General features: G+C 70.9%; 48 protein-coding genes (2 of these 48 running past the window's edge). 17 read left to right on the forward strand and 31 right to left on the reverse strand.

All coding sequences use genetic code 11. The features are described from left to right. Nucleotides 1-727, reverse strand: the 5' portion of a protein-coding gene (gene dapE, locus AB0I82_RS18110; RefSeq protein ID WP_363258219.1) for a succinyl-diaminopimelate desuccinylase. Its footprint begins 365 nt before the window's first position; 727 of the gene's 1092 nt are visible here — the first part of the coding sequence; it begins with the start codon at nucleotides 725-727; the stop codon falls past the left edge of the window. Between the two features lie 134 nt (nucleotides 728-861). Between dapE and AB0I82_RS18115 the strand changes: the two genes are divergently transcribed. Next, a complete protein-coding gene (locus AB0I82_RS18115; protein ID WP_363258220.1) occupies nucleotides 862-1782 on the forward strand; it encodes a heavy metal transporter in 921 nt (306 codons plus the stop codon). A gap of 323 nt (nucleotides 1783-2105) precedes the next feature. Next, the gene (locus tag AB0I82_RS18120; RefSeq protein WP_363258221.1) at nucleotides 2106-2621 is read left to right on the forward strand and encodes an ATP-binding protein; all 516 of its coding nucleotides are present in this window, start codon (nucleotides 2106-2108) and stop codon (nucleotides 2619-2621) included. A 74-nt stretch (nucleotides 2622-2695) separates the two neighbouring features. On the opposite strand, the gene dapC is transcribed toward AB0I82_RS18120, so the two are convergent. Together dapC and fdxA are read right to left on the reverse strand one after the other, a co-directional pair. Beyond that, entirely contained in the window at nucleotides 2696-3793 is a 1098-nt protein-coding gene (dapC, locus tag AB0I82_RS18125) for a succinyldiaminopimelate transaminase (RefSeq protein ID WP_363258222.1), read from the reverse strand. Between the two features lie 91 nt (nucleotides 3794-3884). After that, a complete protein-coding gene (gene fdxA, locus AB0I82_RS18130) occupies nucleotides 3885-4205 on the reverse strand; it encodes a ferredoxin (RefSeq protein ID WP_016642910.1) in 321 nt (106 codons plus the stop codon). 141 nt (nucleotides 4206-4346) lie between these two features. On the opposite strand from fdxA, the gene AB0I82_RS18135 reads away from it, so the two are divergent. Both AB0I82_RS18135 and AB0I82_RS18140 read left to right on the forward strand, forming a co-directional pair. After that, nucleotides 4347-5354 carry a GNAT family N-acetyltransferase gene (locus tag AB0I82_RS18135; RefSeq protein ID WP_363258223.1) on the forward strand — a complete coding sequence of 336 codons (1008 nt, stop codon included), beginning with the start codon at nucleotides 4347-4349 and terminating at the stop codon, nucleotides 5352-5354. A gap of 17 nt (nucleotides 5355-5371) precedes the next feature. Continuing rightward, nucleotides 5372-6226, forward strand: coding sequence for a transglutaminase-like domain-containing protein (locus AB0I82_RS18140; protein WP_363258225.1), 855 nt, complete (start codon nucleotides 5372-5374; stop codon nucleotides 6224-6226). Nucleotides 6227-6245: 19 nt separating this feature from the next. Here the strand turns inward: AB0I82_RS18140 and AB0I82_RS18145 are convergent, their stop codons facing one another. The 5 genes from AB0I82_RS18145 to AB0I82_RS18165 form a co-directional block, all read right to left on the reverse strand. After that, nucleotides 6246-7358, reverse strand: coding sequence for a PP2C family protein-serine/threonine phosphatase (locus AB0I82_RS18145; protein ID WP_363258226.1), 1113 nt, complete (start codon nucleotides 7356-7358; stop codon nucleotides 6246-6248). Nucleotides 7359-7509: 151 nt separating this feature from the next. Then, nucleotides 7510-9690, reverse strand: coding sequence for a hypothetical protein (locus AB0I82_RS18150; protein WP_363258227.1), 2181 nt, complete (start codon nucleotides 9688-9690; stop codon nucleotides 7510-7512). Nucleotides 9691-9855: 165 nt separating this feature from the next. Next, nucleotides 9856-10323 carry a DUF6113 family protein gene (locus AB0I82_RS18155; RefSeq protein WP_363258228.1) on the reverse strand — a complete coding sequence of 156 codons (468 nt, stop codon included), beginning with the start codon at nucleotides 10321-10323 and terminating at the stop codon, nucleotides 9856-9858. After that, a complete protein-coding gene (gene mshB, locus AB0I82_RS18160; RefSeq protein ID WP_363258229.1) occupies nucleotides 10320-11252 on the reverse strand; it encodes an N-acetyl-1-D-myo-inositol-2-amino-2-deoxy-alpha-D-glucopyranoside deacetylase in 933 nt (310 codons plus the stop codon). The genes AB0I82_RS18155 and mshB overlap by 4 nt, the downstream gene beginning before the upstream one ends. Nucleotides 11253-11363: 111 nt before the next feature. Next, a complete protein-coding gene (locus tag AB0I82_RS18165; RefSeq protein ID WP_030264052.1) occupies nucleotides 11364-11558 on the reverse strand; it encodes a hypothetical protein in 195 nt (64 codons plus the stop codon). A 206-nt stretch (nucleotides 11559-11764) separates the two neighbouring features. Between AB0I82_RS18165 and AB0I82_RS18170 the strand changes: the two genes are divergently transcribed. The 6 genes from AB0I82_RS18170 to AB0I82_RS18195 all read left to right on the forward strand — a co-directional run bounded on the left by AB0I82_RS18170 (nucleotide 11765) and on the right by AB0I82_RS18195 (nucleotide 20508). Then, nucleotides 11765-13918: a prolyl oligopeptidase family serine peptidase gene (locus AB0I82_RS18170; protein WP_363258230.1), complete on the forward strand. Its 2154-nt coding sequence runs from the start codon at nucleotides 11765-11767 to the stop codon at nucleotides 13916-13918. A 368-nt stretch (nucleotides 13919-14286) separates the two neighbouring features. Next, nucleotides 14287-15318: an ABC transporter permease gene (locus tag AB0I82_RS18175; protein ID WP_363258232.1), complete on the forward strand. Its 1032-nt coding sequence runs from the start codon at nucleotides 14287-14289 to the stop codon at nucleotides 15316-15318. 89 nt (nucleotides 15319-15407) lie between these two features. Continuing rightward, on the forward strand, nucleotides 15408-17204 hold the full coding sequence (locus AB0I82_RS18180; RefSeq protein WP_363258233.1) for an ABC transporter substrate-binding protein: 1797 nt from the start codon (nucleotides 15408-15410) through the stop codon (nucleotides 17202-17204). Between the two features lie 114 nt (nucleotides 17205-17318). Further along, entirely contained in the window at nucleotides 17319-18296 is a 978-nt protein-coding gene (locus AB0I82_RS18185) for an ABC transporter permease (protein WP_363258234.1), read from the forward strand. A gap of 11 nt (nucleotides 18297-18307) precedes the next feature. After that, nucleotides 18308-19369, forward strand: a complete 1062-nt coding sequence (locus AB0I82_RS18190; protein ID WP_363258235.1) for an ABC transporter ATP-binding protein — start codon at nucleotides 18308-18310, stop codon at nucleotides 19367-19369. A 14-nt stretch (nucleotides 19370-19383) separates the two neighbouring features. Further along, nucleotides 19384-20508, forward strand: coding sequence for a dipeptide ABC transporter ATP-binding protein (locus AB0I82_RS18195; RefSeq protein WP_363258237.1), 1125 nt, complete (start codon nucleotides 19384-19386; stop codon nucleotides 20506-20508). Nucleotides 20509-20684: 176 nt separating this feature from the next. On the opposite strand, the gene AB0I82_RS18200 is transcribed toward AB0I82_RS18195, so the two are convergent. From AB0I82_RS18200 to AB0I82_RS18255, 12 genes are all read right to left on the reverse strand, one after another. After that, a complete protein-coding gene (locus AB0I82_RS18200) occupies nucleotides 20685-21713 on the reverse strand; it encodes a dipeptide ABC transporter ATP-binding protein (protein ID WP_363258239.1) in 1029 nt (342 codons plus the stop codon). Further along, nucleotides 21703-22725: an ABC transporter ATP-binding protein gene (locus AB0I82_RS18205; RefSeq protein ID WP_363258240.1), complete on the reverse strand. Its 1023-nt coding sequence runs from the start codon at nucleotides 22723-22725 to the stop codon at nucleotides 21703-21705. The genes AB0I82_RS18200 and AB0I82_RS18205 overlap by 11 nt, the downstream gene beginning before the upstream one ends. 17 nt (nucleotides 22726-22742) lie before the next feature. Further along, nucleotides 22743-23714: an ABC transporter permease gene (locus tag AB0I82_RS18210; protein ID WP_363258241.1), complete on the reverse strand. Its 972-nt coding sequence runs from the start codon at nucleotides 23712-23714 to the stop codon at nucleotides 22743-22745. Then, nucleotides 23707-24630 (reverse strand): ABC transporter permease, encoded by a 924-nt coding sequence (locus AB0I82_RS18215; RefSeq protein WP_363258242.1) that lies wholly within the window; start codon nucleotides 24628-24630, stop codon nucleotides 23707-23709. The genes AB0I82_RS18210 and AB0I82_RS18215 overlap by 8 nt, the downstream gene beginning before the upstream one ends. Before the next feature lie 4 nt (nucleotides 24631-24634). Continuing rightward, a complete protein-coding gene (locus tag AB0I82_RS18220; RefSeq protein ID WP_363258243.1) occupies nucleotides 24635-26263 on the reverse strand; it encodes an ABC transporter substrate-binding protein in 1629 nt (542 codons plus the stop codon). A gap of 124 nt (nucleotides 26264-26387) precedes the next feature. Next, nucleotides 26388-27446 (reverse strand): dipeptide ABC transporter ATP-binding protein, encoded by a 1059-nt coding sequence (locus AB0I82_RS18225; protein ID WP_363258244.1) that lies wholly within the window; start codon nucleotides 27444-27446, stop codon nucleotides 26388-26390. Further along, nucleotides 27439-28476 carry an ABC transporter ATP-binding protein gene (locus AB0I82_RS18230; protein WP_363258245.1) on the reverse strand — a complete coding sequence of 346 codons (1038 nt, stop codon included), beginning with the start codon at nucleotides 28474-28476 and terminating at the stop codon, nucleotides 27439-27441. Before AB0I82_RS18230 ends, AB0I82_RS18225 begins: the two co-directional genes overlap by 8 nt. An 11-nt stretch (nucleotides 28477-28487) precedes the next feature. Beyond that, entirely contained in the window at nucleotides 28488-29396 is a 909-nt protein-coding gene (locus tag AB0I82_RS18235; RefSeq protein WP_363258420.1) for an ABC transporter permease, read from the reverse strand. A gap of 1 nt (nucleotide 29397) precedes the next feature. Next, complete coding sequence (locus tag AB0I82_RS18240) at nucleotides 29398-30321, reverse strand: ABC transporter permease (protein WP_363258246.1); 924 nt, start codon at nucleotides 30319-30321, stop codon at nucleotides 29398-29400. Nucleotides 30322-30482: 161 nt separating this feature from the next. Then, complete coding sequence (locus AB0I82_RS18245) at nucleotides 30483-32111, reverse strand: ABC transporter substrate-binding protein (RefSeq protein WP_363258247.1); 1629 nt, start codon at nucleotides 32109-32111, stop codon at nucleotides 30483-30485. Between the two features lie 477 nt (nucleotides 32112-32588). Next, nucleotides 32589-34496: a translational GTPase TypA gene (gene typA, locus AB0I82_RS18250; protein WP_363258248.1), complete on the reverse strand. Its 1908-nt coding sequence runs from the start codon at nucleotides 34494-34496 to the stop codon at nucleotides 32589-32591. Between the two features lie 148 nt (nucleotides 34497-34644). Then, nucleotides 34645-37335, reverse strand: coding sequence for an ABC transporter substrate-binding protein (locus AB0I82_RS18255; RefSeq protein WP_363258249.1), 2691 nt, complete (start codon nucleotides 37333-37335; stop codon nucleotides 34645-34647). A 306-nt stretch (nucleotides 37336-37641) separates the two neighbouring features. Between AB0I82_RS18255 and AB0I82_RS18260 the strand changes: the two genes are divergently transcribed. The 4 genes from AB0I82_RS18260 (at nucleotide 37642) to AB0I82_RS18275 (ending at nucleotide 41585) form a co-directional block, all read left to right on the forward strand. Continuing rightward, on the forward strand, nucleotides 37642-37953 hold the full coding sequence (locus tag AB0I82_RS18260) for a hypothetical protein (protein WP_363258250.1): 312 nt from the start codon (nucleotides 37642-37644) through the stop codon (nucleotides 37951-37953). A gap of 66 nt (nucleotides 37954-38019) precedes the next feature. Next, nucleotides 38020-38847, forward strand: a complete 828-nt coding sequence (locus AB0I82_RS18265) for a hypothetical protein (protein WP_363258251.1) — start codon at nucleotides 38020-38022, stop codon at nucleotides 38845-38847. A gap of 24 nt (nucleotides 38848-38871) precedes the next feature. Then, a complete protein-coding gene (locus AB0I82_RS18270; RefSeq protein WP_363258252.1) occupies nucleotides 38872-40818 on the forward strand; it encodes a fumarate reductase/succinate dehydrogenase flavoprotein subunit in 1947 nt (648 codons plus the stop codon). Next, a complete protein-coding gene (locus AB0I82_RS18275) occupies nucleotides 40815-41585 on the forward strand; it encodes a succinate dehydrogenase/fumarate reductase iron-sulfur subunit (protein WP_363258253.1) in 771 nt (256 codons plus the stop codon). The genes AB0I82_RS18270 and AB0I82_RS18275 overlap by 4 nt, the downstream gene beginning before the upstream one ends. Nucleotides 41586-41647: 62 nt before the next feature. On the opposite strand, the gene AB0I82_RS18280 is transcribed toward AB0I82_RS18275, so the two are convergent. The 6 genes from AB0I82_RS18280 to AB0I82_RS18305 form a co-directional block, all read right to left on the reverse strand. Continuing rightward, nucleotides 41648-44362, reverse strand: coding sequence for a SpoIIE family protein phosphatase (locus tag AB0I82_RS18280; protein WP_363258254.1), 2715 nt, complete (start codon nucleotides 44360-44362; stop codon nucleotides 41648-41650). A gap of 290 nt (nucleotides 44363-44652) precedes the next feature. Continuing rightward, nucleotides 44653-45048, reverse strand: coding sequence for an ATP-binding protein (locus AB0I82_RS18285; RefSeq protein WP_363258421.1), 396 nt, complete (start codon nucleotides 45046-45048; stop codon nucleotides 44653-44655). A 200-nt stretch (nucleotides 45049-45248) separates the two neighbouring features. Then, nucleotides 45249-45659 carry a (deoxy)nucleoside triphosphate pyrophosphohydrolase gene (locus AB0I82_RS18290; protein WP_363258255.1) on the reverse strand — a complete coding sequence of 137 codons (411 nt, stop codon included), beginning with the start codon at nucleotides 45657-45659 and terminating at the stop codon, nucleotides 45249-45251. Between the two features lie 51 nt (nucleotides 45660-45710). After that, a complete protein-coding gene (locus AB0I82_RS18295) occupies nucleotides 45711-45890 on the reverse strand; it encodes an SPOR domain-containing protein (RefSeq protein ID WP_363258256.1) in 180 nt (59 codons plus the stop codon). A gap of 269 nt (nucleotides 45891-46159) precedes the next feature. After that, a complete protein-coding gene (locus AB0I82_RS18300; RefSeq protein WP_363258257.1) occupies nucleotides 46160-47851 on the reverse strand; it encodes an APC family permease in 1692 nt (563 codons plus the stop codon). 282 nt (nucleotides 47852-48133) lie between these two features. Continuing rightward, the gene (locus AB0I82_RS18305; RefSeq protein ID WP_363258258.1) at nucleotides 48134-48886 is read right to left on the reverse strand and encodes a GntR family transcriptional regulator; all 753 of its coding nucleotides are present in this window, start codon (nucleotides 48884-48886) and stop codon (nucleotides 48134-48136) included. A 349-nt stretch (nucleotides 48887-49235) separates the two neighbouring features. On the opposite strand from AB0I82_RS18305, the gene AB0I82_RS18310 reads away from it, so the two are divergent. Next, entirely contained in the window at nucleotides 49236-50003 is a 768-nt protein-coding gene (locus AB0I82_RS18310) for a PIG-L deacetylase family protein (protein ID WP_363258259.1), read from the forward strand. A 17-nt stretch (nucleotides 50004-50020) separates the two neighbouring features. Here the strand turns inward: AB0I82_RS18310 and AB0I82_RS18315 are convergent, their stop codons facing one another. The 4 genes from AB0I82_RS18315 to AB0I82_RS18330 form a co-directional block, all read right to left on the reverse strand. Then, the gene (locus AB0I82_RS18315; protein WP_363258261.1) at nucleotides 50021-51436 is read right to left on the reverse strand and encodes an amidohydrolase family protein; all 1416 of its coding nucleotides are present in this window, start codon (nucleotides 51434-51436) and stop codon (nucleotides 50021-50023) included. 101 nt (nucleotides 51437-51537) lie between these two features. Beyond that, nucleotides 51538-52359, reverse strand: coding sequence for an alpha/beta hydrolase (locus AB0I82_RS18320; protein WP_363258263.1), 822 nt, complete (start codon nucleotides 52357-52359; stop codon nucleotides 51538-51540). 8 nt (nucleotides 52360-52367) lie between these two features. Further along, on the reverse strand, nucleotides 52368-53324 hold the full coding sequence (locus tag AB0I82_RS18325) for an alpha/beta fold hydrolase (RefSeq protein WP_363258265.1): 957 nt from the start codon (nucleotides 53322-53324) through the stop codon (nucleotides 52368-52370). Then, nucleotides 53321-54907 carry an NAD(P)/FAD-dependent oxidoreductase gene (locus tag AB0I82_RS18330; protein WP_363258266.1) on the reverse strand — a complete coding sequence of 529 codons (1587 nt, stop codon included), beginning with the start codon at nucleotides 54905-54907 and terminating at the stop codon, nucleotides 53321-53323. The genes AB0I82_RS18325 and AB0I82_RS18330 overlap by 4 nt, the downstream gene beginning before the upstream one ends. A 106-nt stretch (nucleotides 54908-55013) precedes the next feature. Here AB0I82_RS18330 and AB0I82_RS18335 point away from each other — a divergent pair, with 106 nt between their 5' ends. After that, on the forward strand, nucleotides 55014-56084 hold the full coding sequence (locus tag AB0I82_RS18335; protein ID WP_363258267.1) for an AraC family transcriptional regulator ligand-binding domain-containing protein: 1071 nt from the start codon (nucleotides 55014-55016) through the stop codon (nucleotides 56082-56084). Between the two features lie 91 nt (nucleotides 56085-56175). Then, nucleotides 56176-57030 (forward strand): SDR family oxidoreductase, encoded by an 855-nt coding sequence (locus tag AB0I82_RS18340; RefSeq protein WP_363258268.1) that lies wholly within the window; start codon nucleotides 56176-56178, stop codon nucleotides 57028-57030. Between the two features lie 62 nt (nucleotides 57031-57092). Here AB0I82_RS18340 and AB0I82_RS18345 read toward each other — a convergent pair whose 3' ends face one another. Continuing rightward, a protein-coding gene (locus AB0I82_RS18345; RefSeq protein WP_363258269.1) for an MOSC domain-containing protein crosses the window boundary here: on the reverse strand, nucleotides 57093-57671 show its 3' portion. 129 nt of this gene lie beyond the right edge of the window; only the last 579 of its 708 coding nucleotides appear in the window; the start codon falls outside the window, past its right edge — the gene reads right to left on this strand; it ends in the stop codon at nucleotides 57093-57095.

A 57671-nucleotide genomic window follows, 5' to 3' on the forward strand; every position in this document is an offset into this window, starting at 1 on the left:
GGATGACGTTGCCCGCGACGCCGCCCTCGATACGGACGGCGTTCAGGCCCTCGCGGTACTCCAGGCCGTCGATGACGGCACGGCGCGGCTCGTACGAGGCCAGCCGCTCCAGGATGGGCGCGGCCGCGTGGATGGCGTTGGAGCCCATCCAGGAGCGCGCGGAGTGGGCCCGCTCGCCCTCGGTGCGCAGCAGGACGCGCAGGGTGCCCTGGCAACCGCCCTCGACCTGGTTGCTCGACGGCTCCAGCAGGACCGCGAAGTCGCCCGCCAGCCAGTCCGGGTGCTGCTCGGCGATCCGCTTCAGGCCGTTGTACTCGGCGGCGATCTCCTCGGCCTCGTAGAAGACGAAGGTGAGGTCGCGGTTGGGCGCGGGAACCGTGGCGGCGACGCGCAGCTGGACGGCGACGCCGGACTTCATGTCGGAGGTGCCGCAGCCCCACAGGACGCCGTTCTCGTCCAACCGGGAGGGGACGTTGTCCGCGATCGGCACGGTGTCGAGGTGGCCGGCGAGCACGACCCGCTCGGCGCGGCCGAGGTTCGTGCGCGCCACGATGGTGTCGCCGTCGCGGTCGACGGTCAGGTGCGGGAGCGCGCGCAGAGCGGTCTCGACGGCGTCCGCGAGGACTTTCTCGTCCCGGCTGACGGACGGGACGTCCACCAGCGCCGCGGTCAGCTGGGCGGCGTCGAGCGACAGGTCGAGTACGGGGGTCTGCGCGGGGCGTTCCATGGTCCCGACCCTACCCGTCGAGGGTTGCGGCACTGTTGCGCGCCGCCGCCCGGCCGGCGCGGACCGCAGCGCCCCCGCGTGCGTTCCCGGAGGTCCCCAGGGGGCCGCCAGGAAGCTCCAGTACCGTATGGCGCGTGCTTCGCCGTCCCCAGCGTGCTCCCGTCCGTCGCAAGCGCCTCATACGCGTCTTCGTGGCCTTTGCCGTGCTCCTCGCGCTCGCGGCGTACCTCGCCGTGCAGTACGTGACCGGCGGCCCCGGTGTACCGCGCTGCACGGTGCAGCCCGAGGGCGGCGGCGAGCCGTACGAGCTCTCCCCGGAGCAGGCGGCGAACGCCGCGACGATCTCCGCGGTGGGCGCCTCGCGCGGGCTCTCGGAGCGCGCGGTGACGATCGCGCTCGCGACGGCCATGCAGGAGTCGGGGCTGCGCAACATCGAATACGGGGACCGCGACTCGCTCGGCCTCTTCCAGCAGCGGCCCTCCCAGGACTGGGGCACGGCCGAGGAGATCATGGACCCGGTCTACGCGGCCGGGGAGTTCTACAAGCACCTGGTGCAGGTCCCCGGGTACTCCCGGCTGCCGCTCACGGTCGCGGCCCAGAAGGTGCAGCGCAGCGGGTATCCGCAGGCGTACGCCAAGCACGAGGCGAACGCGGCGCTGCTGACCGGCGCGCTGACCGGGCGCGTGCCCGCGGCGCTGAGCTGCGCGGAGAGCCGGCCCGCCGAGGACGCGCCGGGCGGCACGACGCAGGTGCGCGAGAAGCTGGTGCGGGAGTTCGGGCCCGAGGTGCTGCCGCGGACCGTCACGGCCGACCGGGCGGTGGCCGGCCGGACGCTCACGGTGCCGGTGACGGACGGCGCGGGCACGTCGACGCGGCAGCGCGGCTGGCAGCTGGCGGCCTGGGCGGTGGCGCACGCGTCCGAGTTGCGCATCGAACGCATCTCTTACGGTGCTCACCGGTGGACCGCGGCGGATTCCGGGAATGGCTGGCAGAAGGTGTCCGGCGATTCCGGCGGCACGGCATCGACAGATGTTCGGATCACCACCGCGCAGTAGTCCGGGTATTCCCTCGACAGTGGGAATGGCGTCAATCCAGAACGACAATTCCCGGCACTTTCCTCACTCCCGCCACTGACCCGTAACTTCCTTGGCGCAGCAGAGGCGTGACGTTCTTGCACCTCAGCCGGACGTACGAATTTCGCCCACTTTCATCCGAAGCAGATAATGCGACGCGTTACCAATTCTTTACCGGGGCGCACCGCAACCTTCGGGGCTCTGGCGCGGTATTCACTGCGTCCGCCCGGCAGTCGACTGCCGCCGCCCGGCGGACACCGCACGTCTGATCAGAAGAACAAGTCCCTCTCCGTCAAAGGAGCACCATGTCCCTCCCCCTTACGCGTCGGATCGCCCGGGCCGCGCTGCTGGTCGCAGCGGGCGCAGCTCCCGTGGTCGGCGCCGCCGGCTCCGCGAGCGCCGTGGACCTGCCCAAGGCCGCCGACCTGGGTGGACTGACCAAGGTGGACCCGTCGAGCGTCACCGAGACCGCCGGCAACGCCCTGGAGAACACCAGCGCCGTGGCCGGCCCGGTCGCCGGTGAGGTCGTGAAGGAGGCCGTCCCGGAGGCCGGCCGGACCGGCAATGAGACGCTGCGCAAGCTCAACCCCACCGCCAAGAAGACCACCGGTCACGTCACGGGCACCAAGGACGCCGTCGGCGACACCACCCGGTCGCTGCCCACCGAGGGACTCACCAAGGAGCTGCCGCTCGCGGAGCAGCTGCCCGCGGCCGAGCTGCTCGGCCAGCTGCCGCTGGCCAAGGGCCTGCCGACCGACAGCCTGGGCGGTCTGCCGATCGGCGGCGTGCTCGGCACACTGGGCGGCGGCGGCCTCGGCTGACACCCCGCCGAACGGCCGAGGGGCCCGGGAGCAGCTGCTCCCGGGCCCCTCGCGCGTGTCCGCGACCGGGTCCGCTACTCGGCGAGCCGGCGGACCGCCGCGTCCACCCGCTCGTCGGTGGCGGTGAAGGCGATCCGTACGAACTGCCCGCCCGCCGGGCCGTAGAAGTCGCCCGGCGCGACGAGGATGCCGCGCTTGGAGAGGTCGCCGACGGTGTCCCAGCAGGGCTCGTCGCGGGTCGCCCACAGGTACAGCGACGCCTCGCTGTGCTCGATGCGGAAGCCCGCGGCCTCGAAGGCGGCGCGCAGCGCGGTACGGCGGCGGGCGTAGCGCTCGCGCTGCTCGGCGACGTGCTCGGTGTCGCCCAGCGCCGCGATCGTGGCAGCCTGCACGGGCGCCGCGACCATCATGCCGCCGTGCTTGCGGATCTGCAGCAGCTCACCGAGGACCGCGGCGTCACCGGCCAGGAAGGCCGCCCGGTAGCCCGCCAGGTTGGAGCGCTTGGAGAGCGAGTGCACGGCGACGAGGCCGTCGTACGAACCGCCGTTGATCTCCGGGTGCAGCACGGAGACCGGGTCGGCCTCCCAGCCCAGCTCCAGGTAGCACTCGTCGCTGAAGATCAGTACGCCGTGCTCGCGGGCCCAGGCGACCGTGCGGCGCAGCTCGTCGGCGCTCAGCACGCGTCCGGTGGGGTTGGACGGGGAGTTGAGCCACAGCAGCTTCAGGCCGGTGGGGTCCAGCTCGGTCGGGTCGTCGTAGACGACCGGCTCGGCGCCCGCCAGCCGCGCGCCGACCTCGTACGTCGGGTACGCCAGGCGCGGGTACGCGACCTTGTCCCCGGCGCCCAGGCCGAGCTGGGTGGGCAGCCAAGCCACCAGCTCCTTGGAGCCGACGACGGGCAGCACGTTCTCGTGGGTGAGGCCGGTGGCGCCGAGGCGGCGGCCCGCCCAGCCGGTGAGCGCGTCGCGCAGCGCCGGCGTGCCCCACACGGTCGGATAGCCCGGGCTGTCCGACGCGTCGGCGAGCGCCTTCTGGATCAGCGGCGGCACCGGGTCGACCGGGGTCCCCACGGACAGGTCCACGATGCCGTCGGCATGCGCGGCGGCCGTCGCCTTGTAGGGCTCCAGCCGGTCCCAGGGAAAGACGGGGAGGCGTGCGGATACTGCGCCCACGTTGCTCTTCTTTCGTACGTGTCGGGGAACGGCTCGGTCCCGTACGGCGGTGCAGGCCGTACGGGACCGGAGCGGCGCTCGGGCCTGCCGCTTACTGGTTCTGCGGCGGCAGGGCGGCGATGAAGGAGTGGTCCCTCTCGATCAGACCCAGCTTCGACGCACCACCGGGCGAGCCCAGCTCGTCAAAGAACTCGACGTTCGCCTTGTAGTAGTCCTTCCACTCCTCCGGGGTGTCATCCTCGTAGAAGATGGCCTCGACCGGGCAGACCGGCTCACAGGCGCCACAGTCGACGCATTCGTCCGGGTGGATGTACAAGGACCGGGAGCCCTCGTAGATGCAGTCGACCGGGCACTCCTCGATGCACGCCTTGTCCTTGACGTCGACACAAGGCTGCGCGATGACGTAGGTCACGCTGTCGTTCCTCCTCGTTAGGGCCGGCGGACCGTCTTTGGGGCGGCCGCCTCAGGGCGCGCGGGAGCGCGGCGTCGTCGATGCCCGCACCTAGTATCTCCGGTCCCGGGCACGAGACGAACAAGAGGGGCGGGCACAGCTGTGGAATTCACCACGGGCGGACGACTGGAGGTCGCCATCACCCCTGCTGACGTGGGGAAAAGGGTATCGGTACGCAGGCTCGCCGAGCCCGGCGCGTCCACGGAGCGATTCACCGACACGGTCGGTGTTCTCACATCGTGGGACGATGGTGTGCTGAGCATCACACGACGGTCGGGTGAGGAGGTGCGGATCATGCAGAGCGCGCTGGTCGCGGGCAAGGTTGTCCCTGCCGCACCGGCCCGCCGGAGAGGCCCCGCGACGAGCGCGCGGGAGCTCACGGAGGTCGCCGCGCGCGGCTGGCCGGCTGTCGAGACGGAACGGCTCGGGGAGTGGACACTCAGAGCTGCCGCCGGATTCACCAAGCGAGCCAACTCCGCGCTGCCGGTCGGCGACCCCGGCGTCCCGCTGGACGCCGCGCTGGACCGCGTCCGCGCCTGGTACGCAGCGCGCGGCCTGCCCCCGTACGTCGTCGTGTCCACCGGCGCGGCGGACAGTGACGAGCTGCTCGCCGCCGAGCTGGAGCGGCGCGGCTGGACGGCCGAACGGCACACGGTCGTACGCGTCGGGGCCCTGGCCCCGCTCGCCGACACCGATGCCGATCTGACGCGGGTCCGGCTGTCTCGCGAGCCGGACGCCGGCTGGATCTCGATGTACAACCGGAGCGCCGACGCGCCGCCCGAGGCGATCAAGGTGCTGACCGGCGGGCCTTCGGTGTGGTTCGCGACGGTGCCGGGCGAGGACGGGCCCGCCGCCATCGGGCGGGTGGTGGTCGACGGCCGCTGGGCGGGCTTCGCCGCCGTGGAGGTCGCCCCGGACCACCGCCGTCAGGGCCTGGCCACGCTGGTGATGTCCGCGCTCGCCGAGCGGGCGCTCCAGGAGGGCGCCTCGGCGGCGTATCTGCAGGTCGAGGCGGACAATGCCGGGGCCCATGCGCTGTACGACGGCCTCGGCTTCACCGATCACCACCACTACCACTACCGGCGCGCCCCGCAGGACGGCCCCCGCTGAACGGGTACGGACCTGACATGCACCCCGACTCCGATCCCGGACGCGACGCCGCCGCACGGCGCGAACAGTTCGCCGCGGCCGCGCGCGAGAAACGCCCCGACCTGGCACTGCTGTGCCTGCTGCTGGCCGCGGAGGCCGATCCGGGGCTGGACGAGCACGCCCTGGACGCCACGCAGATCGAGCTGGACCGGCTGGCCGGGCTGCTGCCGTACCAGCCGGCCGGCGGGCCGCGTGCCTGGGCCCGTAACGTCGCCGAGCTGCTCGGCCACCGCTGCGGCTTCCACGGCCTGCCCGCCGACTACCAGCGGCTGGAGTCCTCGCTGCTCCACGAGGTGCTGCGGCGCCGCCGCGGACTGCCGATCCTGCTGTCCGTGGTGTGGACGGAGGTCGCGCGGCGGGCCGGCGCTCCGGTGTACGGCGTGGCGCTGCCCGGGCACTACGTCGTCGGGTTCGGCGACCCGTACGGCGCGCATGTGCTGGTCGACCCGTTCGACGGCGGGCGCATCCTGACCGACGAGGACGCCGGGCTGCTGGTCGCGGGCGCGACCGGCGAGCCGCTGACGCCGCAGATGCTGGCGCCCGCCGATCCCCTGGAGACCGTCCTGCGCGTCCTGAACAACATCAGGGCCTGGGCGGCGGCCCGCCCCGAGCGCAGCGACGTACGGCTGTGGGCGATCGAGCTGTCGCTGCTGCTGCCGAGCCATCCGGCGCGGCTGCGGCACGAGCACGCCAAGGTGCTGGTGGAACGGGGCGACTTCGTGCGCGGCGCGGCGGAGCTGGAGGAGTACGCGACGGTGGTGGAGGCGGTGGACCCGGCGGCCGCCGAAACGGTCCGCCGGCAGGCGGCGGCGGCCCGGGCGATGCTGAACTGAGAGCCGGGGCCCCGACGCTTCAGCGGGCGGCCACCGTCGGCCGCAGCGGCGCGCTGTCCGGGCTGCGCCGGACGACCAGTACCGTCGCATCGTCCCGCAGCGCCCCGTCCGTGAAGTCCGCCAGGTCGGCGCGGAGGACCGCGGCCAGCTCGGCCGGGCCGAGCCCGGTCCACCCCGCCAGCCGCTCGCGCAGCGGGTAGAACGTGCCGTCCGGGCCGCGGGCCTCGGTCACCCCGTCGGTGCACAGCACGGCCCAGTCCTCCTCCAGCGGCCACGCGTCGTACGCCCGGCGCCGCTCGCCGGTCAGGTCGCCCAGGCCGAGCGGCAGCCAGTTGCCCTCGTCACGCTCGGTGACGGCGTCGCCGCGGACGACGTAGTACGGGATGTGTCCGCAGGACAGCGAGCGGCCGTGGCCCTCGGGGCCGACCTCCATGAGCAGCGCCGTCACGAAGCGCTCCTTGCCGCCCTGCGCGACCGCGCGCGCGTTGTACCGCTTCAGGGACGCCTCCATGCGCTCGGCGACCCCCTCCAGCGTCGCTTCGTAGTGCGCGGCCTCGCGGAAGGACGCCAGCGCCTCGTGGCCCGCGCCGATCGCGGGCATGCCCTTGCCCTGTACGTCGCCGATGACCAGGCGGGTGCCGTACGGCGTCTCGACCGCCTCGTAGATGTCGCCGCCGACCCGGGCGCCCTCCAGCGCGGAGACGTAGAAGCCCGCGACGCCGTACCGTCCGGCGCGCAGCGGCAATTCGTGCAGCATGGCCTGCTGGACCTCGTCGGCGACCATCCGGGTGCGGTCGTAGGCGTCGTCGCGCCGCCGCCGGTTGTGGCACAGCCCCAGGGAGAAGGCGGCGACCACGAGGGTGCCGACGATCCCCACGAGGGAGCCGGACGGGGTCCAGTCCACGAAGTTGAGCGAGTAGATCCAGGCGCTCGCGGCGACGAACGTGCCCGTCACCGCGGCGGTCCAGCGGGCGGAGCAGCGCAGCGCAGCGAACATGGGCACGACGCCGGCGAAGGAGATGATGCGCACCTGCGGGCCCGTGATCGAGTCCGCCAGCGCGAGCAGGACCACCACGACGATCAGGAGCAGTGCTCTCCGGCGGCCGGAGTGCTTCAGACGCGTGAAAGGCATAACACTGACCAGCATGCGCCCGCCGCGCGCCGCCCCACAGGGGCGAAGGTCCCGCCATACGGGGGCATTCGCGGGCAGTACGGGAAAGCCCCAACAGAACGAAAAGGCCCCCACGGACGTGCCGTGCGGGCCTTCGCGTCGTCGCCGCTGGTCAGCTCGGATTCGTCGGGATGGTGACGACCCGCTGGGCCGGGGTGGCGCCGCGCAGCGCCTGGCTGACGGCGCTCGCGACCTCCTCGACGCTGACCGGCTTCTTCGAGCCGTCGCCCTTGGTGACCAGGACGCCCTTGAAGGTGTCGCCGTAGAGGGACTTCAGGGCCGGCCGGTCGTAGTACTCCACGAGCTTGCCGTTCACGGGCTTCATGGAGAGGAACTTCGGGATCGACTTCTCGGGGCTGAAGGACACCGTGTGCTCCGCGTCCGTCCGCACCGTGATCAGCCCGGACATCGCCGGCCTGGCGAAGGTCTTCAGGGCGCGGTTCACCTCGGAGTCCGGGACCGTCGGCCGCTGCATGCTGGTCTTCAGGGCGACGGGCTGCCCGTCGGCACCGGCGAGCCGCTCCTGGTACGCCTGGGTGACCTCCTGCTTGGCGGCCGCGACGTCGATCGACTTGTACGGCTTGCCGTAGTGCGGGACGGCCTTGCCGGCGGCGAACACTATGCCGCCGTCCTTGGCCGCGCCCTGCTCGCCGGCCACCGCCTTCAGCGCGATGTCCAGCTTCTCGTCGTCGACGATCATCGCGGGCTCGGCCGTACGGGCGCCGCCGAAGAGCGAGCCGATGACCGAGACCGGGTTGTAGTCGCGGCCCGCCGCGCCCCGGACGGTGGCCTGGGTGTCGATGTCCAGGCCCGCCTTGGCGGGCAGCAGGGTCTGCGGCTGCCCGTCGACGGTCAGCTTCAGCGGCGCGGTCCGGGTGTCCTTCAGGGCCGCGTCGAGCTTCTCGACGGCCTGTTCCTTGGTCGACCCGCCGATGTCCACGCCGAGCGCGGTGGTGCCGCCGGGCACGTCGGAGTGGTCCAGCACCAGCCCGGCGCCGTAGGCGACGGCCGCGAGCACGACGATGCCGCCGAACGCGAGGACGAGCTTGTTACGGCCCTTCTTGCGCGGGTTGATCGGCTCGGGGATCTGCGCGCGCTGCGGGGGCTTCGGCGCCGCGGACGCGTCGGAGGGACCCGAACGGGCCCCGCGCTTCGGAGCCGGCGGCGCGCTGTCGGCGGACACCGTCGGAATGCCGCTGACCAGCGTGTCGCTGGAGGTGCGGTCGTCCGTGCCGGTGACCGGGCCCACTGCGCCCCCGGGCGGGGCCTGCTGCGGGGTCAGCGGGGCGGTGTCGTCCCTCAGGGGCGGCGGGGTGGCGCCCCCGGTGAGCCCGCCACCGGGCCAGTCGCCGCTCGGCCAGTCGTCGGTACCGGCGGGCGCGCCGCCGGGCCGCTCACCGGTGAGCCCGGAGGGACCGGACGGCGGCAGCGTCTCGCCCGCCGCCAGCGCCTCCAGCCCGGAGCGCGGCCGGCCGCCGTCCGCGTGACCGGCCCCCGGGAAGTCGCCCCCGGGACCGTTCCCGGGGAAGGAGAGGTCGCCGCTGGCCGGGCCGGTCGTCGGCCCCGACGGACCGGGCGTGCCGGGCGGGGTGCCGCCGGGGCCCGCCGGACCGCCGCCACCGGGCGCCGCCGGGCCGTCGGAGAAGTACGGCAGGACGGAGTCCTGGCCGGGCGCGGACTGACCGGGCGCGGACTGGCCGGGACGGCCGCCGCCCGCCGGGCGCTGCGGGAACTGTCCGCTGCCGGAGCCCTGGCCGCCGGCGGGGCTCTGGCCGCCGGTGGGCGGGGTGCCGGTGGGCGGGGTGCCGCCCTGCGCCGCGGGGGCCTGGCCGGCCGCCGGGCGCTTGGGCCGGCGCGGCGCGAACCAGTCGCTGGTACCGGTCGGGCCCGCGGGCTCCTTCCGGTCCTCGGGCGCGTTCTCGGCGGACGCGGCGGGCGTGCCGAGCGCGGGCGGCGCGGCCTGCGGCCGGGGCCGCGGCGTACTGCCCGTGCGCTCGGCGGTCCGGCCGCTGCCGGCGCCGCCGCGGCCGCCACCGGCCCCGTCGGCACCGTTCGCGGCGGCGTCCTCGCCGACCGGCTTGCGCACCACGACCGGCGGGATCGGCCGCGACCCCGGAATGTTGATCTTGATGCGGGTGGTCAGCGTGGTCTCGGTCCTGGGCTCCTCCGGCCGCGCCGCTACCGCCTCGTCGGCGTCGCCCTGGCGGGTTCCGTACGGCGGGGTTCCCGAGGGGTAGGCGGCAGCGCCGCGCCCCTGGGGCCCGGAGGACGAACTGTCAGATTCACGACTCAAAGCAGGATCTCCCGGTTGGCTCCGCCGCTCGTCATCGACGTGCTTGGGCGGCTCGGCGGCGCGCACCACCATACTGTCCGGCGCGGGCGGGGATCCGGGGTGCGGCGGAACGCTCCCCGTACGGACGCCTGCCCGCGCCGCCGAACAAGGGCCTCGGACGGCCCGTCACATGCCACGTCGTACCGCACCCAGGTGCGCAGGACGACCCATGGACGTCGTGGTACAGATCACAGCGACGGCGATGCCGCCCAGCAGGAAGGCATAGGCCCCGAGCCCGGCGCCGAAGACGAAGTCGCCCTCGGCACGCGTCGCGCTGAGCGCGATCACCGTCAGCAGCCAGGCGGCGGCCGGGACCAGCGCCCCGACGACCGAGACGGCCGCCCGCGCGCCTCCGGTGAACAGCGCCGCGGCGCCCGCCAGCGCGAGCAGCAGGCCGCCGGGGAACCATGCCCCCTGGACCAGCGCCCCGGCCACCGCGACCAGTACGCCCAGGACGACCAGGAGCACGTACAGCCCGGCCTTCAGCACGCCGCCGGGGGCCGTCTCCGGCTCCCGCGGCGCCTTCGCCTCGGCCGCTCCGGCGCCGCCGCCGGCCGCCCGGCTGCGCTTGTCCGCACCGTCGTTGCCGCTCATCGCGCCGTCTCCCTCGTGTCCGCGGCCGGCTCCGGCCCGTCCGTCCGTACGCCCGCGAAGAGGTCGTCCTCGCGCTCACCGTCCGGTGCGCCGGGCGTGCCGCGCACGAGGCGGTAGTGCTCGTCGCCCAGCAGCGGCTGGCCGAGATCGTTGGAGAGCGCGAAGAAGGGGCCGTCCAGGGCGATCTGGGTGACGTGCGCGCGCATCGCCGCGGCCTTGGCCGCGCCGTGCTCGGGCGCGGCCGCGATCGAGGCGGTGACCTGGTCGTCCGGCACCACTCCGGGGACGTCGTCCACGGCGGCGACGCCGGGGAAGGACAGCCCGGCCGCGTGCAGCCGCTCGAAGCCGTCCTCGACGACGGAGCGCGGGTTGCAGTTCCAGTAGATCTTCTCGATCACGTGGGCCGCGCCGAGCTCCGGCCGGAAGGCGGGGTCGGCGGCCAGGTCGGCGGCGCGCATCGCGACCCGGTGGGCCTGGATGTGGTCGGGGTGGCCGTAGCCGCCGTCCGGGTCGTAGGTGATCAGGACCTGCGGGCGCACCTCACGGACCACCGCGACCAGGTCGCCGGCGGCCGTGTCCAGGTCGGCCTGCCAGAAGGCGTCCGGGCGGTCGTTCTGGGGCGCGCCCATCATCCCGGAGTCGCGGTAGCGGCCCGGGGCGCCGAGCTGGCGGTGGTCGGTGACGCCCAGCTCGGCCATGGCGGCGGCCAGTTCGCCGCTGCGGTACGGGCCGAGCACGTCGTCCTTGTCGGCGGCCAGATGCGCGAGGTGCGGCGGGATGACCTCGCCCTCCTCGCCGAGAGTGCAGGTCACCAGCGTGACGAGGGCGCCCTCGGCCGCGTATTTGGCCATGGTGGCGCCGTTGTTGATCGACTCGTCGTCCGGGTGCGCGTGCACCAGCAGCAGACGGCGGGCGGGAAGGTCGGACATGGGGACAGCGTACGAGCCGTACGTGCGGCACGGGGAACCCGACCGGATGATCCACCCGGTCGGGCTCGATGGCGCACGTCACCGGCCGCCGAGGCGGCCGTACTCACACGCTCAGAACTTGATGCCGCCGATCATCCCCGCGATGTTGGTCGTCAGCTCTCTGATGGTCGGCGCGATCGTCGAGCTCGCGATGTAGAAGCCGAGCAAGATGCACACGACTGCGTGGCCCGCCTTCAAGCCTGACTTCTTCACCAGCAGGAAGACGATGATCGCCAGCAGCACCACCGCCGAAATCGAGAGTGCCACGGCGGTCACCTCCAAGTACGCACGGACGGAACGGGATTGGGCAGGTATGAGCCCCGGCCCTTTGGCCAATGGCTCCATACCCACACGCCTCAGCGATCATAACTATCGGCACGCACGCATATGCCGGTGCACGGGTGCAGAGTGGGGGCGCACACGATCTTCACGAGAGCGGCCACGGTGAGCCCCATGGCCCTTACGCTCGGCCCATGACCGGACAGCTCTCATTTCCCCGGCAGCACGCGCGCACCCAGCGCTTCAGCCTGGGCGTGCCGCGCGGCTTCAGCATCTCGCCGGATGGTACGCGCGTCGTCTTCCTCCGTTCCCGATCCGGCACCGATCGGGCGAATCTGTTGTGGGTCCATGACCTTGACGCCGGGCGCGAGTACCCCGCCGCCGACCCGGCGGGGCTGCTGGGCGGCTCCGACGAGGAACTGTCGCCGCAGGAGAAGGCGCGTCGCGAGCGGGCCCGGGAGGGCTCGGCCGGCGTGGTCGGCTACGCCACCGACGCGGCCGTGGAACTGGCCGCCTTCCCGCTCTCCGGACGGCTGTTCGTCTCCGAGCTGCGCGCCGGCACCTGCCGCGAACTGCCCGTTCCCGGCCCGGTGGTGGACCCGCGCCCGTCCCCGGACGGCCGGTACGTCGCGTACGTCGCGGAGGGCGCGCTGCGCGTCGTACCCGTGGACGGCGGCGGCACGGCGGACGGCGACCGGGCGCTGGCGGCCCCGGACGGGCCGGGCGTGACCTGGGGCCTCGCGGAGTTCATCGCGGCCGAGGAGATGAGCCGGTACCGCGGCTTCTGGTGGGCGCCGGAGAGCGACCGGCTGCTGGCCGCGCGGGTCGACGACTCCCCCGTACGCCGCTGGTGGATCGCCGACCCCGCGCACCCGGACAAGGCGCCGACCGAGGTGGCCTATCCCGCGGCCGGCACCCCCAACGCCGAGGTCACGCTGGCCCTGCTGGGCCTGGACGGGGAGCGCACGGACGTCGTCTGGGACCGCGAGCGCTATCCGTATCTGGCCCGGGTGCACTGGTCCCCCGCCGGCCCGCCGCTGCTTCTCGTGCAGTCCCGCGACCAGCGCTCCCAGCGCTATCTGGCGGTCGACACCGAGACCGGCGCGACGCGCCTGCTGCACGCCGACGAGGACCCCGTGTGGGTCGAGCCATATCCGGGCGTGCCGGCCTGGACGCCGGACCGGCGGCTGGTGCGGATCGCCGACGAGGGCGGCGCGCGCAAGCTCTTCGTCGGGGACCGGCCGCTGACGTCCGCGCCGCTGCACGTGCGCGGGGTGCTCGATATCGGCCAGGAAGATGTCCTGTTTTCGGCGAGCGGCGAGGACCTGCACGACGTGGGGGTCTACCGGGCCTGGTACCGCGGCAGCGGCGACCAGGGCGGCTGGGAGCGGGTGACGGAGCGCCCGTACGCCTCGTACTCCTCCGCGGTGCGCGTGGGCGAGGTGGCCGTCGTGTCCCACATGTGCGCGGAGCGGCCCGGGGCGCAGGTGGAGGTGCTGCGGCTGAGCGCCGACGGGAAGGAGACCCGGCTCGCGGAGATCCCCTCGCACGCCGAGACGCCGGTGCTCACCGCCCGGCCGCGGTTCACGACGGCGGGCGAGCGGGACATCCCGTGCGCGGTGCTGCTGCCCACCGGTTACGAGGAGGGGGACGGGCCGCTGCCGGTGCTGCTGGACCCGTACGGCGGGCCGCACGCGCAGCGCGTACTGGCGGCGCACAACGTCTTCCTCACCTCGCAGTGGTTCGCCGACCAGGGCTTCGCCGTGGTGGTCGCGGACGGCCGGGGCACGCCGGGCCGCTCCCCCGCCTGGGAGAAGGCGATTTCGCGTCGGGTCGCGGAGGTGGCGCTGGAGGACCAGGTCGACGCGCTGCACGCGCTCGCGGAGCGCTTCCCGCTGGACCTGGACCGGGTGGCCATCCGCGGCTGGTCCTTCGGCGGGTTTCTCGCCGGGCTGGCCGCGCTGCGCCGCCCGGACGTCTTCCACGCGGCGGTGGTGGGCGCGCCCGTCACCGACCAGCGGCTGTACGACACCCACTACACCGAGCGGTACATGGGCCACCCGGACGAGGATCCGGATTCCTATGTGAGGAATTCCCTGGTCACGGACGCCGGACTGGTCGAAGCAGCTGATCAGCACCGGCCAATGATGATCATTCATGGACTGGCCGACGACAATGTGGTCGTGGCGCATTCCCTGCGGTTCTCCTCGGCCCTGCTGGCGGCCGGCCGGCCGCACGAGGTACTCCCGTTGTCCGGCGTCACCCATATGACGCCGCAGGAACAGGTGGCCGAAAATCTGCTCCTTCTGCAAGTCGCATTCCTCAAGCGGAGCCTCGGCCTCTCCTAGTACCGCCGGTACGAGAAAAAGCGACCGGCCGGGGAGGCTACTGGCCTCCCCGGCCGGTCCACGGCACCCGCACGGCCGTACGCTGTCGAGGATGGCGCGTTCGTATATCGGTGCTGCGACAGCCAAGTGTCCTTCGTGTTAAGGATGTTGAGGCCGATATGTCGCTCATGACGTACACCTCCGGTAACTGTCAAGCACGCCGTGGCGTCGATCTGCGCAATCTTCGCTCAAGAAGCGAACAAGGTGGCTACGGTCCGTCCTCGGACTCTTGACTCCGCCGTAAATCACTTGCGAAAGTCCGCTCAACCAGCGGTGCGACTCTGTGCCGCTTCATGTTCCAAGAGAACTCGGCGCGGGGGCACTTCGCGATGACTAGTCCATCCCAGACCGCGGTTTCCAAGACCGACACCCCAGGACTTGGACCCGACGGGCTGAGCAAGGGAAAGGACCGCAAGGGCGGCGAATTGGTCGGCCGTTCGCCCGGCCAATTGATGTGGGCCCGCTTCCGGCGTGACCGCATCGGAGTGATCAGCGCATACGTCGTGCTGTTCTTCTTCGCCGTCGGCCTGCTGGCCCCGGTCATCTCCGCGCTGTACGGCAAGGACCCCTACACGCGGTACGGCATGCTCACCCCGGGCCTGCTGACGAACGGTTACCCGACCCAGCCCAACGGCGGCATCTCCAGCGAGTTCTGGTTCGGCATCGAACCGACCCTGGGCCGCGACGTGTTCATGCAGCTGATCTACGGCATCCGCACCACGCTGTACACCGCGGTGGCGATCACCATCGCCTCGGTGCTCACGGCCATCGTGCTCGGTGTGGCGGCCGGCTACTTCGGCGGCAAGATCGACTACTTCATCGGCCGGGTCATCGACCTGCTGATGGCCTTCCCGAACCAGCTGTTCTTCGTCGCCTTCGTGCCCGTCGTGGGCGCCGTCTTCGTGGCTCCCGAGGACGCCATGCCGACCTGGCTGCGCGCCACCATCCTGATCCTGGTGATGTGGTTCCTGGGCTGGATGAGCCTGGCGCGGCTGCTCCGCGGCACGGTCCTCTCGCTGCGAGAACGGGAGTACATCGAGGCCGCCAAGGTCTCCGGCGCCTCCCCGGCCCGCATCGTCCGGCGCGAACTGCTGCCGAACGTGGTGACGCCGATCCTGGTCCAGACGACGTACATGCTCCCGAACTTCGTGACGTCCATTGCGGGCCTGTCCTTCCTGGGCGTCGGCTTCGTCGAACCCACCCCGGACTGGGGGCGGATGTTCGCCAACGCCGCCGACTACTACCGCAACGACATCACGTACCTCTTCTTCCCCGGCCTGGCGATGGTCATCTTCATCGTCGCCTTCAACCTGCTCGGGGACTCGGTCCGGGACGCTTTCGACCCGAAGCGGGCTCGATGAGATCCGTTCCGTGGGGGGTGCTGCCACCCCGGCACCGCATGAGTCAGGCAGCAGCAACGGATCAACGACAGGCAGGTGCATATACCGTCATGAGCAGCAACCGTACGCGCAGAACTCACGCCACCTTGGTCGCCCTGGCCGCCGGCGCCCTGGTCCTCACCGCGTGCAGCAGCGGCGCGGGCACCAACACGGGCGGCGGTGAAGACCGGCAGGGCGCGGAGAAGCAGCGCGCGCAGATCGCGTTCGGCGACGCCGCGGCGTCCAAGGGGAAGGCCGAGGAGGTGCCGGGAGCCCAGAAGGGCGGCACGATCAAGGTCTACCAGCGCGACACCTACTCGCACCTGGACCCGGCACAGATCTACGTCAGCGACGAGGGCGCCCTCGCCACCCTGCTGTTCCGCAAGCTGACGACGTATCACATGGACAACAAGGGCAAGTACACCGTCGTCGGTGACCTCGCCACGGACAGCGGCCAGTCCTCCGACGGCGGCAAGACCTGGAAGTACACCCTCAAGGACAACGTGAAGTGGGAGGACGGCTCCCCGATCACCTCGAAGGACATCCGGCACTCCATCGAGCGGTCCTTCGCGCCCTTCATCACCGACGGTCCGTACTACCTCCAGCAGTGGCTGGCGGACTCCACGGACTACCGCAAGCTCCTGAAGGACGGCCCGTACAAGGGCAAGCACCTGCCGGACAGCATCCTTGAGACGCCGGACGACAAGACGATCGTCTTCCACTTCAAGTCGCCGCACCCGGACCTGCCTTACGCCCTGGCCATGGCCGGCTACGCCGCGGTGCAGGAGAAGAAGGACACCAAGGAGAAGTACGACAAGGCGCCGCAGTCCTCGGGCCCGTACAAGATCAAACCGGGGACCTTCAAGTCCGGCAAGGGCATGACGCTGGTCAAGAACACCGAGTGGGACCCGGAGACGGACAACTCCCGTCACCAGTACGTCGACAAGTTCGACATCCAGTTCGGTGTGTCCTACCCCGACTCGACCCAGCGTCTGATCGCGGACAACGCCGACAACCAGACGGCGATCAGCTTCAACAACCAGGTCGACGCGGCCAGCATGCAGACCGTGTCCAACGACCCGAAGGTGAAGAAGCGTTCGATCTCGGGCTACCAGCCCTACGTCGGCGTCATCAACTTCAACATGAACCGGATCAAGGACAAGAAGGTCCGCGAGGCCCTCGCCTACGCGATGCCGACGCAGGCCGTCCTGGACGCCTACGGCACCCCGGGCGGCGGCGAGCTGGCGGGCAGCTACATCAGCCCGACGGTCACCGGCTACAAGGACATCGACCCCTACGGCAAGCTCAAGAAGCCGCTGGGTGACGTGGCGAAGGCGAAGAAGATCCTGAAGGAAGCCGGCAAGACCGGCATGAAGATCACCTTCGCCTACATGAACGCGCCGGAGCCGCAGAAGTACTCGGTCTCCATCGTCGACAACCTCAAGAAGGCCGGCTTCGACGTCCAGCCGAAGGACCTGCCCTCCGACACGTACTACGACGTGATCGGCAAGGTGGACAACAAGTTCGACATCTACGCCTCGGCGTGGGGCGCGGACTGGCCGAGCGCCTCGACCGTGCTGCCGCCCACCATGGACGGCCGGCAGATCCAGGACGGCTCGCCGAACTACTCGCACTACAACAACCCGGAGTACAGCAAGGAGATGGACCGCATCTCCAAGATGGCGGACCAGGAGAAGGCGTCCGAGGAGTGGTTCAAGCTCAACGAGAAGATCCTCAAGGAGGACCTGCCGGCGATCCCGACCTTCTACTACAAGCAGATCCAGCTGCACGGCTCCAAGGTCGGTGGCGTCGTGAACAACGACATCATCAGCGGTGTCGACCCGACGAAGCTGTTCGTCAAGAAGTAACCGCGCCCTCGCGCCGGTAACCCTGGCGCCCGGTGTGCCCGTCCCGACCGGACGGGCACACCGCGCGGTCCCCACCCACCTCCTTCCGCTGCCCCACGAGAGCTGCGATCTGCCATGCTTCGTTTCCTTTTCCGCCGGTCCCTCGGCGCGATCGTGATCCTGCTGCTGATCAGCGCGTTCACCTTCTTCCTGTTCTTCGCCGCCCCACGGGATCCCGCGCTGCTGTCCTGCGGAAAGAACTGCACCCCGGACGCCATCGCCCTGATTCACAAGAATCTCGGCCTGGACAAGCCGATCCCCGTCCAGTACTGGGACTTCATGTCCGGCATCGTGACCGGGCGCGACTTCGCCCAGGGACCGTGCCCGGCCCCCTGCTTCGGCTACTCCTTCGCCAATGGCGACCCGGTCTGGGACACCATCGTCGACCGCTTCCCGACCACCGTCTCGCTGACCATCGGCGGCGCGGCGGTCTTCCTCACGGTCGGCCTGGGCACCGGCATGATCGCCGCCTGGAAGCAGGGCAAGCTGATCGACAAGGTCTTCAGCTCCGCCTCGCTGGTGCTGAGCTCGATGCAGATCTACTTCATCGGCCCCATCGTGCTGGCCCTGCTGGTGTACAACCTGGAAATCCTGGGGCAGCCGAAGTACGTCAACTTCACGGACAATCCAGCGGCCTGGTTCATGGGGCTGCTGATCCCCTGGTGCGTGCTCTCGGTCATCTTCACCGCGCAGTACACCCGTATGGCGCGCTCCTCGATGATCGAGCAGCTGGCCGAGGAGCACGTCCGTACCGCACGCGCCAAGGGCATGTCCCGGGGGACGGTCTTCTTCCGGTACGCCTGGCGAGGGTCCCTCATCCCCATCGTCACCATCTTCGGCATCGACCTCGGCTCGCTCTTCGGCGGCGCGATGATCACGGAGCAGACCTTCGCCCTGCCGGGCCTGGGCACCCTCGCGGTGCAGTCCGTGCAGAACACCGACCTGCCCATGGTCATGGGCGTGATGCTGTTCGCGGCGACGTTCATCGTCCTCTTCAACATCATCGTCGACGCCTGCTACGCGTTCATCGACCCGCGCGTGCGCCTGTCCTAGGAGAACCACCAGTGACCACACTCACCAAGACCGAAGGCGCACCGGTCCCGACCGGATCGGACCCCTTCCTGTCGGTACGCGACCTGTACGTGCGGTTCTCCACCGAGGACGGCATCGTCAAGGCCGTCGACGGGCTCTCCTTCGACCTGCGGAAGGGCCAGACGCTCGGCATCGTCGGCGAGTCCGGCTCCGGCAAGTCGGTGACCAACCTGGCCGTCCTGGGCCTGCACAACCCCGCCTCCACCGAGATCACCGGCGAGATCACGCTGGACGGCCAGGAGCTGACCGGCGCCCGCGAGCGCACGCTCCAGAAGCTCCGCGGCAACAAGATGGCGATGATCTTCCAGGACCCGCTGACGGCGCTCTCGCCGTACTACACGGTGGGCCGGCAGATCGCCGAGCCGTTCATGAAGCACACCGGCGCGAGCAAGCGCGAGGGCCGGCAGCGCGCCATCGAGATGCTGACCAAGGTCGGCATCCCGCAGCCGAACCTGCGGGTGGACGACTACCCGCACCAGTTCTCCGGCGGCATGCGCCAGCGCGCCATGATCGCCATGGCGCTGGTCTGCAACCCCGCGCTGCTCATCGCCGACGAGCCGACCACCGCGCTGGACGTCACCGTCCAGGCGCAGATCCTGGACCTCCTCAAGGACCTCCAGCAGGAGTTCGGCTCGGCGATCATCCTGATCACCCATGACCTCGGCGTGGTCGCCAACATGGCCGACGAGCTGCTGGTGATGTACGCCGGGCGGGCGGTCGAGCGCGGCACGGTCAAGGAGATCCTCACCACGCCGCAACACCCGTACACCTGGGGCCTGCTGGGCTCGATGCCGCGCCTGTCGGCCAGCGTCGACGAGCCGCTGCACCCGATCCCCGGCACCCCGCCGAGCCTGCTCAACCCGCCGTCCGGCTGCCCCTTCCACCCGCGCTGCGCCTTCACCTCGGAGGTGGGCGGTACCCGCTGCTCCGACGAGCGGCCGCTGCTGGCGCCGGGGCGCGCCTCGGCCTGCCATCTGACCGCCGAGCAGAAGCACACCTTCTTCACCGAGCAGATCAAGCCCCGGCTGGGCTAGGAGCGACGACCATCATGAGCGAAGCCAAAGACGTCACCCTCCCGGCCCCCCGCGACGCCGCCCCCGCGGGCGAACCGCTGCTGGTGACCGAGGGCCTGACCAAGCACTTCCCGATCATGGGCGGCTTTCCGTTCCGGCGGCGGATCGGCGCCGTGCAGGCGGTGGACGGGCTCGACCTGACCGTGTACTCGGGCGAGACCTTCGGCCTGGTGGGCGAGTCGGGCTGCGGAAAGTCCACGACGGGCCGGCTGCTGACCCGCCTCCTGGAGCCCACCAGCGGCACGATCTCGTACCGGGGCCAGGACATCACCCACGCGAACCGCAAGCAGCTCGCGCCCGTCCGGTCCGAGATCCAGATGATCTTCCAGGACCCGTACTCCTCGCTGAACCCGCGGCAGACCGTCGGCACGATCATCGGCGGCCCGATGGAGATCAACGGGATCAACCCGCCCGGCGGCCGCGAGAAGAAGGTCCGCGAGCTGCTGGAGACCGTCGGCCTCAACCCCGAGCACTACAACCGCTTCCCGCACGAGTTCTCCGGCGGCCAGCGGCAGCGCATCGGCGTGGCCCGCGCGCTGGCCCTGGAGCCGAAGCTGATCGTCGCGGACGAGCCGGTCTCGGCGCTGGACGTCTCCATCCAGGCGCAGGTCGTCAACCTCCTCCAGGAGCTCCAGCGCGAGCTGGGCATCGCGTTCCTCTTCATCGCCCACGACCTGGCGATCGTGCGGCACTTCAGCCAGCGGGTCGCGGTGATGTACCTCGGCAAGATCGTCGAGGTCGGCGACCGCGAGTCCATCTACACCCGGCCGCGCCACCCTTATACGCATGCGCTGCTTTCGGCGGTGCCGGAGGCCCGGCTGGCCGGGGACGACGAGGAGGACCGCGAGCGGATCCGGCTCGCGGGCGACGTACCCTCGCCGGTCAACCCGCCCTCCGGCTGCCGGTTCCGCACGCGGTGCTGGAAGGCGCAGGACAAGTGTGCGACGGAGGAACCGCCGTTGTTGCAGATCGCGGGGAACGCGGCGGGGCACCTGACGGCCTGCCACTTTCCGGAGGAGCCGACGATTGCCGCTCGGGGTGAGGACATCGTCCTGGATCCGGCACTGGCGGCGATCGAGGAGTCCTCGGACCGGGACTGACCGGGGCTGAGGGGCCACCCGCCGCGGTGGTCCCGGCCGTCGGCCGACCGTCCCGCCGCGGTGGCTGGTCGCGCAGTTCCCCGCGCCCCTTACGGGGCGCGGCTCAGGGGCGCGGGGAACTGCGCGCGCAACCACAACGGCGCGGCAGCCGGCCACCGGGCCCAAGGGGCACCCCCTTATTCGCTCGGCACGACGTGGCGTTCCTCCGCAAAGTGGCAAGCGGAGGGATGCGCCGGCCCCGCGGCCCCCGCGAACCACTCCGGTACGTCCAGCGGGGGCACGACCTCCGCACACACCGGCTGCGCCTTCCAACACCGCGTACGAAAGCGGCAGCCGCTCGGCGGATCCGCCGGCGACGGCACGTCCCCAGCCAGCAGGATCCGCTCCCGATGCTCCCGGGCCTCAGGGTCCGGGACCGGCACCGCGGACAGCAGCGCCTGCGTGTACGGATGCGTAGGGTGCCCGTAGATCTCGTCCTCCGTGCCGGTCTCCACGATCCGGCCCAGGTACATCACCGCCACCCGGTCCGAGATGTGCCGCACCACCGACAGGTCGTGCGCGATGAAGACGTAACTCAGGTCGAATTCGTCCTGGAGCCGCTCCAGGAGGTTCACCACCTGGGCCTGGACCGAGACGTCCAGCGCGGACACCGGCTCGTCCGCGACGATGATCTCGGGCCGCAGCGCCAGCCCCCGCGCGATGCCGATGCGCTGGCGCTGGCCGCCGGAGAACTGGTGCGGGTACCGGTTGACGTACTCCGGATTCAGCCCGACCACATCCAGCAACTCCTGCACCCGGCGCCGGCGGTCCCCCTTCGGGGCCACCTCCGGATGGATGTCGTACGGCTCGCCGATGATGTCGCCGACCGTCATTCGCGGATTCAACGACGTGTACGGGTCCTGGAAGACCATCTGGATGTTGCGGCGCACCGCCTTCAGCGCGCGCCCGGACAGCTGGGCGATGTCCTCGCCGTGGTACCGGATCGCGCCCGCGGTCGGCCGCTCCAGGCCGACCAGCGTCCTGGCGACGGTGGACTTGCCGCAGCCGGACTCCCCCACGATGCCGAGCGTTTCGCCCTTGTGCAGGTCGAAGGAGACGCCGTCGACCGCCTTGACCGCGCCGACCTGCTTCTTCAGGACGATGCCCTGGGTCAGCGGGTAGTGCTTGACCAGGTCGCGTACTTCGAGCAGGGACTCAGCGGACATGCGGCGGCTCCTCGTCTCGCACGGTCTCCTCCCAGAAGTGGCAGGCGCTGGACCGGCCCGGTGCCACGTCGTACAGCGGCGGCCGGTCGGTGGTGCAGACGTCCCGGGCGCGGGGGCAGCGCGGGTGGAAGGGGCAGCCGGGCGGGATGGCGGTCAGGCTCGGCGGCAGGCCCTTGATCGCGTACAGCTCCTGGCCCTTCTGGTCCAGCCGCGGGATGGAGTCCAGCAGGCCGCGCGTGTAGGGGTGCGCGGGGCACTTGTACAGGTCGTGAATGGGAGCGGTCTCGACGATCCGGCCCGCGTACATCACCGCGATCCGGTCGGCGACGTCCGCGACCACGCCCAGGTCATGGGTGATCAGGATCAGCCCCATGTCGTACTCCCGCTGGAGGTCCGCCAGCAGGTCCATGACCTGGGCCTGGACCGTCACGTCCAGCGCCGTCGTCGGCTCGTCGGCGATGATCAGGTCCGGCTCCAGGGCCAGCGCCATCGCGATCATGATGCGCTGGCGCATACCGCCGGAGAACTGGTGCGGGTAATCGCCGACCCGGCTGCGGGCCGCCGGGATCTTCACCCGGTCCATCAGCTCGACCGCCTTGGCCCGCGCGTCCTTCCGCTTCATGCCCCGGTGGACCTCGTACATCTCGCCGAGCTGCGCGCCCACCGACAGCACCGGGTTCAACGAGGACAGCGCGTCCTGGAAGATCATCGCCATTCGGGCGCCGCGCACCTTGCGCCGCTCCTCGGGCGTGGCCTTGAGCAGGTCCTGGCCCCGGAAGAGGACCTCGCCGCCGGTGACGAAGCCGGGCGGCGAGTCGAGGATGCCCATGACGGCCTGGGCGGTCACGGACTTGCCGGAGCCGGACTCGCCGAGCACGGCGAGCGTCTCCCCCGCGTCGACGCGGTAGCTGACGCCATTGACGGCCCGGGCGACGCCGTCGCGGGTACGGAACTCCACGTACAGGTCGCGCACATCGAGCAGCGGAGGCGGCGCCTCGGGATTCGTGGCCATCGGCGGTCTCCGTCTCCTCAGCGCAGCTTGGGGTCGAGGGCGTCGCGCACCGCGTCGCCGAGCATGATGAACGCCAGCACCGTGATCGACAGCGCGCCCGCCGGATACAGCAGCATGTGCGGCGCGTTGCGGATGTAGGTGGAGGCGGTGGAGATGTCGATGCCCCAGGAGACGGTGGGCGGCTTCAGGCCCGCGCCGAGGTAGGACAGCGTGGCCTCCAGGGAGATGTACGTACCGAGCGCGATGGTGGCGACGACGATGACGGGGGCCACGGCGTTGGGCGCGATGTGCCGCAGCAGCAGCCGGCCGGAGGAGGCGCCGAGCGCCCGCGCGGCCTGGACGTAGTCGTTCTGTTTGGCGGTGACGACGGAGCCGCGGGCGATCCGGGCGATCTGCGGCCAGCCGAGCAGCACGATGAAGCCGACCACCGGCCAGACCGTCTTGCTGGTGACGACGGAGAGGAAGACCAGGCCGCCGAGCAGCACGGGGATGCCGAAGAAGATGTCGGCGACGCGCGAGAGCAGCGCGTCCCACCAGCCGCCGAAGAAGCCGGCCAGCCCGCCGAGGGCGCTGCCGAGGAGGGCGGCACCGGCGGTGGCGCAGATGCCGACGGTGATGGAGGCGCGGGCGCCGTAGACGGTACGGGTGTAGACGTCCCGCCCCTGGGTGTCGAAGCCGAAGGGGTGGCCGGGCGCGGAGCCCTCCTGGGCCTTGGCGAGGTCGGCGCGGTACGGATTCCCGTCGGCGATCAACTGCGGCCAGATCGCGATCACGATCAGAAAGAGAATGATCAGCGCGGAGATGAGAAAGACAGGGTTGCGGCGCAGATCACGCCAGGCGTCGCCCCACAGGCTGCGCGGCTTGTCGCGCGGGCTCCCGCCCCGCCCGTTCCGGCCGCCCTCCAGCGTCTCGGCCTCGGCGATCGCGAGGGCCGTGGCACCGCCGTCCCCGGGGGTGACCGCTTCTTTCGGTACATAGCGCTCAGGCATAGCGGATCCTCGGGTCGAGGACGGCGTACAGCAGGTCGACGACGAGGTTGGCGAAGAGGAAGACCAGTACGAGGACGGTGACGAAGCCGACGACGGTGGGCGAGTTCTGCCGCAGGATGCCCTGGTAGAGCTGGAATCCGACGCCGTGGATATTGAAGATCCGCTCGGTGACGATGGCGCCGCCCATCAGCTGGCCGATGTCGGTACCGATGAAGGTGACCACCGGGATGAGGGAGTTGCGCAGCAGATGCCGCGTAACGACCCGGCGGCGCGGCAGTCCCTTGGCCACGGCGGTCCGTACGTAATCCGCGCGGGCGTTCTCCGCCAGCGAGGTGCGGGTCAGCCGGGTGACGTACGCAAGCGAGACCAGCGCGAGCACCACGCCCGGCAGCAGCAGCTCGTCCAGGTACGCGTCCGTGGAAACGGTCGGCTTCACCCACCCCCACTTCACCCCCAGCAGGAACTGCAGCACATAACCACTGACGAAGGTCGGGATGGACACCACGACCAGGGTGAAAACGAGAACACTGGTGTCCAGCGTGCGCCCGCGGCGCAGCCCGCTCAGCACACCGAGGGTGACGCCGACGATGATCTCGATGACGATGGCGACCAGGGTCAGCCGCAGGGTGACCGGGAAGGCGGTGCCCATCAGCTCGGTGACCGGCTGCCCGTTGAAGGCGGTGCCGAAGTCCCCGCGGAAGATCTGGCCCATGTAGTGCAGGTACTGCTTCCACAGCGGCTGATCGAGGAGGAGTTCCTCGCGAATACGGGCCGCGGTGGCGGGGTCGGGGGCGCGGTCGCCGAACATCGCGGCGACCGGGTCGCCCAGCGCGTACACCATGAAAAAGATCAGGAACGTGCTGCCGATGAACACCGGGATCATCTGGAGCAGCCGCCGGATGACGTAGCGTCCCATGAGGTCAGCTGCCGACCTTGATCCGGTCGTAGACGGGCACGCTGAACTGATTGAGCATCACATCGCTCAACCTCTCGGTATAACCCCCACTACCGTTCTGGTACCAGAGCGGAATCACCGGCATATCCTTCGCCAGCACCTTCTCCGCGTCCTGGAACTTCTGCACCGCAGCCTGCCGATCGGTCTCCGCATTCGCCGCGTCGACCAGCTTGTCGAACCGCTTGTTGCTGTACTTGCCGTCGTTGGAGGAGGCGTCGGTGTAGTACATCGGCTGCAGGAAGTTCTGAATGAGCGGGTAGTCCATCTGCCACCCGGCGCGGAACGGCCCCTTCATCTTCTTCGCCGTGATCTGATTCCGGTAATCGGCAAAAGTCCCCACCGGATTACCCACACACGCCTTGTCGTCCCGCATCACCTTGTTGACGCTGTTGCAGAGCGCGTCGACCCAGTCCTTGTGCGAGCCGGTGTCGGCGTTGTACGTGACGGTGACCTTGCCGCCGGGCAGCCCGCCGCCCTCCTTGATGAGCCTGCGCGCCTCGGCCGGCTTGTACTCGCACGCCGTACCGCACAGCCCGGCCTTGTACCCGCCGTCGGCCTTCAGCACCGGCGAGGTCCAGTCACTGGCCGGGGTACGGGTGTTCTGAAAAATCTGCTTGGTGATCGTCTTCCGATCGATCGCCATGGACAACCCCTGCCGCACCTTCGCCATTTTCTCCGACCCCCACTTCGGGTCGTACATGGGAAAGGTCAGCGTCTGGATGATCCCCGCAGGCTGATTGATGTACCGATCACCGAGATCGGCTTCAGCATTCTTCAACTGCGCAGCGGGAATATCGTCACTGAGGTCGAGATTGCCGGCCTGCAGATCGGTGTAGGCGGTGTTGTTGTCGGTGTAGACCCGCAGATCCACGCCGCCGTTCCGGGCCTTGTCCGGGCCCTTGTACCCGCCCCACTTCCGCAGCTTCATCGCCGACCCCTTGGTGTAGGACTCGACCTTGTACGGCCCGTTCCCCACCGGCTTCTTCAGCCAGCGGTCGTGGTCCGTGAAGAAGGCCCGCGGCAGCGGCGCGAAGGCGGGATACCCGAGCGTCTGCGGCCAGGTGGAGAACTTCTGGTTGAGCTTGACGGTAAAGGTCCGGTCATCCTTCACCTTCAACCCGGAAAGCGTCTTCGCGGTCGCCTTCCCACTCTCCGGATGGACCTTCTCATACCCCTCGATATACCCGAAGAAGTACGCATTCTTCTGGTTATTATCGATCAGCGCCCCGTAATTCCACGCATCCACGAACGACCGCGCGGTGACCCGCTCCCCATTGCTGAACTTCCACCCCTCCTTGATCGTGACCGTGTAATTCTGCTGATCAGTGGACTCGATCTTCTGGGCGAGCATGTCCTCGGCGGCACCGGTCTTCGGGTCGTACCGCTTGAGCCCCCGGAAGATCATGTCGAGGACCTTGCCGCCCTGCACCTCATTGGTATTGGCAGGCTCCAACGGATTCTGCGGATCCCCCCACGACGAGCTGAGCACCCCCTTACCGTCCCCACCACCGCCACCCCCGCCGCCACAGGCCGTCGCCCCGAGGGCGACGGCCACGGCGACAGCGGCCCACCGGGCCTGTGCGGCTCCACGCATGAGGTGCCTCCTCGGGTCGGTGCGGGCTCCCTTCGGAACCCGTAAACCCGAGCTTGTCCGCTTTTGCGGCTATATGTCCTCCTCACACGCGGAAGAGACGCGGAAAGCCTCCATCCGGGGCGTGTCAGGCCGCCCCCACCACATCCTTCTCCTCCGCGAAGTGGCAGGCCGATGCGTGGGCCGCCAGGGAGTCCGTGTTGGTGAAGCGCTTCGGGATGGCGAGGAGGGGGGTCTCCTCGGCGCACTTGTCCTGGGCTTTCCAGCAGCGGGTGCGGAAGCGGCAGCCGGAGGGCGGGTTGGCCGGGGAGGGGACGTCGCCGCTGAGGATGATCCGCTCGCGGCCGCCGCGGGCGTCCGGGTCGGGGACCGGGACGGCCGAGAGGAGGGCCTGGGTGTACGGGTGGGTGGGGTGCTCGTAGATCTCCTCGTCCGTGCCGATCTCGGCCATCCGGCCCAGGTACATCACGCCGACGCGGTCGGAGATGTGCCGGACGACGGAGAGGTCGTGGGCGATGAAGAGGTAGGAGAGGTCGTACTCGTCCTGGAGCTTCTCCAGGAGGTTCACGACCTGGGCCTGTACGGAGACGTCCAGCGCGGAGACCGGCTCGTCGGCGACGATGATCTCGGGGCGCAGCGCGAGCCCGCGCGCGATGCCGATGCGCTGGCGCTGGCCGCCGGAGAACTGGTGCGGGTAGCGGTTGACGTACTCGGGGTTGAGGCCGACCACGTCCAGCAGCTCCTGGACCTTGCGGCGCCGGTCGCCCTTCGGGGCCACCTCGGGGTGGATGTCGAAGGGCTCGCCGATGATGTCGCCGACCGTCATGCGCGGGTTGAGCGAGGTGTACGGGTCCTGGAAGACCATCTGGATGTTGCGGCGGACGACCTTCAGGGCGCGACCCGTCAGCTTGGTGATGTCCTCGCCCTTGTAGAAGACCTCGCCGGCGGTCGCCCGCTCCAGGTTCATCAGCAGCTTGGCGACGGTGGACTTGCCGCAGCCGGACTCGCCGACGATGCCCAGCGTCTCACCCCGGTACAGGTCGAAGGAGATCCCGTCGACCGCCTTGACCGCGCCGACCTGCTTCTTGAAGAGGACGCCCTGGGTGAGCGGGAAGTGCTTGACCAGGTTGCGGACCTGGAGGATCGGCTCGCGGTCACTGTTCCTCCCCCTGACGGACTCAGCCATGGAGCGTCTCCTTCCAGAAGTGGCACGCGCTGCCGCGGCCGTCGGCGACCGCGGCCAGTGCCGGGACGTCGGTACGGCAGACGTCCTGGGCCTTGGGGCAGCGCGGGTGGAAGGCGCAGCCGCCGGGAATGTTCAGCAGGTTGGGCGGCAGGCCCTTGATCGCGTACAGCTCCTGGCCCTTCTGGTCCAGGCGCGGGATGGAGTCCAGCAGGCCGCGGGTGTACGGGTGCGCGGGGTTCTTGTACAGCTCGCGCACGGGTGCGTGCTCGACGATCCGGCCCCCGTACATCACCGCGATCTTGTCGGCCACGTCCGCGACCACGCCGAGGTCGTGGGTGATGAGGATCAGGCCCATGTTGTACTCGCGCTGCAGCTCCGCGAGCAGGTCCATGACCTGGGCCTGGACGGTCACGTCGAGGGCCGTGGTGGGCTCGTCGGCGATGATCAGGTCCGGTTCGAGGGCCAGCGCCATCGCGATCATGATGCGCTGGCGCATACCGCCGGAGAACTGGTGCGGATAGTCCCCGACGCGGTTGGCGGCCGCCGGGATCTTCACCTTGTCCATCAGCTCGATGGCCTTGGCCTTGGCGGCCTTCTTGGACAGGCCCTGGTGGACGCGGAACATCTCGCCGAGCTGGTAGCCGACGGAGAGCACCGGGTTCAGGGAGGACAGCGCGTCCTGGAAGATCATGGCGATCTTGGCGCCGCGGATCTTCCGGCGCTGCTCGCCGGACATCGTCAGCATGTCCTGGCCGCGGAAGAGGATCTCGCCCTGCGGGATCTTCGCCGGCGGCATGTCGAGGATGCCCATGATCGCCTGGGCGGTGACGGACTTGCCGGAGCCGGACTCGCCGAGCACGGCGAGCGTCTCGCCCGCGCTGACGCTGTAATTCACGCCATTGACGGCCTTGACGACGCCGTCCCGGGTGTGGAATTCGACGTGCAGGTCGCGGACCTGGAGCAGCGGCGAACCGGCCGCTTCCGGGGTCCGCGGCTCAGGAACTGCCGCGGTCTTCTCGGTGGTGGTCACGTACGCCTCCCTCAGCGCAGCTTGGGGTCGAGGGCGTCGCGCACCGCGTCGCCGAGCATGATGAACGCCAGCACCGTAAGCGACAGCGCACCTGCCGGGTACAGCAGGGTGTGCGGGGCGTTGCGGATCTGGACGGCGGCGCTGGAGATGTCGATGCCCCAGGAGACCGTCGGCGGCTTCAGGCCGACGCCGAGGAACGACAGGGTGGCCTCCAGCGAGATGTACGTACCGAGCGCGATGGTCGCCACGACGATGACGGGCGCGAGGGCGTTCGGGGCGATGTGCCGGAGCAGCATGCGCGGGGTGGACGCGCCGAGCGCGCGGGCCGCCTGGACGTAGTCCTGCTGCTTGGCGGTGATCACCGCGCCGCGCGCGATACGGGCGATCTGCGGCCAGCCGAGGAGGGCGATCAGCAGGACGACGGTGAAGATCGAGCCGCCCTTGACGACGGACAGGAAGACGATGCCGCCGAGCAGGATCGGGATGCCGAAGAAGATGTCGCCGACCCGGGAGAGCAGCGAGTCCCACCAGCCGCCGAAGAAGCCGGCGAGGCCGCCCATGATGCAGCCGAGGACGGCGGCGAGGAGGGTGGTGCAGATGCCGACGGTGACGGAGGCGCGGGCGCCGTAGACCGTACGGGCGTAGACGTCGCAGCCCTGCTTGTCGAAGCCGAAGGGGTGGCCGGGGGCCGCGCCCTGGGCGGACTTGGAGACGTCGCAGGCGTACGGGCTCGTGCTCGTCATGATGCTCGGCCAGATCGAGATGACGACCAGGAAGAGGATCAGTACGGCGGAGATGTAGAAGATCGGGTTGCGGCGCAGGTCCCGCCAGGCGTCGCCCCAGAGCGAGCGGGCCTTCTCGGCCTGCTCGGGCACGGGCTCGACGGCGGCCACGGCTTCATCAGCCGCTGTCTTGGTCATCTCAGGCATACCGGATCCTCGGGTCCAGGACCGCGTAGAGCAGGTCGACGAGCAGGTTGGCGGCGAGGAAGACGACCACGAGCACGGTCACGAAGCCGACGACGGTCGGCGCGTTCTGCCGCAGGATGCCCTGGTAGAGCTGGTAGCCGACGCCCTGGAGGTTGAAGATCCGCTCGGTGACGATGGCGCCGGCCATCAGGCCGCCGATGTCGGTGCCGAGGAAGGTGACGACCGGGATGAGCGAGTTGCGCAGCAGGTGCACGCTGATCACGCGGCGGCGCGGCAGGCCCTTGGCGGTGGCGGTGCGGATGTAGTCGGACCGGATGTTCTCCGCGATGGAGGTGCGGGTCAGCCGGGCCACGTACGCCAGCGAGACGCCGGCCAGCACGATGCCGGGCAGGATCAGCTCCTCGAAGTGCACCTCGGTGGAGACCGACGGGGGCAGCGCGCCCCACTTCACGCCGACGAAGTACTGCAGCAGATAGCCGGTGACGAAGGTCGGGATGGAGATCACGAACAGGGTGAACACCAGCACGCCGGTGTCGATCAGGCGGCCGCGGCGCATACCCGCGATCACGCCGAGCGTGACACCCACCACCAGCTCGATGACGAAGGCGACCAGGGTGAGCTGGACGGTGTTGGGGAAGGCGTCCCCCATCAGCTCGATGACCGGGCGGCCGTTGAAGGCGGTGCCGAAGTCGCCCTGGAAGATGCCCGCCATGTACTGCAGGTACTGGCTCCACAGCGGGTCGTTCAGGTGCAGGGACTCCCGGATCTGGGCGGCGGTCGCCGGGTCGGGGGTCCGGTCTCCGAACATGGCCGCGACGGGATCGCCGAGCGCGTAGACCATGACGAAGATCAGGAAAGTGGTGCCGATGAAGACGGGCACCATCTGGAGCAGTCGTCGCACGACGTAGCGCCCCATGTGTCCTCCAGAAGTGCGCCGACGCGGGGGCAGCCGGGCCCGCGGCCTCCTCGATTTCGAACTCGACTTCAAACTCGACTTCGAAGAGGCGCGGGTGACCGGCTGCTCCCTGCCGCCGTGAGCGGTTGGTTCGGTGCGGCCCGCTCAGGGGCTGCGTCGGGTCAGCTCTTGACCTTGATCTGGGTGTAGACCGGGACGCTGAAGGCGTCGAGCTCGACGTCGGAGACGTTCTGCGACCAGCCGGCGACGCCGTTCTGGTAGAAGAGCGGGATGGCGACCATGTCGTCGAACACCAGCTTCTCGGCGTCCTGGTAGAGCTTGGTCGCCTTCTTGGTGTCCGGCTCGGCCGCGGCCTTCTTCAGCAGCTCGTCGAACTCCTTGTTGCTCCAGTGCGAGTCGTTGGAGCTGGCGCCGGTGGCGTACAGCGGCGTCAGGAAGTTCTCGATCTGCGGGTAGTCCATCTGCCAGCCGGCGCGGAAGGCGCTGGTCATCTCGCCCTTGGTGATCTGGCTGCGGAAGTCGCCGAAGGTGCCCACGGGGTTGCCCACGCACGCCTTGTCGTCGCCCAGCACCTTGTTGACGCTGTTGCAGATCGCGTCCACCCACTCCTTGTGGGAGTCCTTGTCCGCGTTGTAGCTGATGGTCATCTTCCCGCCGGGCAGGCCGCCGCCCTCCTTGATGAGCTTCTTGGCCTCGGTGGGGTTGTACGTGCAGGCGTCGCCGCAGGCGTCCTTGGAGTAGCCGTTGGCGGCACCGAGCACCGGGGAGGTGAGGTCGGTGGCCGGCGTCCGGGTGCCGTGGTAGATCTTCTCGGTGATCTGCTTGCGGTCGATCGCCATGGAGATGCCCTTGCGGACCTTCTCCATGCCCGGCTTGGACCACGCGCCCTTGTCGAGCGGGAAGGTGATGGTCTGGTTGATGCCGGCCGGCTGCGAGACGTAGTTGCCCTGCAGGTCGGTCTTGGCGTTCTTGATCTGCTCGGCGGGCAGGCTGTCGAGCACGTCGATGTTGCCGGCCTGCAGGTCGGAGTAGGCGGTGTTGGAGTCCGTGTAGACCTTCAGCAGCACGCCCTTGTTCTGCGGCGCATCGTCGCCCTTGTACTTCTTGTTGGGCACGAGCTTCATCTGCGTGCCCTTCTGGTACGAGTCGACCGCGTAGGGGCCGTTGCCGATGGGCTTGTCGAGGTAGCCCTTGTGGTCCGAGAAGAACTTCTTCGGCAGCGGCGCGAACGCCTTGTAGCCCAGGCGGACCGGCCAGGTCGACATCTTCTGGGTCAGCTTGACCGTGAAGGTGTGGTCGTCGACGACCTTCAGACCCGAGAGGGTCTTCGCGGTCGGCTTGCCCTTGGCCGGGGCGACCTTGTCGTAGCCCTCGATGTCGGCGAAGAAGTAGCTGTTCTTCTGCTGGTTGGTGGCCAGCGCGCCGTAATTCCAGGCGTCGACGAAGGAGTTGGCGGTCAGCGGCTCGCCGTTGGAGAACGTCAGGCCCTTCTTCACCTTGATGGTGAAGGTCTGCTGGTCCTTGGTCTCGATCGACTCGGCGGCGTCGTTGTCGGCCGCGCCGGTCTTCGGGTCGTACTTCTTGAGGTTCTGGAAGATCATGTCCAGGACCTTGCCGCCCTGCACCTCAGTGGTGTTGGCGGGCTCCAGCGGGTTCTGCGGGTCGCCCCAGGCGGACCGCACGACTCCGGCCTCGGAACCCGCGCTGTCGCCGCTTCCGCCGCACGCCGTCACACCGAGGGCGATGGCTATGGCTCCCGCGACCCAAGTAGCGCTTCTGGCACCGCGCATGGGACTGCCTCCTCATGAGTCCATTCGTGACATGGAAAGGGGCCGGCCGTCCGCTGACACCCCTGACAGCGCGCGACCGGCCCCCGATGCTCGTGAGTCGGCGCCTGCACGGCGCGTGACCCATTGACCCGAGCTCAATAGCCCCCATCCTCAGTCACGTTCGCCCCATTAGCCACGAGATCATGGTTACTTTTTGGTCACATCGCGGAGAGGGTCGTTCGGAATCCGGACAAACCAATCCATCCAGACGGGAACGAAAAGGACTCCATGCCACCGTGCGCTCACACTCCGTCCGCGATCCGGACGATCACTTAACTGTGCTGAGTGCAGGGGCTCTTGACACCCCGCCACTCGGCGGGGTAGTGCCCGCCGAGTGGCGGATGGCGGGGCGGGCCGACGGTCGGTCACGCGCAAACGCCGACGGCCCGGCCCCCGCGTGTGCGGGGGCCGGGCCGTCGGACGGGACTGCGGGGCGCGTCAGTTGTGCTTGGCGCGCGAGGCGGCGCGGGCGCGCTCGCGGGCGTCCAGGTTCACCTTGCGGATGCGGACGGCCTCCGGGGTGACCTCGACGCACTCGTCGTCGCGGCAGAACTCCAGGGACTGCTCCAGGGAGAGCTTGCGCGGCGGCACGATCGACTCGGTCACGTCCGCGGTCGAGGACCGCATGTTCGTGAGCTTCTTCTCCTTGGTGATGTTGACGTCCATGTCGTCGGCGCGGCTGTTCTCGCCGACGATCATGCCCTCGTACACCTCGGTGCCCGGCTCGGTGAAGAGCACACCGCGCTCCTGGAGGTTGGTCATCGCGAAGGCGGTGACCGCACCGGCGCGGTCGGCGACCAGCGAACCGTTGTTACGGGTCTGCAGGGTGCCGAACCACGGCTCGTGGCCCTCGTGGATGGAGTGCGCGATGCCCGTACCGCGGGTGTTGGTCAGGAACTCCGTACGGAAGCCGATCAGACCACGCGACGGCACGATGAACTCCATGCGGACCCAGCCGGAGCCGTGGTTGGACATGTTGTCCATCCGGCCCTTGCGGACGCCCATGAGCTGCGTGACCGCGCCCATGTGCTCCTCGGGCACGTCGATGGTCATGCGCTCGGTCGGCTCGTAGACCTTGCCGTCGACCTCCTTGGTGACCACCTGCGGCTTGCCGATGGTCATCTCGAAGCCCTCGCGGCGCATCTGCTCGACCAGGATGGCCAGCGCCAGCTCACCGCGGCCCTGCACCTCCCAGGCGTCGGGGCGCTCGGTGTCCAGCACGCGCAGCGAGACGTTACCGATCAGCTCGCGCTCCAGGCGGTCCTTCACCTGGCGCGCGGTGACCTTGCGGTCCTTGACCGCGGCCTTGGCGTCCGCGCCCTTGCCCGTGCCGCCGCGGCCGACCAGCGGCGAGGTGTTCGTACCGATGGTCATCGAGATCGCGGGCTCGTCGACCGTGATCAGCGGCAGCGCGACCGGGTTCTCCGGGTCGGCCAGCGTCTCGCCGATCATGATGTCGGGGATACCGGCGACGGCGCAGATGTCACCGGGGCCCGCCACCTCGGCCGGCTTGCGGGTCAGCGCCTCGGTCATCATCAGCTCGGTGATGCGGACGTTGGAGATGGAGCCGTCGCGCTTGATCCACGCGACGGTCTGGCCCTTCTTCAGCTCGCCCTGCTCGACGCGGAGCAGCGCGATACGGCCGAGGAAGTTGTCCGCGTCGAGGTTGGTGACGTGGGCCTGCAGCGGCGCGGTCTCGTCGTACTCGGGGGCCGGGACGGTCTCCAGCAGCGTGGTGAAGAACGGCTCCAGGTTCGTGCTGTCGGCCGGGACGGTGCCGTCCTCCGGCTTGGTCAGCGACGCGACGCCGTCACGGGCGCAGGCGTAGACGATCGGGAACTCGATCTGGTCCTCGTCCGCGTCCAGGTCCAGGAACAGGTCGTACGTCTCGTCGACGACCTCGGCGATCCGGGAGTCGGGGCGGTCGGTCTTGTTGATGCACAGGATGACCGGCATCTTCGCGGCCAGCGCCTTGCGCAGCACGAAGCGGGTCTGCGGCAGCGGCCCCTCGGAGGCGTCGACCAGCAGGACGACCGCGTCGACCATCGACAGACCGCGCTCGACCTCGCCACCGAAGTCGGCGTGGCCGGGGGTGTCGATGATGTTGATCGTGATCGGGTCCCCGCCGTCCTTGGGGTGATACTTCACCGCCGTGTTCTTGGCGAGGATCGTGATGCCCTTCTCACGCTCCAGGTCGTTGGAGTCCATCATGCGCTCGTCGAGGTTCTCGGCGGCGTGCGCGGCGAAGGCTCCCGCCTGCTTGAGCATGGCGTCGACAAGGGTGGTCTTGCCGTGGTCGACGTGGGCGACGATGGCGACGTTACGAATGTCGTGGCGCGTGGGCACTTGCGGCGCTTCTCCCGGAATTGTGGTTGACGGCGCGTACGGTCCGGCACGCGCGCCCGCCGGGCATGCAGACGCCACGGCCATATCCCATGGTACGGGGCTGCCGCGGCATCGGCCGCCCCAGCCCGCTCGCACCCGTCCTGACCTGCTATTTCTTGTAACCGATGGCCTGATATACGGGCGTCGCGAAGCCGAAAGCGCCCACATTGGCCAGCCCGTCCCTGGTGGCGACGAGCTGCGGCTGCCGGTACAGCGGGATCGATCCTGCGGCCGCCCAGATCCGCTGGTCGGCCTGGGCGACCAGGTCCCGGGCCGCGTCCGGGTCGAGCTCGGCGGACGCCTGGTCGAAGAGCTGGTCGATCCGGTCGGTGCCGACCCGGGTGTAGTTCTGCTCGACGGTGAGCGAGCCGTCGGCGGCGGGGCGGGGCTTGGCGTAGATGGGCCGGGCGTCGGTGGCCGGGTAGGCGCTGCCGGGCCAGGAGTAGAGCGCCAGGTCGTAGTCGCCGGACGCGATGTGGTCCTCGAAGTAGCTCTTGTCGGCCACCTTCTGGACGGTGGTCCGTACGCCGATCTTCATCAGCATTTCGGAGATCCGGTCGGCGACGGTACGGAGCTGGGCGGTGCCGGGGCCGTCGGGCAGGACGAAGCGCAGCATGAGCGGCCGGCCGTTCTTCTTCACGAAGACGGCGCCCTTGGGGGCGGCGGCGTCGTCCTTGCCGCGGGCGTGTCCGTCCTTGGCGCCCTTGCTGTCGGGGCCACCGTGGGCGTCCCCCGCGTCCTCGGCGGCCCCCGCCTCGACGGGTACGGGCCGCTCCCGCGCCGGCTGCCCGGCGGGCCGCTGCTGCCCCGCCTCCCGTTCCGCACGCTCGGCCGCGGCCGCGAGCCGGTTCCGCTCGGCTGCGGCCGCGGCCTCGCGGGCCTGGACGGCGCTGAGCGGGCCGGCCGGGCCGGTGCCCGCGGCCTCCTGCCCCGCACCGGGCTTCGTGTCGTCCCAGCCCTGCTGCCCCGGGCCCGCCGCGAGCGCGGTGGTCTGCCGCTGGGCGGCCTCCGCCAGCACGTCGGCCCGGTCCCAGGCGTCGGCGGCCCGGCCGCTCGCCCGCTCGTACGACGCGTACGCCGCCGATCCGGTGTCCCCCGCGGCGTGCCGCCGGTCGGCGCGCGCCGCCGCGTCGTACAGCGCCGCGCTCTGCCGCAGCAGCGCCACCCGCTGGAGCCCCGCCGACCCGGCGCCGGTCAGCGCGGAGAGCGGCGCCGTGCCGGTCGCCCGGCCGGTCTCGGCCTCCGCGCCGGAGCGGGCGGGACCGCCGTGCGGCTGCCCGGCGCCGTCGGCCGGGGCGGCCTCGCCGCGCGGGCCCGGCTGCCCCTTCTCACCGTGCTGCCCGTTCTCGCCGTCCGTCCGGCCGGCGTCCGCGTCCGTGCGCCCCCGGTCCGCCTCCCGCTCCCCCGGCTGCGCGTCGGTCTTCTCCTCGGTGCCGCCCTCCGGCAGCCGCCAGCCCGCGTCGGCCAGCAGGGCCTGGGCGGCCTCGGGGTCCCGGCTGCCCAGCGCGCCGCTGTTGTCGCGGTAACCCGGCTGCCCGGCGAGCAGCAGATGGCTGCCGACCGGCGCCGCGGGCAGCCGGAGCGGGGACAGTACCTCCTTGGCCAGTGTGGAGCGGTCGATGGCGCGGGCCACCGCGCGGCGGACCCGCTCGTCGGTGAGCGGCCCCGTGCTGCCGTTGAGGGCGAGCTGCGTGAAGGACGGGGAGAGGGCGCGGCGGACGGTGTAGCCGCGCAGCTGGGCGCGGCGCTCGGCGGCGGCCGCGGCTTCCTTGCGGTGCTCGATCTCCGCCTTGCGCTCGGCGTCGGTGCCGCGGGCCAGCGCCTGGTGGCGCAGCGCGTCGGCGGAGACGGCGCCGCGCGGCGCGTCGTCCCCGACGGCGGCCTGCTGGTTCCCACCACCCGCCGTGCCGAGCTCCTTGGCCGTGCCGCGGTCGATCTCCGCGATGTCGATCTTCCCCTTGGCCAGCGCGGCGGGCCGTTTCGTGGCGGGCAGCTCGGTCAGCACGATCTTCTGCAGCCGGGCCCGGTCGCCCCACCACTCCGCGTTCCGTACGAGGGTGACCGTGCCGGCACCGGCGTCCCGCTTCCGTACCCGGAACGGCCCGGCGGTACTCGCGAGCTTCTTGCGCGCGCCGTCGTTGAACGCCGCCGGGCTGCCCATGACGCTCTTCGGGTACAGCGGCGTGAAGAGCGACTGCCAGTCGGCGTACGGGCGGTCGAAGGTCACCCGGACCTCGCCGGGACCCGCGCCCGGCTCGACCTTCTCGATGCGGTCGTAGCCGGCGTTGCGCGCCGTCCAGTACGCGGCGTTCTTCCCGCGCAGCGCCTTCCACTGGGCGGCGAAGTCGGCCGCCGAGATCCTCCGGCCGTCGCTCCAGCGCGCCGCGGGGTTCAGGGTGTACCGCACGACCTGCTGCGGCTCGCGCTGGGTGACCTCGGCGGCCTGGAGGTAGTCCGGGTTGCGCTGCGGTACGCCGTTGGCGTCCACCGTGAACAGCGCGGGCAGCACGGCGCCCGCCACCATGTCCGTGCTCTCGCCGGCGTCCGCCTGGAAGGCGTTGAAGGTGCCGGGGAGTTCGTCGACGGCCCAGCGCACCGTGCCGCCGTCGCGCAGCGTCGCCGGGGCCGCCGGGGCGATGTCCTGGCTGCCGGCGCCGGCCGGCCGCGCCTCGTCGCCGCTGCAGCCGGCCAGTACGGGCAGCGGGAGCAGCGCGCCCGCGGTGAGGAGCGCGACCCGGCGGCGCCCGCGGCCCGCCGTCCGGCCGCCGTTCGCGCCCTGCGGTCCGACGTCGTCGGTCATCTGTTACCTCCGGGCTCGCCCGTGCGGCGGCGCCGCCGCTGATCACATTCGGCCGACTTTGCGGCTCATCACATCTATGGCCCGTCCACTCAAAACGACGGCGCGCCCCGCGACCCGGCGACACGGCGGCCGTACTTCCCAAGGCCACCCGCCCGGCCCAACGCGTTCCGGTACGACCGGTCACGCCCCCCTATGCGCCATCGTGACCCGGAATACCGGCGAATCCCTTCCCAACCGCGACTGTGACGCGCGACACTCGCAGGCGCATGAGATTGCCGACCGCACCCTCGGAAGTGAGGGCTCGTCATGTCCTTGCACGATGATCTGACGGCTGTGCAGCGCAGCCTGGACGACCTGGTCCGCTCGGTGGGACGCCTGGAGCAGCGGGTCGGCGGCGGGCTGGAGATACGCCGGGTCCGCAGCGACACCGACCACCTGCGCGAGAGCCTCGAACTACTGCGCGCGCAGGCCGCGCCCGACGCCGGCGACCGGCCGGCGCCGACCGCGGGACGCGCGGTGTCCGACATGGTGACCATCCCGGACGCCCCCTACGACGCCTCCCTGTGGACCGACGCCGAGGACGAGGGGCTGGGCGCCCGCGACCGCCGCGCCCCGTAGCGGAGTCTCCTGTCCCGGACGCTCCCCCCAGCTCCCGTCCTCACCCCCCGCTCACGGAGACCGACGTTGGCCACAGGCACAGAACCCACATCCACAACCGGCGCGAGCGGGGTGCACGGGCCCGCTCGCGCCGCCATCCCCGCCCGTCATCTGCGTACCGAGCGCTGGTGGCTGTACCCGGCGAGCACCGCCGCCGGACTGCTCGCGTTCATCGTGTACTCGACGTGGCGGGCGTTCGCGAACGCCGACTACTACCACGCGCCCTACGTCTCGCCGTTCTACTCCCCCTGCCTCGCGGAGAACTGCGAGACCATGCGCGCGGGCCCCAACTGGGAGATCTTCGGCAGCTGGTGGGGCCTGTCCCCCGCGCTGCTGATCCTGATCTTCCCGCTGGGCTTCCGGCTGACCTGCTACTACTACCGCAAGGCGTACTACCGCGGCTTCTGGGCCTCGCCCCCGGCCTGCGCGGTCGCCGAGCCGCACAAGAAGTACAGCGGCGAGACCCGCTTCCCGCTGATCCTGCAGAACATCCACCGGTACTTCTTCTACGCCGCGCTGCTGGTCGCGGGCGTGCTGACGTACGACACCGTCCTCGCCTTCCGCGACGAGAGCTACGCCTGGGGCCATATGGGCCTGGGCAGCCTGATCTTTCTCGTCAACATCGCGCTGATCTGGGCGTACACCCTCTCCTGCCACTCCTGCCGGCACATCGTCGGCGGCCGCCTGAAGCACTTCTCCAAGCATCCGGTGCGGTACCGGCTGTGGGGCTGGGTCGGGAAGCTCAACGCCCGGCACGCGGCGCTCGCCTGGGCCTCGCTGATCAGCGTGGCCGCCGCCGACTTCTACGTCTACCTGCTGTCCGTCGGGGCCTTCGACGACCCCCGGTTCTTCTGACGCTCCAGGAAGGGTGCGCAATTCATGACGCAAGTCGAACGGCAGGGCTGGGACGTGGTCGTGGTGGGCGCGGGCGGCGCCGGGCTGCGGGCCGCCATCGAGGCCCGCGAGCAGGGCATGCGGACGGCGGTGATCTGCAAGTCGCTCTTCGGCAAGGCCCATACGGTGATGGCCGAGGGCGGCATCGCGGCCAGCATGGGCAACGTCAACGAGGGCGACAACTGGAAGGTCCACTTCCGCGACACCATGCGCGGGGGCAAGTTCCTGAACCACTGGCGGATGGCCGAGCTGCACGCGCGCGAGGCCCCGGACCGGGTCTGGGAGCTGGAGACCTGGGGCGCGCTCTTCGACCGGACGCCGGACGGGCGGATCTCGCAGCGCAACTTCGGCGGGCACGAGTACCCGCGCCTCGCGCACGTCGGCGACCGTACGGGCCTGGAGCTGATCCGCACCCTCCAGCAGAAGATCGTCTCGCTGCAGCAGGAGGACGAGCGGGAGTTCGGGTCGTACGAGGCGCGGCTGAAGGTCTTCCAGGAGTGCACGGTCACTCGCGTGCTCAAGCAGGGTGACCGGGTCGCAGGAACGTTCTGTTACGAGCGGGAGTCCGGCCGCTTCTTCGTCCTGGAGGCCCCAGCTGTCGTCCTCGCCACCGGCGGCATCGGCAAGTCCTTCAAGGTCACCTCGAACTCCTGGGAGTACACCGGCGACGGGCATGCCCTCGCGCTGCTCGCCGGGGCCCCGCTCGTGAACATGGAATTCGTCCAGTTCCACCCGACCGGCATGGTCTGGCCGCCGTCGGTGAAGGGCATCCTCGTCACCGAGTCGGTGCGCGGCGACGGCGGGGTGCTGCGCAACAGCGAGGGCAAGCGCTTCATGTTCGACTACGTCCCGGACGTCTTCAAGGAGAAGTACGCGCAGTCCGAGGACGAGGGCGACCGCTGGTACGAGGACCCGGACAACAACCGCCGGCCGCCCGAGCTGCTGCCCCGCGACGAGGTCGCGCGGGCCATCAACGCCGAGGTCAAGGCGGGCCGCGGCTCCCCGCACGGCGGCGTCTTCCTGGACGTCTCCACGCGCATGCCCGCCGAGGTGATCCGCCGCCGGCTGCCCTCCATGCACCACCAGTTCAAGGAGCTGGCGGACGTGGACATCACGGCCGAGGCGATGGAGGTCGGGCCGACCTGCCACTACGTCATGGGCGGCGTGGACGTCGACCCGGACACCGCGGCCGCGGCCGGCGTGCCCGGGCTGTTCGCCGCGGGCGAGGTGGCCGGCGGTATGCACGGCTCCAACCGGCTCGGCGGGAATTCCCTCTCCGACCTGCTGGTCTTCGGACGGCGGGCCGGGCTGTACGCGGCGGAGTACGCCGCGGCGCTGGTGAGCGGCGAGCGGCCCGCCGTGGACGAGCGGGAGATCGAGACGGCCGAGGCGGAGGCGCTGCGGCCGTTCAGCGCGGAGGGCACGGACCCGCTGTCCCCCGCGGGCCCGGCGGAGAACCCGTACACCCTGCACCAGGAGCTCCAGCAGGCGATGAACGACCTGGTGGGCATCATCCGGCGGGAGCCGGAGATGGAGCAGGCGCTGGACAAGCTGGCCGGCCTGCGGGTGCGGGCGCGGCGGGCCGGGGTGGAGGGCCACCGGCAGTACAACCCGGGCTGGCACCTCTCCATCGACCTGCGGAACATGCTGCTGGTCAGCGAGTGCGTGGCGCGGGCCGCGCTGGAGCGCAAGGAGAGCCGCGGCGGCCACACCCGCGACGACCACCCGGAGATGGACCGCCGCTGGCGCCGCGTCAACCTGCTGTGCCGGCTGGCCACGAACGACGGCCGCTCCGGACTCCCCGAAGATCCGGCGCTCGCCCACATCCGGCTGGAACGGCGGGAGATGCCGGCGATCCGCGCCGACCTGCTGGAGCTGTTCGAGCGGGACGAACTGGCGAAGTACCTGACGGACGAGGAGCTGAGCTCGTGAGTTCGTACGACGCGCACTTCAGGGTGTGGCGGGGGGACGCGAAGGGCGGCAGCCTCGGCGACTTCACCGTCGAGGTGAACGAGGGCGAGGTGGTACTGGACATCATCCACCGGCTGCAGGCCACCCAGGCGCCGGACCTGGCCGTGCGCTGGAACTGCAAGGCCGGCAAGTGCGGTTCGTGCAGCGCGGAGATCAACGGCCGGCCCCGGCTGATGTGCATGACGCGGATGTCGGTCTTCGACCGCGCGGAGACCGTCACGGTCACCCCGATGCGGGCCTTCCCCGTCGTCCGTGACCTGGTCACGGACGTCTCCTTCAACTACGCCAAGGCCCGCGAGGTGCCGTCCTTCGTGCCGCCCGCCGATCTCAAGCCCGGCGAGTACCGGATGCAGCAGGAGGACGTCGGGCGCTCGCAGGAGTTCCGGAAGTGCATCGAGTGCTTCCTCTGCCAGGACACCTGCCATGTCGTCCGTGACCACGAGGAGAACAAGGAGGCGTTCGCCGGTCCCCGCTTCCTGATGCGCGTCGCCGAACTGGACATGCATCCGCTGGACGCCGCGGCCGACGAGGGGCTGGACCGCAAGAGCGCCGCCCAGGACGCCCACGGCCTGGGCTACTGCAACATCACCAAGTGCTGCACCGAGGTCTGCCCCGAACACATCCGCATCACGGACAACGCACTGATCCCGCTGAAGGAGCGGGCGGCGGACCGGAAGTACGATCCCCTGATCTGGCTGGGGAAGACGATCCGGCGGCGGCAGAAATAAGCCCGTCCGGCGTTTGAGGACGAGCGGCCGCCAGGCCGCGACAAGCCTGGCGACCGCACCGGCTAGAACAGGTCAAGAAGCGCATCCGCCGGATCCACCGGCTTCGCGTCACCGTCGGGCAGGTCCAGCTCGAACCACACGGTCTTCCCGCGCGGCGTACGCCGGCTGCCCCAGCCCCTGCTGAGGAGGCCGACGAGCTGGAGGCCGCGGCCTCCCTCGTCGGTGTCCCGCGCGCGCCGCCGCCGCGGCTGCGCGAGGTCCGCGTCCCAGACCTCGCAGACCAGCGTGCGGTCCAGCAGCAGCCGCAGCCGGATGTCGCCGTGGCCGTGCCGCAGGGCGTTGGTGACCAGCTCGCTGACCAGGAGTTCGGTGGTGTCGACGAGGGCCTCCAGGCCCCAGTCGGTGAGCTGGTCGCGAGCCAGTTCGCGGGCGCGGGCGACCGAGCGGGCCTCGGGGGCGAGGTTCCAGTCGCCGACCGCGTCCTTGGGCAGGCCGTGCACCCGGGCCATCAGCAGGGCGATGTCGTCCTCGCCGTGCCGGGTGTCCAGCGCGGACAGTACGTGGTCGCAGGCGTCCTCCAGCGGTCGCCCTGCCGCCGACAGGGCCGTACGGAACGCCTGCAGCCCCTCGTCGAGCGGGTGGTCGCGGGACTCGACCAGGCCGTCGGTGTACAGCGCGAGCAGCGCCCCGTCCGGCAGCTCGACCTCGGTCTCCTCGAAGGGCTCGCCGCCGACGCCCAGCGGCATGCCGGGCGGGACGTCGAGGAGGAGAGCGTCCTCGCCCTCCTCGACCAGGACGGGCGGCAGATGGCCGGCGTTGGCGAACGTACATCGCCGGGTGACCGGGTCGTAGACGGCGTACACGCAGGTGGCGAGGTAGACCTCGGAGAGGTCGGCAGCGCGGTCGGTGCGCCGGGAGCCCGCGTGCGCGCCCGCCTCCGCGCCTGCTTCCGTACTTCCGTACGCGCCCGCGTCCGTAATTCCGTACGCGCCCGCTTCCGGACCGACGCTCGCCGCCGCTCCGCGCCTCCGTGGGCCCGAACGCCCGTCGCTGCCCGTGGCACCGAGCCCGCGCGCGATCTCGTCGAGCGCCGAGAGCACCTCGGCCGGCTCCAGGTCCAGCAGGGCCAACGTCCGTACTGCCGTACGCAGTTCACCCATGGCGACCGCGGCGCGCAGGCCGCGGCCCATGACGTCGCCGACGACCAGGGCCGTGCGGTGCCCCGGCAACTCGATGACGTCGAACCAGTCGCCGCCGACCTCCGTGGCCGTCGTACCGGGCAGATAGCGGCAGGCGATGTCCAGGCCCGCCGCCTCGGGGTCGCCGGGCGGCAGCAGGCTGCGCTGGAGGATCAGCGCGCGCTCGTGCTCACGGCGGTACAGCCGGGCGTTGTCGATGCAGACGGCGGCGCGCGCCGCGAGCTCCACGGCGAGCGCGGTGTCCCGCTCGCCGAAGGACTCGCTGCCCTTCGTACGGGAGAACTGCACCAGGCCGACGACGGTGTCGCGGGCGACCATCGGCACGGCGAGCGTGGAGTGCACCACGGCGCCGCCCAGCTCGGGCCGCTCGTCGTCCGTCTGCCGCCCCGGGATGATCTGCGCCTCGGCCGTACGGAGCGCGCCCGCGCAAGGGGAGTTGAAGGGGAAACGGTGCACCGCGCCGACCGCGACCGGCGTGCCGTCGTCCTCCGCCGCGACGCCGCCCGGGGCGCTGCCGCCGCTGCCGCCGCCCTCCGGGAGCGGCCCGTCGGACACGGCGCTGGCGAAGGCGACCCGGCGCAGCTCGGCGCTGCCGTCGGTCATGCCGGGCGGCGCCTCGTCCCCGGCCAGCAGTCCTTGGTACAGGTCGACCGAGGCCAGGTCGCAGAACTGCGGCACGGCGACGTCGAGCAGGGTGCGGGCCGTGGTCTCCAGATCCAGCGAATTGCCTATGCGCGCCCCCGCCTCGTTCAACAGCGCCAGATTGCGGCGGGCGTTGGCGGCCTCCCGCTCGGCGCGGCGGCGGCCCGTGACGTCCTGGGCGAGCGCCGCGACGCCGATGGGGCGGCCGCTGGCGCTGTGCAGCCGGTACAGCGACACCGACCAGCGGCGGCGCTCGTCCGTGCCGTGCGGGGTGCCCACCAGCTGCATTTCGGCGACCGGTTCGCCGGTCTCCAGGACCCGGCGCAGCGCGGCGTTGAGCCGGTCGGCCTCGGGGCGGGGCAGATACTCCTCGGGCGCCGCGCCGTTGAACCTGCTCGGCGGGCCGCCGAAGACGGTGGCGAAGCGCTCGTTGACCCGGCGCAGCCGCAGGTCCGTGCCGAAGAGCATGAATCCGATCGGGGACTGTCCGAAAACCGCCTGCGCGGCGGCGAGGTCGGTCTCGATGCCGCGCAGCGCCCGTACGTCCACGACGAGGCAGACCGCGGCTCGTTCGCCCGTGCCGGTCTCGGAAGGCATGACATAGATCTCGGCGAGGCCGTCGACGGGGGCGTCCGGGCCCGTGCGGTAGGGCACCAGGCCGGTCCACTCGCGGCCGTCGAGGATCTCGCTGACCGTGCGGTGCCCGGCCTCGCGCAGCTCGCGCGGGACGAACGCCTCCACCGGGTCCTGGCCGATGGCGTCCTTGGCGGGGATGCCGAGCATGTCGGCGGCGCGGCGGCTCCACTGCTCGATGCGGCCGTCGGGCCCGAGGGCGAAGGAAGCGACGCGGATGTAGTCGTAGATCGATCCGGGCGCGCTGCTCTGCCAGACGGGCGGGCCGTCCGGTACGTCCATCCGGCCCGACCCATCCCTCATCGCAGGGTGTTCCTCACCCGCTGACATCTCGCTCACGAGCCCCGTCCCCTCCAGCTCATCGTGCCCGGACCGGACAGGCCGAGTATCCAGCAACACGGCTATCCGGAACACGGTCTTCACGATCACAGCACAGTCTCGATCGCAGGTCATCGACGAGTTCTCGATGAATCTGCAACGATCGCGACCCTCCCAGACTCATAACCAGACACGGTGCGCTCCAACCTCCCCACCAGGCACGAAGCAGTGTTTTCTGCGCGACGGCCACAGGGGGCGCGATCGCCCGGTGGGTGTCAGCCGGTTTCGGCGAGCTCGAACCACACCGTCTTGCCGCTCCTGCCCCGTCGGGTGCCCCAGCGGCGGGCACTGCATGCCACCAGCTGCAGTCCGCGTCCGCCCTCGTCGTCGGGCGCGGCCGTGCGCTCGCGGGGCGGGTCGGGGAGCGGGTCGGACACTTCCACGAGGAGGTCGCCGCCGCGCAGCCGGACGATCCGTACGCCGATCGGCCCGCTGGCGTAGCGCAGGGAGTTGGTCACCAGCTCGCTGACGAGGAGGACGGCCACGTCCACCGCCGGCTCCATGTCCCAGTCGCACAGCGTCTCGCGGACCATGGCGCGGGCCGTACGGACCACGCCCGGCTCGGCGGGGAAGCTCCACTCGGCGAGCGGAGGGATCGCGGCCGTACCCAGCCGGCGGGCCTGGGACGCGGGGGACCCTTGCGGCCCTGCCGCTGCGCTGTCGCTCACGCCGATCACTTCCCCAGCCCGATGCTCCCCCGGCGGTTTTGTACATTTTGAGGGGGGTTAATCAGCACATACCCGATATCAGGGTTCAGTTATCGCCCCAAGAGGGTCAACCAGGTGCATCGTGGCGCGAACGGCGTAGCCCGTCAGTCGAGCGCCCCCTGCCTCATCAGCCGACTCATCGCCTCGGCGACGGCCGGCCGGTCCTGGTCCAGCCAGTCCACCGCGTCCTCGCCGCCCGGCGGCAGCCAGCGCAGAGCGTCGTGGTCCTGCAGCGGCCGCGGCGTCCCGGAGACCAGCCGTACGGTCCACACCTGGAGCACCAGTCCGGGCTTCAGCGGCCACTCCCCCGGGATGCGCGCCAGCGGCTCGACCTCGACGCCCAGTTCCTCGCGCAGCTCCCGTACGAGCGCCTGCTCGGGCGTCTCGCCGTCCTCGACCTTGCCGCCGGGCAGCTCCCAGCGCCCGGCCAGCTCCGGCGGCGCGCTGCGCCGCGCGGCCAGCAGCCGCCCCCGGTCCAGCACCGCTCCGCCCACCACCACACGCACCGCACTCATGCGCGGCAGCCTATGCGGCCCTTGCTCCCCTTCCGCCGCGGCCTCGGGGTCTCAGGCCGTGGCGCGGTCGACGCGCTCGACCACGTAGGGCCGCTGATGCTGCCGGTCGTCGAGCCGGTCGGCGACCTGCTCCGCCTCCTGACGGGTGGCGTACCGGCCGACGCGGTAGCGGTTGCCGTTGTCGTCCTCGCGGATGACCAGCCACGGCAGTACGGCGCCACTGTCGGTCATCGCGCTCCTCCGTCCGCCGTCCGGCGCGCCGTGGCACGCCCCTCCTGCACTAACACCGAAAGCCCGATCCGCATATGCCCGAGCCTACGCCCGACCTTCACGCACCGGATACGTCTTTGCACAAAGAGGCACCGAACCGGCCATGTCACCGTCCACATCCGTCCCCTCGCGTCACTCGTTCCGCGGACGGACAGGCAGCCGGACTCCCGAAACGACGGCCGCCCGGCACCGAGACGGTGCCGGGCGGCCGGACGTGTGCGGGTGACGGGTCAGGCGTTGGCGCCGACCTTCTCGGCCGGGTCCCGGCCCTCGTCGCCACCGTCGGTGGCCTCGTCCCGCTCGGCAGCGTCGCGCGCCTCGGCCTCGGCCACGAGGAGCGAGGGGTTGCGCCAGGCGCTGCGCACGCCCCAGTAGTAGAAGGCCAGCGCGAGCACCACGACGACCGCGAGGTCCACGCCCTGCGGAATGAAGCCGCGGCCGCCGAACTCCGTGCCGCCGCAGTACGACACCAGGGCCATGACCAGCAGGTACGCGACCATCCAGGCGCCGGCCTTCAGGTGCGGCTTCAGCTCGGGCCAGGGCTTGCGCAGCTCGTACCAGGCCCAGACGGGCAGGCCGACGGCCATGATCAGGATGACCTTGCCGGTGAGCGGCCAGCGGCCCCAGTACAGGACCAGCGAGCCGAAGACCATCGCGATCGGGGCGATGACCGGCATGGCGCGCAGCTTCACCGGGCGCTTGAGGTCCGGCGAGAGGCGGCGCAGCGACATCACGGCGACCGGGCCGGTGATGTACGAGATGACCGTCGCGATGGAGACGATCTCGGCGAGCGAGCCCCAGCCGCGGAAGACCGCGAGGAAGAGGAACGCGATGATCAGGTTGAGGACCAGGGCCGGGCGCGGCACGCCGGTCTTCTTGTCGACCTTGCCGAAGATGCCGGGCAGGTGGCCGTTCTCCTGCACGCCGTGGATCATGCGCGAGGTGGTGGCGGCGTAGATCATGCCGGTGCCGGACGGGGAGACGAAGGCGTCCGCGTACAGCAGCATCGCCAGCCAGTTCAGGCCCCAGGCGAGCGAGAGGTCGGCGAGCGGGGAGTTGTAGCCCAGGCCCTCCCAGCCGCCGGCCTTGGTCAGGTCCGCGGCGGGGACGCCGCCGAGGAAGGCGACCTGCAGCGCGATGTAGATGACCAGTGCGATGACGATCGAGAGCATGACCGCCTTGGGCAGCGACTTGCCCGGGTTGCGCGCCTCGGCCGCCATGTTCAGCGGGGACTGGAAGCCGTTGAAGGCCCAGACGATGCCGGAGAGGGCGACGGCGGTGAAGACGGCGCTCCAGCCGTTGGGAGCGAAGCCGCCGTAGTTCTTCACGTTGCTGGTGTCGAAGTGCGCCATGATCAGCGCGCCCGCGGTCAGCACCGGCACGACGACCTTGAACACCGTGATCGCGGTGTTGGTCTTCGCGAACAGCGTGATCGCGAACCAGTTCAGGAAGAAGTAGAAGACCAGCAGGACGCTGGCGAACCCGACGCCGAGCCCGGTCAGCTCCTTGCCGTCGTACAGGTTCTCCGCCCAGCTGAAGTCCCAGGAGCTCATGTACTGGACGGACGCGGTGGCCTCACCGGGGATGACCGAGACGATCGCGATCCAGTTGGCCCAGGCCGCGAGGTAGCCCGCCAGCGAGCCGTGCGAGTACTGGCCGTACCGGACCATGCCGCCGGCCTTGGGGAACATCGCGCCCAGCTCGCTGTAGGTCAGCGCGATGGTGAGCGCGACGGCCGCGCCGATGACCCAGGCCAGGATGGCGGCAGGACCGGCGATGGCGGCGGCGCGCTCGGCTCCGAACAGCCAGCCGGAGCCGATGATCGACCCGAGTCCCGTGGCCGTCAGGGCGATGGTCCCTAGGGACCTGCGGTAGTTCGAGCTGGAGCCCTGCTCCGTGCTCGGGGTCTTCGGCGTGCTCAACGTGCTTGGTCTCCTGATCTTCCCCCACGGCCGTGCACAAACTTCGCCATCGTAAGAGCGAATCGGAAGATCAGAATCCAAGGTTCGGTCAAATACCCCTGTTCACTTGGGCGATGTGAGTTTTTCAACATCGCAAAGTGGCCGACAAACTCGGACATTATTGGGCATTACGGGGCGCAGATCTGGTGGTTACGCACCAGTACGGACGGTGGTGTGCCGGCGTCAGTACGCAGTCGACACAGGGCACTTCGCTACCGGGAACGGTCCCGGTTCACCGGGATGTCACTTCACCGGGAGGTGGTACGCGATCCGGTGCCGGTCGGCGAGCATGACCACATCGGCGGTCTCCACGGGGCGGCCGCCCGCGTAATACGTCCGCGAGATGACCAGTACGGCATGGCCGGGCACGCCGCCCAGCACCATCGCCTCCTCGGCCAACCCGGGCCGGGCCCCGACCTCCTCGACGACGTTGTCGACGATCACGTCGATGGCCGCCATCCGCTCGACCACGCCGCGCCCGGCCAGCGGCCCCTCCTCGGGCAGCATCACGGGCGTCCGGCCCGTCACCTCCAGCGGCTCCCAGGAGGTGGAGAGCATCACCGGCTCGCCCTCGGTGCGGAAGAGATAGCGCGTGCGCATGACCCGCTCGCCCGGCCTGATGCGCAGCCGGTCCGCGATCCCCTCGCTCGCCTCGTCCTGCTCGCTGCTGGACTCCCAGGTCCCCTTGACCTTCTCGTCCGACTGCTCCTGACGGAACGGCGTCGCGCCGGCGCCGGTACGGAATCCGGCGCGGGCGATGCGGCGCTGGGCGGGGCGCTCGCGGACATACGTCCCCGATCCCGAGCGGCCCTCCACCAGCCCTTCGGCCATCAGGACCTTGCGCGCCTCCAGCGCGACCGTGTCCGAAACGCCGTACTCCTCGCGGATGCGGGCTTGCGAAGGGAGGCGGGTGTGCGGCGGCAGCACGCCGTCGACGATCTTCTGACGCAGGTCACCGGCGACACGGAGGTACGCGGGCTGCTCACCGAAAGGCACATGCCCTCCCAAGGGCTTGACAGTCAGCAACAGCGTGGCAACCCACCGTTGTCACCCGCAAGCCTGGGCCACCTATTCACCCGAAGTGATGACATGCAGCTCAGCAGGCACAGCAACGGGCGCACTCGCGCGCCCGGCGCGTGCCGCGGCCGCGCGCCGGTGCCACCGAGGGGTCCCCGGAACCGCCCGCAGGCCCCCGCCACCGACAAGGACCAGCCGTTTCCGACGGTCCCGTTTCCGCCATCCCGGGCCACCGCACCGTGGCATGCTCGATGCAGGCGTACGCCGTCCACCGGCTACGCCGCGCTGGGACGCGCCCGCGTCGCGTCGCCCTGGGAAGGAGCCCCTTGTGCCCGCACCCGAGCCCACGACTCCCGGACCGGCCGGCCTCGCGCCGCTGCCCGACGACTGGCAGCGTGCCCTGGCGATCGTCGCCCACCCCGACGACCTCGAATACGGCGCCGCCGCCGCGATCGCCGAGTGGACCGACGCCGGCCGCGAGGTCACGTATCTCCTGGTCACCCACGGAGAGGCGGGCATCGACGGGCTCGGCCCCGAGGAGTGCGCGGTGGTCCGCGAGGCCGAGCAGCGGGCGAGCGCGGCGGCGGTCGGCGTGCAGAACGTGGAGTTCCTGAGCCATCCGGACGGCGTCATCGAGGCCGGCCTGCCGCTGCGCCGCGACCTCGCGGCCGCGGTCCGCCGCCACCGCCCCGAACTCCTGCTCACCCTCAACCACCACGACACCTGGGGCGGCGTGCACTGGAACACGCCCGACCACCGGGTGGTCGGGCGCGCCGTCCTGGACGCGGCGGGCGACGCGGGCAACCGCTGGATCTTCCCCGAGCTGTTCAAGGAGTACGGGCTCGCGCCCTGGGACGGCGTGCGCCGGGTGGCGGTCGCCGGCTCGCCGCACCCCACGCACGCCGTCGAGGTCGGCCCCGGCATCGAGCGCGCCATCGCCTCGCTCGCCGAACACCGCTCGTACATCGAGGGCCTGAACGGCGGCGCCCAGGACCCGGTGGCCTACGCCCGCGGCTTCATCGAGCAGATGCTCCAAATGGCAGGCGACCGCCACCGCGGCCTCCCGGCGGTCACCTTCGAGGTCTTCCCGCGCTGAACACAGCCCCGCCGCCGCTACGCCGCAGCCCGGACGTGCGCGGCCGCGCGTTCCGCCTCTCGTACGACCTGCTCCGTGTCGACACCGATCAGCTGCCCCTGGGCCTTGCGCTGCTGCCCGTCGACGAAGACGTACGAGACGTTCGGCGGCTGGCCGTTGAGGACGATCTGGCTGATCCAGTCGAAGCGGGGCGCGAAGTTGAGCGTGCCGGGGTCCAGGACGAGGACGTCGGCGCGCTTGCCGGGTGTCAGGGAGCCGATCCGGTCGGCCATCCCGATGCACTCGGCGCCGCCCAGCGTCGCCATCCGCAGCACGGCCGGGAGGGTGGGGTGGATCTCCGCGTCCTCGTGCAGCGCGCGCTGGAGCCCGACCGCGGCCTTCATGACGTTGAACATGTCCGAGGTGTCGTTAGTGCCGCCGTCGTGGCCTAGCCCGGCCTTGACGCCGCGCCGGTGCATGGCGGGCAGCGGCATGATCCCGGAGGCCAGCCGCATGTTGCTGAGCGGGCAGTGGGCGACGCGGACATCGTGGTCGGCGGTCAGCGCGATCTCGTCATCGGTGAGGTGGATCGCGTGGTTCATCAGCAGCCCGGGTCCGAAGGCACCGGCCTCGCGGAGCGAGCGGATCGGGTCGTCCGCGCGGTCGTCACGGTGCTCCAGTACGTGCGAGTTGAGCATGAGACCGAGGTCGTCCGCGACCTCGCGGAAGCGGCGCAGCTCCGGTACGGCCTTCATGCCCGCGTGCACGGAGACCTGCGCGGAGGCCAGCGGCAGCGGGTCCAGGAAGTCCTTCTTGACGCGCGGGATGAGGTCGATCGTGTCGGCGCTCTGCGTCATCGCGTACACGAAGCGCAGGCCCGTGTCGTCCAGCGCGCGGATGTACTGCTCGCTGGTGTCGTACGGGATGCCGTGCACCCAGTCGACGACGGTGGTGACGCCGGCCTGCAGGGCGTCCAGGGCGGCGAGGTGTACGAAGTGGTACATGTCGGCGGCGTCGATCTTGGGGAGGGTGGCGCGGTTGCAGGCGGCCAGCCAGCCGTTCAGGTCCTGGTCCGAGCAGCCGCCGCGAATGCTGGACTGCCACAGGTGGTTGTGCAGGTCGACGAAGCCGGGGAGGACGAGCTTGCCGCGCGCGTCGATCACGCGGGTGCCCGCCGGTGCCGTCAGCCCGCGGCCCACCGCGGCCAGCCGCCCGCCCCGCATCAGTACGTCCGCGTGCTCCAGGGTGCCCAGCTCGCCGTCGCCGACCTCGGGGTCCATGGTGAGGACGAGGTCGGCGCCGCGGAGGAGGGCGGAGCGGGGGTCGTCGTCGGGACCGGGTGGTGCCTTCGTCTGCGGGGCCGCGCCGGCGATCCCGGCGGCCAGCGGCACGCTGCCGATGCCGGCCAGAACCGTTCTGCGCGTCAGCTTCGGCGTCAGTTTCGGAAAAGTCATTTCGATGTTGTACCGCGGGTAACACTTGCCCCCGAGAGGCGACTTCCGGCCAACTGACACTCTGTCAATTAACCCGACCGAAGGCTCAACTCTTCGTAGGATCAGCCAACTTGCACGCTCAGCAGCCGGCGGACCCGGTCCAGGGACCTCCGGGCCTCAGGGGTCCACACCGCGCTCACGTATACGTGGCCCGCTTCCGGCTCGAACATGAAGCTGCCGCCGTTGCCGACCGCCGCCAGCCGGTCCGACAGCAGCCGCGCGTCGGCGGCCAAGAGGTCCCGGCCGCCCTGGAAGACGTGTACCGGCGGCAGCCCGGCCACGTCCGCGAAGCGCGGGCTGAGCAGCGGGTCGCGCGGATCGGCGCCGTGGGCCCACAGCCGCCCGGCCTCGATCAGCTCCTCGGTACGGAGCAGCGGATCGAGCGCTTCGAGGGCGGGCAGCGCGGGGTGCGACATCGTGAGGTCCAGCCACGGCGAGAAGAGCAGCACCTGGTGCGGTGGGGGCAGGCCCGCGTCCCGGTACGCGACGGCCTGGCCGAGCGCGAGCCCGCCACCTGCCGAGTCGCCGCCGAGCGTGATGTTCTCGGGCCCCGCCTCGGCGCACAGGGCGCCGTAGACCGTACGCAGCAGGGCGTACGCCGCGGGCGCGTCACCCTCGGGAGCGAGCCGGTAGAGCGGCACGGTGAGGGTGGTGCCGGTGCCCTTGATGGCGTGCTGGAGGAGCCACCAGTGGGGGGTCTGCAGCGGGAAGGCGTACGCGCCGCCGTGCGTGTAGAGCAGGTGGCGGCCGGTGGCGCCGCGGCGCGGGGCGAACCGCAGGACCGGGCGGCCGGCCACCGTCGAGCGCGTCACCTCGTAGCGGGCGCGGAGCGGGGCGGGGACCGGTGCGGCGGCCTGCGGGGCCGGCGCGCGCGTCTGCGCCATCGCTCACGTCACTCCTTCACGGTCCCCCTCGCCGCCGCCCTCCCGGCGCCGTCCCCCTTCGCGGGGTCCGGCTCATCCTTCGCGGAGCCCGCCACGCTGTCCAGGAACCCGTCCGCCAGCGCGGTGAATTCCGCCGCCCGCTCTATCTGGGGCAGGTGCCCGGTGGCGGGAAAAAGGTGGCTGCGGGCGTGCGGCAGCGCGGCAACCGCGGCGTGGAAGTGCGTGACCGGCAGTACCGAATCCGCGTCGCCCCAGACGACGAGCGTGGGCACGCGGGCCGCCGCGGTCCGCGCGAGGAGGGCGCGGCGCCAGCCGGGGTACGAGCCGAGGGCCGGGACGCCCAGGCGCAGCATCGTGGCCACGAAGGTGGCGCGGAAGTCGGGCTGCCGGCCGACGAGCCCGGCGTGCCGGATCAGCTCCTCCGTCGCGTGCCGCGGGTCGTGGAACAGGTCGCGGTTGACCTGGACACCGGCCTCCCGGGCGCGGCCCCGGAACCGCTTGCCGACACCGGGCAGCGCCGCCAGTACGGCGTAACCCATGGGGCGCAGCGAGAGGTTGGCCTCGCGGCCGAAGCCGGCGCTGTTGGCGAGGACGAGGGCGGCCACCCGGTCCGGGTACTCCGCGGCGACGGTCATGGCGACCGCGCCGCCGAGCGAGTTGCCCATGAGATGTACGGGCCGCCGCTCCCCGAGCGCGTCCAGTACGCCGATCACGGCGCGCGCGAAGGAGGCGAGTCCGGCGCGGCCCTTCATGCGGCGGGTCAGGCCGAAACCGGGCAGGTCGGTGCTGATGACCCGGTGGCCGCGCGCCGCGAGCAGGTCGTGGGTGAGCTGCCAGTCCTCCAGGCTGCGGGCGATGCCGTGCAGCAGCACGACCGTTGGGCCGTCACCGCTCGCGTCCCCGCTGACTCGTATGCGTATCGGGTGCCCGTCGACGTCCACGTACGTCGTGTCGGCGGCGGTCACTTGGCGGCCTCCGCGCGCGCGTGCGCCTGCTCCGGCGCGGGCCCGGGCGCGTGCTCCGGCTCGCGGCCCGGCACCCGCTGCCCGCCGCGCACCGCCGCGCGGGGCGTGGGCTTCAGCGTGCGCCGGAGGTTCGTGCGCATCGTCGTGGCGGCGTCCAGTACGTAGTTCTGCCGTACCTTCCACGGCCCGCGGTCGCCCTGCCGGGGGAACGCGTCGATGGAGCGCTTGACGTATCCGGCGGCAAGGTCGAGCAGCGGCCGCTCGGCGAGCGGGCGCCCGGGCTCCGGCACCACCGCCGCGTAATCGTTGCGGTCCATGAAGTTCAGCACCTTGCACACCAGCCGCGAGGTGAGGTCGGCGCGGAGCGTCCAGGAGGCGTTGGTGTAGCCGATGCAGACGGCGAAGTTCGGTACGCCGGTCATCATCGCGCCGCGCCACACGAACTGCCGCGACAGCTCGACCGGCCGCCCGTCGATCTCCGGAGTGATCCCCCCGAAGGCGAGCAGCTGCAGCCCGGTGGCGGTGACGACCACGTCCGCCTCCAGCACCTTCCCCGACTTCAGCCGGATGCCCTCGGGCACGAAGGTGTCGATGTGATCGGTGACGACCTCGGCCCGGCCCTGCTTCAGCGCCTTGAAGAGGTCGGCGTCCGGCACCGCGCACAGCCGCTGGTCCCAGGGGTTGTACGAAGGCGTGAAGTGCTCCCGCACCGCCTGTTCGTCCTTCAGCATGCGGGTGTTCAGGCTGGTGAGCAGCTTGCGCGCGGCCTGCGGGCGCCGCCTGCAGAACTGGTAGAAGCCGATACCGAAGAGGATGTTCTTCGTCCGCACGGCGCGGTGCGCCACGCCCGCGGGCAGCGCGCCGCGCACCTTGTCGGCAATCCTGTCGCGGCCCGGCACGGCGCTGATCCAGGTCGGCGTGCGCTGCAGCATGGTGACCCGCTCGGCCCGGCCGGCCATCGCCGGCACCAGCGTCACGGCAGTGGCCCCGCTGCCGATGACGACCACGCGCTTGCCCTCGTAGTCCAGGTCCTCGGGCCAGAACTGCGGGTGGACGACGGTCCCGGTGAAGGAGTCGAGGCCGGGGAAGTCGGGCGCGTGTCCCCGGTCGTAGTCGTAGTACCCGGCGCAGGAGTACAGGAAGTCGCAGGTCAGGGTGGAACGTACGGCCTCGCCCGTCGCCTCATCGGTACGTTCCAGGGTCAGCGTCCAGCGCGCCTCCCGCGTCGACCAGTCGGCGGAGAGCACCTTCGTGCGGTACCGGATGTGCCGGTCGATCCCGAATTCCGCCGCGGTCTCCTTGATGTACCGCAGGATCGACGGGCCGTCCGCGATCGACTTGGCGTCCCGCCACGGTTTGAAGGGATAGCCGAGCGTGAACATGTCGGAGTCCGAGCGGATGCCGGGGTAGCGGAAGAGATCCCAGGTGCCGCCCATGGACGCGCGGGCCTCCAGGATCGCGTACGAGCGTCCCGGGCACTCCGTCTGCAGCCGGTAGGCCGCGCCCACGCCGGACAGCCCGGCGCCGACGATCACGACATCGAGGTGCTCGGGGTCCGGCCCTTGGCCGGCGGTAGTCGTCATGGCCCCCAGTGTGCGCAACGGGGCCGGTGGGATTCTTGACTTCACGCGACACGTATTTGACGCTGAACGACATGTCGGTGACCGGATCAGGACACAGGCGCTCACCATGTCGGTGATCAGATCGGCGGGGCTGCGGGGCTTTCGCGCGACGGTCGCCGAGCTGGGCGGCGACGCCGAGGAGTACGCCGCGGCCGCCGGCCTGCCCGTCGCCGCGCTCGACACCGACGACCTCCTGGTCGACGACCAGGCCATGACGAAGGTGCTGGAGCTGGCCGCCGCCGGGCTGGACCGCCCCGACCTCGGCCTGCGCGTCGCGGCGCGCCAGGACTTCGGCATGCTCGGCGCGCTGGCCCTGGCCATCCAGCACTCCCCCACCGTCGCCGAAGCGCTCGAATGCACCTCGCGCTACCTCTTCGTACACGCCCAGGCCCTCAGCCTCACCCTCGAACCCGACCCGTACGACGCGCCGGGCATCGCCGCCCTTCGATACGGCCCGCACCCCGGCCTCCCCGCCCCCGTGCAGGGCACCGACCTGGGCCTCGGCTTCCTGCACCGCGCGATCCAGTTCCTCGTCGACGGCCCCTACGGGCTGCGCACTGTCGAGCTCCCGTACCGCCCCGCCGCTCCGCTCTCCACGTACGAGGAGTTCTTCGGCGCCCCGGTACGCGTCGCCGGCCCCGCCGCCCTGCTCCGCGTACCGAAGAGCCTCGGAGACCGGCCGCTCGCGGGCGGCGACGAACACCTCCGCCGGCTCGCCCTGGCGTTCCTCGCCGAACAGGCGCCGGACGAACGGGCAGATATCGCCCTCCGGGTACGCGGCGCGGTGCAGCAGTCCCTGGGCACCACCCCGCCCGACATCGGTGCCGTCGCCCGGCTGCTCAGCGTCCACCCGCGCACCCTGCAGCGGCGGCTACGCGACGAAGGCACGACGTACGCCGCGATCCTCGATGACGTGCGCCGCCAGGCAGCGCGCCACTACCTCACGGGCACCGCCATCCCGATGACCCAGATCGCCGCCCTCCTCGGCCTCTCCGAACAGTCGGCCCTGACGCGCTGCTGCCGGCGGTGGTGGGGGCTGTCGCCTACGGAGGTACGGCGCGGGGAACGGCTTCCGGAGCTTCCGGAGCTCCCGGAGGTACGGCGCGAGCCGACCTCGGCGGATGTCGTGCAGAGGTAACCCTCTGTCGCGCAAGGTCAAGCCGGGGACAGTGCTTCAGGGGCAGACTGGTGCGGCCGGAGATCGCCGAAGCCCCGCCTGGAGGAGCCCCATGCCTGCCGCCGCCCTCTCCCCGTACCGTTTCGCCGGCGGTACCACGGTCCTGACCGGCGCGGCCGGCGGCATGGGCGAGCAGCTGGCCTACGGACTCGCGGCGCGCGGCAGCGGCCTCGTCCTCATCGACCGGGACGCCGACCGGCTGGCCGCGGTCGCCGACAAGGTACGCGCGGGCCACCCCCACCTGACCGTCGACACCCACGTGGCCGACCTCTCCGAGACCGACGGCCTGGACGCCCTCGTCGCGCGGATCACCGAGGCCCACCCCCGCATCACCCTCCTGATCAACAATGCCGGGGTGGCGCTCAGCGGCCGCTTCGAGCAGCTGACGGCCGAGGAGTTCGACTGGGTGCAGGCCATCAACTTCCGCGCCCCCGTGGCCCTCACCCGGCTCTTCCTGCCGCACCTCCTGCGCTCCCCCGGCAGCCACATCGTCAACATCTCCAGCCTCTTCGGGCTGATCGCGCCGCCCGGCCAGTCGGCGTACGCCGCCAGCAAGTTCGCGCTGCGCGGCTTCAGCGAGTCGCTCCGCCACGAGCTCGCCGACCGCGCCACCGGGGTCACCACCGTTCACCCCGGCGGCATCCGCACCCGTATCGCCGAGAACGCGCGGGTGGCCGCCGCGGCCGACGCGGCCGAGTCCCGCGCGGGCAAGGAGAGCTTCGCCAAGCTGCTGACCTACCCGGCCGACAAGGCCGCCGAGCAGATCCTGGCGGGCATCCGCACGCGCAGGCCCCGGGTCCTGATCGCCGCCTCCGCCGTCGTCCCCGACCTGCTGGCGCGCCTCTTCCCCGCGTCGTACATGAGCGTGCTGAACCGCCTGCGCCCGTCGGCCGCGACCCGCCGGTAAGTACCGGTACCGCGAACTGTCTCAGCGGCTCCCGTGACTGCCGTACTGGTACCGGTACTCGCTCAGCGGCCCCCGTGGCTCCCGTGACTCCCATGACCGCCGTGACTGCCGTACTTGGCGGCGTACTTGCGGGCGATCTCCAGCTGCTCGCGTTCCATCCACTCGGCGGCGACGAGCATGTCCGGCAGCGACTTGCGCTCGGTGGTCACGGCGCGGAACAGCCGTCCGACCGTCACGTCGTGATCCGGGCGCTCCACCACCTCGACCGGGTCGCCGGCGCTGAACTCCCCGGGCCGGATGACGCGCAGCATCGCCCCCGAGGACCCCGCGCGCGTGAACCGCCGCAGCCAGCCCTTCTCGGCGAGCCGGCCGGCGAAGGTACGGCACGGGATGCGGCCCCCCGTCACCTCCAGCACGACCTCGTCCCCGACCCGCCACCGCTCGCCGACCAGCGCCTCTCGCAGGTCCATCGCCACGGTGGTGAGGTTCTCCCCGAACGCGCCGTTGGCCAGCGGCCGCCCCAGCTCCTCTTCCCACGAGTCCAGGTCCTCGCGGGCGAAGGCGTAGACGGCCCGGTCGTCACCCCCGTGGTACCGCAGGTCGCAGACCGTGTCCCCGGCCACCCCGCTTGCCCCGACCCC

Source organism: Streptomyces sp. NPDC050315, from assembly GCF_040655775.1.
In the GTDB taxonomy this organism is placed as follows: domain Bacteria; phylum Actinomycetota; class Actinomycetes; order Streptomycetales; family Streptomycetaceae; genus Streptomyces.

What these genes read in the sequence shown, in the direction of transcription:
- AB0I82_RS18245 (WP_363258247.1), bottom strand. Translation starts at nt 32,111, where the DNA reads ATGCGCGGTGCCAGAAGCGCTACTTGGGTCGCGGGAGCCATAGCCATC.
- AB0I82_RS18155 (WP_363258228.1), bottom strand. Translation starts at nt 10,323, where the DNA reads ATGAGCGGCAACGACGGTGCGGACAAGCGCAGCCGGGCGGCCGGCGGC.
- AB0I82_RS18180 (WP_363258233.1), top strand. Translation starts at nt 15,408, where the DNA reads ATGAGCAGCAACCGTACGCGCAGAACTCACGCCACCTTGGTCGCCCTG.
- AB0I82_RS18175 (WP_363258232.1), top strand. Translation starts at nt 14,287, where the DNA reads ATGACTAGTCCATCCCAGACCGCGGTTTCCAAGACCGACACCCCAGGA.
- AB0I82_RS18140 (WP_363258225.1), top strand. Translation starts at nt 5,372, where the DNA reads ATGCACCCCGACTCCGATCCCGGACGCGACGCCGCCGCACGGCGCGAA.
- AB0I82_RS18210 (WP_363258241.1), bottom strand. Translation starts at nt 23,714, where the DNA reads ATGCCTGAGCGCTATGTACCGAAAGAAGCGGTCACCCCCGGGGACGGC.
- AB0I82_RS18235 (WP_363258420.1), bottom strand. Translation starts at nt 29,396, where the DNA reads ATGACCAAGACAGCGGCTGATGAAGCCGTGGCCGCCGTCGAGCCCGTG.
- AB0I82_RS18205 (WP_363258240.1), bottom strand. Translation starts at nt 22,725, where the DNA reads ATGGCCACGAATCCCGAGGCGCCGCCTCCGCTGCTCGATGTGCGCGAC.
- AB0I82_RS18335 (WP_363258267.1), top strand. Translation starts at nt 55,014, where the DNA reads ATGTCGGTGATCAGATCGGCGGGGCTGCGGGGCTTTCGCGCGACGGTC.
- AB0I82_RS18280 (WP_363258254.1), bottom strand. Translation starts at nt 44,362, where the DNA reads ATGAGGGATGGGTCGGGCCGGATGGACGTACCGGACGGCCCGCCCGTC.
- AB0I82_RS18315 (WP_363258261.1), bottom strand. Translation starts at nt 51,436, where the DNA reads ATGACTTTTCCGAAACTGACGCCGAAGCTGACGCGCAGAACGGTTCTG.
- AB0I82_RS18200 (WP_363258239.1), bottom strand. Translation starts at nt 21,713, where the DNA reads ATGTCCGCTGAGTCCCTGCTCGAAGTACGCGACCTGGTCAAGCACTAC.
- AB0I82_RS18185 (WP_363258234.1), top strand. Translation starts at nt 17,319, where the DNA reads ATGCTTCGTTTCCTTTTCCGCCGGTCCCTCGGCGCGATCGTGATCCTG.
- AB0I82_RS18295 (WP_363258256.1), bottom strand. Translation starts at nt 45,890, where the DNA reads ATGACCGACAGTGGCGCCGTACTGCCGTGGCTGGTCATCCGCGAGGAC.
- AB0I82_RS18145 (WP_363258226.1), bottom strand. Translation starts at nt 7,358, where the DNA reads ATGCCTTTCACGCGTCTGAAGCACTCCGGCCGCCGGAGAGCACTGCTC.
- AB0I82_RS18270 (WP_363258252.1), top strand. Translation starts at nt 38,872, where the DNA reads ATGACGCAAGTCGAACGGCAGGGCTGGGACGTGGTCGTGGTGGGCGCG.
- AB0I82_RS18260 (WP_363258250.1), top strand. Translation starts at nt 37,642, where the DNA reads ATGTCCTTGCACGATGATCTGACGGCTGTGCAGCGCAGCCTGGACGAC.
- mshB (WP_363258229.1), bottom strand. Translation starts at nt 11,252, where the DNA reads ATGTCCGACCTTCCCGCCCGCCGTCTGCTGCTGGTGCACGCGCACCCG.
- AB0I82_RS18255 (WP_363258249.1), bottom strand. Translation starts at nt 37,335, where the DNA reads ATGACCGACGACGTCGGACCGCAGGGCGCGAACGGCGGCCGGACGGCG.
- AB0I82_RS18220 (WP_363258243.1), bottom strand. Translation starts at nt 26,263, where the DNA reads ATGCGTGGAGCCGCACAGGCCCGGTGGGCCGCTGTCGCCGTGGCCGTC.
- AB0I82_RS18195 (WP_363258237.1), top strand. Translation starts at nt 19,384, where the DNA reads ATGAGCGAAGCCAAAGACGTCACCCTCCCGGCCCCCCGCGACGCCGCC.
- AB0I82_RS18170 (WP_363258230.1), top strand. Translation starts at nt 11,765, where the DNA reads ATGACCGGACAGCTCTCATTTCCCCGGCAGCACGCGCGCACCCAGCGC.
- AB0I82_RS18120 (WP_363258221.1), top strand. Translation starts at nt 2,106, where the DNA reads ATGTCCCTCCCCCTTACGCGTCGGATCGCCCGGGCCGCGCTGCTGGTC.
- AB0I82_RS18340 (WP_363258268.1), top strand. Translation starts at nt 56,176, where the DNA reads ATGCCTGCCGCCGCCCTCTCCCCGTACCGTTTCGCCGGCGGTACCACG.
- AB0I82_RS18330 (WP_363258266.1), bottom strand. Translation starts at nt 54,907, where the DNA reads ATGACGACTACCGCCGGCCAAGGGCCGGACCCCGAGCACCTCGATGTC.
- AB0I82_RS18225 (WP_363258244.1), bottom strand. Translation starts at nt 27,446, where the DNA reads ATGGCTGAGTCCGTCAGGGGGAGGAACAGTGACCGCGAGCCGATCCTC.
- AB0I82_RS18290 (WP_363258255.1), bottom strand. Translation starts at nt 45,659, where the DNA reads ATGAGTGCGGTGCGTGTGGTGGTGGGCGGAGCGGTGCTGGACCGGGGG.
- AB0I82_RS18240 (WP_363258246.1), bottom strand. Translation starts at nt 30,321, where the DNA reads ATGGGGCGCTACGTCGTGCGACGACTGCTCCAGATGGTGCCCGTCTTC.
- AB0I82_RS18320 (WP_363258263.1), bottom strand. Translation starts at nt 52,359, where the DNA reads ATGGCGCAGACGCGCGCGCCGGCCCCGCAGGCCGCCGCACCGGTCCCC.
- AB0I82_RS18215 (WP_363258242.1), bottom strand. Translation starts at nt 24,630, where the DNA reads ATGGGACGCTACGTCATCCGGCGGCTGCTCCAGATGATCCCGGTGTTC.